Source organism: bacterium, assembly GCA_018812485.1.
Taxonomy (GTDB): Bacteria; JAHJDO01; JAHJDO01; order JAHJDO01; family JAHJDO01; genus JAHJDO01.
In genome coordinates this window covers 1-54142 of sequence record JAHJDO010000140.1, presented here as the reverse complement: position 1 = coordinate 54142, position 54142 = coordinate 1, and the positions used below count along the sequence as shown (strand labels likewise).

Annotated in this window: 52 protein-coding genes, 4 tRNA genes and 1 pseudogene; 5 read left to right on the top strand and 52 right to left on the bottom strand. The window is 37.0% G+C overall.

Annotation, left to right across the window (positions count from 1 at the left end):
* The 7 genes from KKC91_12330 to KKC91_12300 form a co-directional block, all read right to left on the bottom strand.
* A partial coding sequence (locus tag KKC91_12330) for a 50S ribosome-binding GTPase (GenBank protein ID MBU0479334.1) occupies positions 1–282 on the bottom strand: 282 nt, incomplete at its 3' end.
* 80 nt (positions 283–362) lie between these two features.
* Positions 363–435: transfer RNA gene (locus tag KKC91_12325), tRNA-Thr, on the bottom strand.
* Positions 426–1994 carry an apolipoprotein N-acyltransferase gene (gene lnt / locus KKC91_12320; protein MBU0479333.1) on the bottom strand — a complete coding sequence of 523 codons (1569 nt, stop codon included), beginning with the start codon at positions 1992–1994 and terminating at the stop codon, positions 426–428. The genes KKC91_12325 and lnt overlap by 10 nt, the downstream gene beginning before the upstream one ends.
* On the bottom strand, positions 1987–2364 hold the full coding sequence (gene acpS / locus KKC91_12315; protein ID MBU0479332.1) for a holo-ACP synthase: 378 nt from the start codon (positions 2362–2364) through the stop codon (positions 1987–1989). Before acpS ends, lnt begins: the two co-directional genes overlap by 8 nt.
* 2 nt (positions 2365–2366) lie before the next feature.
* On the bottom strand, positions 2367–3452 hold the full coding sequence (rodA, locus tag KKC91_12310; GenBank protein ID MBU0479331.1) for a rod shape-determining protein RodA: 1086 nt from the start codon (positions 3450–3452) through the stop codon (positions 2367–2369).
* Positions 3453–3572: 120 nt separating this feature from the next.
* Positions 3573–6356: a DEAD/DEAH box helicase family protein gene (locus KKC91_12305; protein ID MBU0479330.1), complete on the bottom strand. Its 2784-nt coding sequence runs from the start codon at positions 6354–6356 to the stop codon at positions 3573–3575.
* A gap of 1 nt (position 6357) precedes the next feature.
* Entirely contained in the window at positions 6358–8304 is a 1947-nt protein-coding gene (locus KKC91_12300) for a site-specific DNA-methyltransferase (GenBank protein MBU0479329.1), read from the bottom strand.
* Between the two features lie 205 nt (positions 8305–8509).
* On the opposite strand from KKC91_12300, the gene KKC91_12295 reads away from it, so the two are divergent.
* Entirely contained in the window at positions 8510–11593 is a 3084-nt protein-coding gene (locus KKC91_12295; protein ID MBU0479328.1) for an ATP-dependent helicase, read from the top strand.
* Positions 11594–11595: 2 nt separating this feature from the next.
* On the opposite strand, the gene ahcY is transcribed toward KKC91_12295, so the two are convergent.
* The 38 genes and pseudogenes from ahcY to KKC91_12105 form a co-directional block, all read right to left on the bottom strand.
* Complete coding sequence (gene ahcY / locus KKC91_12290; protein ID MBU0479327.1) at positions 11596–12852, bottom strand: adenosylhomocysteinase; 1257 nt, start codon at positions 12850–12852, stop codon at positions 11596–11598.
* Positions 12853–12875: 23 nt separating this feature from the next.
* Positions 12876–14039 carry a methionine adenosyltransferase gene (gene metK, locus KKC91_12285; protein MBU0479326.1) on the bottom strand — a complete coding sequence of 388 codons (1164 nt, stop codon included), beginning with the start codon at positions 14037–14039 and terminating at the stop codon, positions 12876–12878.
* 16 nt (positions 14040–14055) lie between these two features.
* Entirely contained in the window at positions 14056–15111 is a 1056-nt protein-coding gene (locus tag KKC91_12280; GenBank protein ID MBU0479325.1) for a bifunctional phosphoglucose/phosphomannose isomerase, read from the bottom strand.
* Positions 15112–15136: 25 nt separating this feature from the next.
* Complete coding sequence (gene ptsP, locus KKC91_12275; GenBank protein MBU0479324.1) at positions 15137–16885, bottom strand: phosphoenolpyruvate--protein phosphotransferase; 1749 nt, start codon at positions 16883–16885, stop codon at positions 15137–15139.
* Positions 16886–16891: 6 nt separating this feature from the next.
* Entirely contained in the window at positions 16892–17155 is a 264-nt protein-coding gene (locus KKC91_12270) for an HPr family phosphocarrier protein (GenBank protein MBU0479323.1), read from the bottom strand.
* Position 17156: 1 nt separating this feature from the next.
* Positions 17157–17918 (bottom strand): triose-phosphate isomerase, encoded by a 762-nt coding sequence (gene tpiA, locus KKC91_12265; protein MBU0479322.1) that lies wholly within the window; start codon positions 17916–17918, stop codon positions 17157–17159.
* A 23-nt stretch (positions 17919–17941) separates the two neighbouring features.
* Positions 17942–18493 (bottom strand): hypothetical protein, encoded by a 552-nt coding sequence (locus KKC91_12260; protein ID MBU0479321.1) that lies wholly within the window; start codon positions 18491–18493, stop codon positions 17942–17944.
* A gap of 7 nt (positions 18494–18500) precedes the next feature.
* A complete protein-coding gene (locus KKC91_12255) occupies positions 18501–18968 on the bottom strand; it encodes a PTS sugar transporter subunit IIA (GenBank protein MBU0479320.1) in 468 nt (155 codons plus the stop codon).
* A 16-nt stretch (positions 18969–18984) separates the two neighbouring features.
* Positions 18985–19341, bottom strand: a complete 357-nt coding sequence (gene raiA / locus KKC91_12250) for a ribosome-associated translation inhibitor RaiA (GenBank protein MBU0479319.1) — start codon at positions 19339–19341, stop codon at positions 18985–18987.
* Between the two features lie 30 nt (positions 19342–19371).
* A tRNA-Ala gene (locus KKC91_12245) sits at positions 19372–19444 on the bottom strand.
* Between the two features lie 177 nt (positions 19445–19621).
* Positions 19622–20302 carry a hypothetical protein gene (locus tag KKC91_12240; GenBank protein ID MBU0479318.1) on the bottom strand — a complete coding sequence of 227 codons (681 nt, stop codon included), beginning with the start codon at positions 20300–20302 and terminating at the stop codon, positions 19622–19624.
* Positions 20303–20320: 18 nt separating this feature from the next.
* Entirely contained in the window at positions 20321–20626 is a 306-nt protein-coding gene (locus KKC91_12235; protein MBU0479317.1) for a gas vesicle protein, read from the bottom strand.
* Positions 20627–20644: 18 nt separating this feature from the next.
* Positions 20645–21199, bottom strand: a complete 555-nt coding sequence (locus tag KKC91_12230) for a gas vesicle protein K (GenBank protein MBU0479316.1) — start codon at positions 21197–21199, stop codon at positions 20645–20647.
* A 7-nt stretch (positions 21200–21206) separates the two neighbouring features.
* Complete coding sequence (locus KKC91_12225; GenBank protein MBU0479315.1) at positions 21207–22022, bottom strand: GvpL/GvpF family gas vesicle protein; 816 nt, start codon at positions 22020–22022, stop codon at positions 21207–21209.
* A 21-nt stretch (positions 22023–22043) separates the two neighbouring features.
* On the bottom strand, positions 22044–22298 hold the full coding sequence (locus KKC91_12220; protein ID MBU0479314.1) for a gas vesicle protein: 255 nt from the start codon (positions 22296–22298) through the stop codon (positions 22044–22046).
* Between the two features lie 2 nt (positions 22299–22300).
* Positions 22301–22540: a gas vesicle protein GvpG gene (locus KKC91_12215; GenBank protein ID MBU0479313.1), complete on the bottom strand. Its 240-nt coding sequence runs from the start codon at positions 22538–22540 to the stop codon at positions 22301–22303.
* Complete coding sequence (locus KKC91_12210; GenBank protein ID MBU0479312.1) at positions 22540–23304, bottom strand: GvpL/GvpF family gas vesicle protein; 765 nt, start codon at positions 23302–23304, stop codon at positions 22540–22542. Before KKC91_12210 ends, KKC91_12215 begins: the two co-directional genes overlap by 1 nt.
* Positions 23292–24062, bottom strand: coding sequence for a GvpL/GvpF family gas vesicle protein (locus tag KKC91_12205; protein ID MBU0479311.1), 771 nt, complete (start codon positions 24060–24062; stop codon positions 23292–23294). Before KKC91_12205 ends, KKC91_12210 begins: the two co-directional genes overlap by 13 nt.
* Positions 24063–24069: 7 nt before the next feature.
* Positions 24070–25074, bottom strand: coding sequence for a GvpL/GvpF family gas vesicle protein (locus tag KKC91_12200; protein ID MBU0479310.1), 1005 nt, complete (start codon positions 25072–25074; stop codon positions 24070–24072).
* A 151-nt stretch (positions 25075–25225) separates the two neighbouring features.
* A complete protein-coding gene (locus KKC91_12195; GenBank protein MBU0479309.1) occupies positions 25226–27394 on the bottom strand; it encodes a CDC48 family AAA ATPase in 2169 nt (722 codons plus the stop codon).
* Positions 27394–28329, bottom strand: coding sequence for an ArsA family ATPase (locus KKC91_12190; protein MBU0479308.1), 936 nt, complete (start codon positions 28327–28329; stop codon positions 27394–27396). The genes KKC91_12195 and KKC91_12190 overlap by 1 nt, the downstream gene beginning before the upstream one ends.
* A gap of 7 nt (positions 28330–28336) precedes the next feature.
* Positions 28337–28867, bottom strand: a complete 531-nt coding sequence (locus KKC91_12185) for an Hsp20/alpha crystallin family protein (protein ID MBU0479307.1) — start codon at positions 28865–28867, stop codon at positions 28337–28339.
* Between the two features lie 38 nt (positions 28868–28905).
* On the bottom strand, positions 28906–29208 hold the full coding sequence (locus tag KKC91_12180) for a hypothetical protein (GenBank protein ID MBU0479306.1): 303 nt from the start codon (positions 29206–29208) through the stop codon (positions 28906–28908).
* A 31-nt stretch (positions 29209–29239) separates the two neighbouring features.
* On the bottom strand, positions 29240–30154 hold the full coding sequence (gene gvpN, locus KKC91_12175) for a gas vesicle protein GvpN (GenBank protein ID MBU0479305.1): 915 nt from the start codon (positions 30152–30154) through the stop codon (positions 29240–29242).
* A 21-nt stretch (positions 30155–30175) separates the two neighbouring features.
* On the bottom strand, positions 30176–30499 hold the full coding sequence (locus KKC91_12170; protein ID MBU0479304.1) for a hypothetical protein: 324 nt from the start codon (positions 30497–30499) through the stop codon (positions 30176–30178).
* 12 nt (positions 30500–30511) lie between these two features.
* A complete protein-coding gene (locus KKC91_12165; GenBank protein MBU0479303.1) occupies positions 30512–31432 on the bottom strand; it encodes a hypothetical protein in 921 nt (306 codons plus the stop codon).
* Positions 31433–31434: 2 nt separating this feature from the next.
* Positions 31435–32148: a hypothetical protein gene (locus KKC91_12160; GenBank protein MBU0479302.1), complete on the bottom strand. Its 714-nt coding sequence runs from the start codon at positions 32146–32148 to the stop codon at positions 31435–31437.
* Between the two features lie 117 nt (positions 32149–32265).
* A complete protein-coding gene (gvpA, locus tag KKC91_12155; protein ID MBU0479301.1) occupies positions 32266–32472 on the bottom strand; it encodes a gas vesicle structural protein GvpA in 207 nt (68 codons plus the stop codon).
* A 326-nt stretch (positions 32473–32798) separates the two neighbouring features.
* Positions 32799–33200: a GxxExxY protein gene (locus tag KKC91_12150; GenBank protein ID MBU0479300.1), complete on the bottom strand. Its 402-nt coding sequence runs from the start codon at positions 33198–33200 to the stop codon at positions 32799–32801.
* Positions 33197–34573, bottom strand: a complete 1377-nt coding sequence (locus KKC91_12145; protein MBU0479299.1) for a sigma-54 dependent transcriptional regulator — start codon at positions 34571–34573, stop codon at positions 33197–33199. Before KKC91_12145 ends, KKC91_12150 begins: the two co-directional genes overlap by 4 nt.
* 73 nt (positions 34574–34646) lie before the next feature.
* Positions 34647–35018: a four helix bundle protein gene (locus KKC91_12140; protein ID MBU0479298.1), complete on the bottom strand. Its 372-nt coding sequence runs from the start codon at positions 35016–35018 to the stop codon at positions 34647–34649.
* A gap of 24 nt (positions 35019–35042) precedes the next feature.
* Positions 35043–36353, bottom strand: a complete 1311-nt coding sequence (locus tag KKC91_12135) for a response regulator (protein MBU0479297.1) — start codon at positions 36351–36353, stop codon at positions 35043–35045.
* A 25-nt stretch (positions 36354–36378) separates the two neighbouring features.
* Entirely contained in the window at positions 36379–36912 is a 534-nt protein-coding gene (locus KKC91_12130; GenBank protein MBU0479296.1) for a hypothetical protein, read from the bottom strand.
* Between the two features lie 8 nt (positions 36913–36920).
* A pseudogene (locus KKC91_12125) lies at positions 36921–37942 on the bottom strand (GIY-YIG nuclease family protein).
* The gene (locus tag KKC91_12120) at positions 37939–38238 is read right to left on the bottom strand and encodes a hypothetical protein (protein MBU0479295.1); all 300 of its coding nucleotides are present in this window, start codon (positions 38236–38238) and stop codon (positions 37939–37941) included. Before KKC91_12120 ends, KKC91_12125 begins: the two are co-directional and overlap by 4 nt.
* Positions 38239–38240: 2 nt before the next feature.
* Positions 38241–38921, bottom strand: a complete 681-nt coding sequence (locus tag KKC91_12115; GenBank protein MBU0479294.1) for a response regulator — start codon at positions 38919–38921, stop codon at positions 38241–38243.
* Positions 38922–39287 carry a response regulator gene (locus tag KKC91_12110; GenBank protein MBU0479293.1) on the bottom strand — a complete coding sequence of 122 codons (366 nt, stop codon included), beginning with the start codon at positions 39285–39287 and terminating at the stop codon, positions 38922–38924.
* A gap of 17 nt (positions 39288–39304) precedes the next feature.
* Positions 39305–41500, bottom strand: a complete 2196-nt coding sequence (locus KKC91_12105; GenBank protein ID MBU0479292.1) for a PAS domain S-box protein — start codon at positions 41498–41500, stop codon at positions 39305–39307.
* 200 nt (positions 41501–41700) lie between these two features.
* Here KKC91_12105 and KKC91_12100 point away from each other — a divergent pair, with 200 nt between their 5' ends.
* A complete protein-coding gene (locus tag KKC91_12100) occupies positions 41701–43128 on the top strand; it encodes an HD domain-containing protein (GenBank protein MBU0479291.1) in 1428 nt (475 codons plus the stop codon).
* Positions 43129–43132: 4 nt separating this feature from the next.
* Here KKC91_12100 and fusA read toward each other — a convergent pair whose 3' ends face one another.
* The 5 genes from fusA to KKC91_12075 form a co-directional block, all read right to left on the bottom strand.
* Positions 43133–45205 carry an elongation factor G gene (fusA, locus tag KKC91_12095; protein ID MBU0479290.1) on the bottom strand — a complete coding sequence of 691 codons (2073 nt, stop codon included), beginning with the start codon at positions 45203–45205 and terminating at the stop codon, positions 43133–43135.
* Positions 45206–45404: 199 nt separating this feature from the next.
* On the bottom strand, positions 45405–46451 hold the full coding sequence (locus tag KKC91_12090; protein ID MBU0479289.1) for an alpha/beta hydrolase family protein: 1047 nt from the start codon (positions 46449–46451) through the stop codon (positions 45405–45407).
* A 100-nt stretch (positions 46452–46551) separates the two neighbouring features.
* Positions 46552–48003 carry a DegQ family serine endoprotease gene (locus tag KKC91_12085; protein MBU0479288.1) on the bottom strand — a complete coding sequence of 484 codons (1452 nt, stop codon included), beginning with the start codon at positions 48001–48003 and terminating at the stop codon, positions 46552–46554.
* 94 nt (positions 48004–48097) lie between these two features.
* Positions 48098–48358 carry a hypothetical protein gene (locus tag KKC91_12080; protein MBU0479287.1) on the bottom strand — a complete coding sequence of 87 codons (261 nt, stop codon included), beginning with the start codon at positions 48356–48358 and terminating at the stop codon, positions 48098–48100.
* A 91-nt stretch (positions 48359–48449) separates the two neighbouring features.
* On the bottom strand, positions 48450–50144 hold the full coding sequence (locus tag KKC91_12075; protein MBU0479286.1) for a formate--tetrahydrofolate ligase: 1695 nt from the start codon (positions 50142–50144) through the stop codon (positions 48450–48452).
* A 164-nt stretch (positions 50145–50308) separates the two neighbouring features.
* On the opposite strand from KKC91_12075, the gene KKC91_12070 reads away from it, so the two are divergent.
* Positions 50309–52162 (top strand): amino acid permease, encoded by a 1854-nt coding sequence (locus KKC91_12070; protein ID MBU0479285.1) that lies wholly within the window; start codon positions 50309–50311, stop codon positions 52160–52162.
* Between the two features lie 17 nt (positions 52163–52179).
* Here KKC91_12070 and KKC91_12065 read toward each other — a convergent pair.
* Both KKC91_12065 and KKC91_12060 read right to left on the bottom strand, forming a co-directional pair.
* A tRNA-Ser gene (locus KKC91_12065) sits at positions 52180–52269 on the bottom strand.
* Positions 52270–52301: 32 nt separating this feature from the next.
* Positions 52302–52378: transfer RNA gene (locus tag KKC91_12060), tRNA-Arg, on the bottom strand.
* Between the two features lie 245 nt (positions 52379–52623).
* Between KKC91_12060 and KKC91_12055 the strand changes: the two genes are divergently transcribed.
* Positions 52624–53718: a GntR family transcriptional regulator gene (locus KKC91_12055; protein ID MBU0479284.1), complete on the top strand. Its 1095-nt coding sequence runs from the start codon at positions 52624–52626 to the stop codon at positions 53716–53718.
* A gap of 79 nt (positions 53719–53797) precedes the next feature.
* On the top strand, positions 53798–54022 hold the full coding sequence (locus KKC91_12050) for a sugar phosphate isomerase/epimerase (protein ID MBU0479283.1): 225 nt from the start codon (positions 53798–53800) through the stop codon (positions 54020–54022).
* Positions 54023–54142: the final 120 nt, after the last annotated feature.

The following is a 54142-nucleotide window of genomic DNA, read 5'->3' as shown; positions in this document are numbered from 1 at the left end:
TGTTATCATATTCTTTATATAATCTGCATGCCCTGGACAATCTACATGCGCATAGTGCCTATTCTCTGTCTCATATTCTGCATGATGTACATTTATCGTTACTCCTCTCTCTTGCTCCTCAGGCGCATTATCTATCTCATCGAATTCCTTTGCTGTTGCTAATCCCTTCTTGCTTAATATCTTTGTTATTGCTGATGTTAATGTTGTCTTCCCGTGATCTACATGCCCTATTGTCCCTACATTTATATGCGGCTTCGTTCTCTCAAACTTCTCCTTCGCCATCTCTCTATTTCCTCCTGCTTTTAAATAAGTCCACGGATTATATCATATCCTTTTTCTCTTGCAAGTCCTTTTTTTGACAGAGCCCACAATCGGAATTGAACCGATGACCTCATGCTTACCATGCATGTGCTCTGCCAACTGAGCTATGTGGGCAAAAGACTAGGATGAGGGGCGATTCTAACAAATATATAAATACCTGTCAATATTATCAGCCAAATTATGTTAAATATCACGAATAGATTTCCATACTTTGTATAAAAAGTTTTCTTATTATTAAAAGACACATTAGCAAAACCAGTTCCTGCAATAAAGATATCGCCTTTGCTATTGTTTACTCTATTACTTATTCTCCCGTATTTATCAATAAAGCAAGAAACACCTGTATTTGCATTGAAAATCACTGGTATACGATTTTCTACAGCTCTAAATACAGACATTGACATATGCTGATATGGAGCTTTGGAGTTACCAAACCAGCTGTCATTTGTAACATTAACCAGAAACTGTGCGCCATTTCTTACAAATTGCCGAGTAAAGTCTGAAAATATATTTTCAAAACAGATTGTACAAGCAAACTTAATTTTTCGATCTGAATCTAGTTTACCTTTTCTGTAAAAATTCAACACTGTGTACTCTTTCCCACGATCAAAATCCCCTATGGGAACCACTTTGCTCAAAAATGGGAAAAGGTTCTTAATGGGAATATATTCACCAAACGGCACGAGATGTATTTTATCATAGCGTTGTCTTATTGCGCTATTCGGAGCAAAAAGAAACACACTATTATAGAATTTACTTGTTGAGAGCGACCTGTAACAAACACCTGTTAGAAGATGTAAATTATTATGCTTTGCAAAATTCTTGAGTTTAGTAATTAATTTCTCATCGTACTTATCTACATATGTTAGCGCAGTTTCAGGCCAAATAATAATATCAGGTTTAAATTTTAGAAGTTTCTCACTCAGATTTAGATGAACATTTAGAACTCTCTCTCTTGAGCTATAATTATCTTCTGCTTTTTCTTCTTGCATTATGTTTGGCTGAACAATTCCAACCTTAATACTCTCTTCAACACTTTCTCTCTTTTCTGTCCTTATACTGATATTGCCATAAATAAAAAAAACGATAACAGCAATAACTGATAATACTGGACATATTAAGAACCTCCAGTCTCCCCTTCTATTCTTAAAAAACAACCATACGTCGGCAATTGAGGCATTAATTAAAACAATCAAACATGATATGCCATAAACACTAATAAAAGATGCACTCTGAATAAGTGTAATCTGTTTATACTGAGAATAGCCTAATAATGCCCATGGAAAGCCTGTGAGAAGATGTGCTCTTGCGAATTCGAGCAATATCCAGACAGGAGGAGCAATAAATGCTAGCGGAAATTTGAGCTTCCTAAAAAGACAGTTTGTAAGAACTCCAAATACAGCTATGTAAAGACTAAGATATAAAACAAGCAGCACCGTGCCTAATGTGCTGACAAAGGATATCCAATAAATTGTGGATGCAAAAAAAACTACCCCTGTTACATAGGAGAAAGTGAAAGCTTTTTTTGAATCAACATTTACTAAAATCAGGAATAGTGGAACTAGAGCTATCCATGCACCATATTCAAAATCAATTTTGGGAAAGGAAATTGCAAGCAGTATTCCTGAAATAAAAGACAAGGAGAGATTTTTATATTCCGATATTTTAAACACTCAGAGCCACTGCAGAAGCTACTGCGCGAGTCTTTATATGAGAAATGCTTACCAAAATGCTTGAAATATTCTTTTCTTTAGCAATTTTCTTTACTTTACCATGAAGAACTACATACGGACGACCTTGTTCTAAATTTTTAACTTCTATCTCTGTCCATTTTACAACACAATCAATATTTAATGTTTTGTATACCGCTTCCTTTGCTGCAAACTTCCCCGCAAAATGCTGGCAGGCTACTTTTCCTGTATTGCAGTATTTTATTTCCATGTCTGTGTATATTTTCTTCAGGAATCTATCTCCAAATCTTCTAATAGCGGTTTCAATTCTATTTACCTCAACTAGATCTACCCCAACTCCTATAACATTCATATTTAGATTCTAAACCTCCTCATTCCTATATTAAGCACTAACCCTATTAAACACATATTTACAATTAAGGATGAGCCTCCATAACTCAAAAACGGCAGTGTAAGCCCTGTGATAGGCATTATCCCTATTGCCATTCCTATGTTGATAAAAACCTGTACCCCAAAAAGAGAAATTACCCCAACAATTATAAGTAAGCCCAATTTATCTCTTACCAGGCTTGCTATACTAAACATACGCCAAAGGAGAACAGCATAAAGTAACAACAATGCGCATGCTCCTATAAATCCCCATTCCTCGGCTATTGTTGAGAAGATAAAATCCGTGTGATGTTCCGGTATGAAGTTAAGGTGCGTCTGGTAACCTCTTTTCCATCCATATCCAAATAATCCACCGGCTCCAACAGCTATCTTTGATTGAATTATAGCATAACCAGCACCTAAAGGATCTACATCTGGATTCATGAAAACCAGCAGTCTTTTCTTCTGATATGTTCTTAAAAATCTCCATAAAAACGGACAACTAGCAAGACTTATTCCAATTACAATCAACATATTCCGAATGCTTCCTTCCGAGACGAATACAACAGCAAAGATAATAAAAATTAGAGAGATTGCGGTACCAAGATCCGGTTGAACAATAATAAGTAAAACTGGTAAAACCATAATTAAAAAAACGTAACTTAATTTTTTAGAACTACTTACTCCCTTACCCGTCTTATCCAAATAATACGCTATCATTAAGATAGATGTAATTTTAAATAATTCCGACGGCTGAAAACTTACTATACCAAGAGAGATCCACCTTTTTGCCCCACCTATGCCTTTGCCTATAAGAAAAACCATCATTAATAACAAAATAGACAACACATAAATTAGTATTGTATGCTTAGCTATCTTAGAATAATTAAACATTACTGCAATTATCAGCCCGACTAATCCAATAGAAAAGTATAAAAGCTGCCTTTTTGCGTAGTCAATTTCCAGTGCACTGGTAGCGCTTTTGATAAATATTATGCCCGCCAGACATAATATAATCGTTGTAAAAAACAAAATGAAGTCAAAATTTTCCAGCAATCTTCTATCAATCATATACTATTCACCCAAGTCCGTCATTGCGAGAAGCATAGCGACGTGGCAATCTCGCCTGTCATTCTGCGATTTAATCGGGGAATCCAGTGATTAAGGTTTGAGCTGGACATTTAGCTTCTCTCAATTCTTCAAAACCATCCTATTAAAAGCTTCTTCAAAATCATATTCATTTTTTTTATTAAACAATGGCAACCCGATCAATTTATAATCTTTATTTTCCGCTTTCAATAAATCCCCATTTCCATATTTATCAGTAATCTGTTGCAAAAATTCTTCTTTCCATCCTTCTTTACTCTCTTTAAATTCGCCTTCTTTGTCAGCAAATTGACCGCCCTTTGGCTCAATAAAAATTTGATAATATAAATTGCCTTTTTTGCCTTTCAGAAATAGCAAAAAGTCCGGCTCAAACCCGCGTCCTTGCTCAAAGTCATAAATTTTATATAATTCTTCGTTTCGGAGCAAATAAACCTCATTATATTTTTCATCCAAATTACCGATTCTATCTTTTAAAAATTCAAATAATCCAATTTCTTCACTTGTTCCGACAAAGCCATCCAGAACATACCATTTATTTTTTAATACTTCGTTTTCATAATTTTTATCATATTTTTCCGTATTTATATATTTTTCTTTTGGCTCGCCAAATAGCTGTTCAAAGGTTAATGCTTTAAAATTAGTTCCAATGTAAGGTTTTGCAATTTCTTTAAGCTTTCTTGTGAATTCATCAAAAAATTCCAACAATAAATCCAGTTTTTCTTCGTTGCTAATATCATCAAAATTATTTTTTGAGGTGATTATATTAATCTTAAAATTGCCAATAAAATTATCCGCAAGCTCGTTAATGCTATTGATACTCAATTCATTCTGTAAATTATCAAAGCGCAAAAGAGACAAGTCTTTTGTCGCTTTTTTATTAATTGCCTTTGCAACGATATGCCTTTCAAAATCTTTGAATTTTTTGCTTATTATTTTACTGTCCTTTTTCACGCTTTCCGAAAGAATCTCATCTTCTTCTTTATCTAAAAGAACTTGCTGTTCTTTTATTGCAAATTCTTTTATCTCATACTTAAATGGATTAAACAAAGGGTCTTCTTTAAGATCTTTTAAATTCTTTTTTCTTTTTTCGGGGTTGTCTATTTGCTCGTTTTTCCAGACTTTTATTTCTTTGAAAAAATCAGTTTTCTTAAATTTATCTTTCAACGCAAATTTTTTTATCTCTCGATTATCTTGGATAAATCCTCTCTTTTTAAGTTCTCTTTTTAATTCATCAAGATAACGATTGTCGTCATCGCTGTGATAATAAAATTCTTCCAATACCCTAAGCGGATTTTCTAAATTATTATCGAACTTTCTTTTATTTTTCTCATGTTCGTTATAGGCAAAAGGAAAATATCGCACACCTCGCCCGATTAGCTGTATTTCCTGCACAGTCGCTTCACCTGCTTTTCTTTTTTTGCTTTGTTTGTCATGCGCTTCATCACGCCCTTTGTAAAGCCTCACAATGTCAAAAAGATTTAACACATCCCATCCTTCCGTTAATCGTTTAACGGTAAAAATCGCACGAATATGATTATTTTTATCTTCCAAATTATTTAACAAATCATTTTGCTCATTTGTTGTCTTTTCGCCACCTCTTTGCCCTTTTGCTTTTTTATCTTCCGAGTTTGTGATAATACAATTTCTTTCAGTGAATTCGTCCTTGATATAGTTCACTATTTCCCGAATATTGATTTTTTCTTTTTTGATAAATCCCAACATTTGTCGTACTCGACTTTTGCCTTGCTCATATACCCTAGTCGAACTGGCATCATCTTGCTTTATGCTACTTTCAATATTTTTTAGAAAATCAAAATCAGCCGATTTTAAATCGCCAATGATAGTTAAAAATTTTTCGTAATCCGCTTTTGATTCTTCAATAAATTTACTTCTAAAAAGTATTACTGGCTTGAAATTGGCAATATTATTTTTAAGCGCGATTTGATGGCGATACCAATTAAAAAGCAAAGCGAGTAAATTTTTTTCTTTCTTTTTTAACGAAGTGGAAACAAGGTTTATTTCTTTGGTATAGCCAGCCCTAAGAAAATCCGCCAGCTTAAACTTATAAATAGTTTTAGCGCGATATTTTTCTATAACATCGGCATTTTTTGGTATGGTCGCGGTAAATTCTAGTAAAACATTTTTGTTTTCTGTTTCTTGTTTGTCCTTGCCCTTTCTTAAAATTTTATTGCGTACTGTGTTTTCCCAACTTTTTTCAACATCTTTTCCGCTAGCGTTTTCTTTTAATTCGGTTGGCAGATCCATTTCTATTTGTCCGTTTTTTATTGTTGAAGCGTTGAGATGGTGCGCTTCATCGCCGATCATTACTAAATCCTTTTTTTGTAAATTTTCAAGCGTAACTGAATTTTCTTTTGTCAAATAAACCGCATTGTGTAGTTTATGAATTGAAGTAAATTTAATTTGAATATCATCCGTATCATCAAAAGTTTCTACTTTGCGAATGTTGATAGTTTTATCGTCAATCACAATGTTTTGGCGAAAGAGATATTTTGTATGATTTTTATTGATAAAATTATTTTCCGTTTTATCAACGATATTATTTTGATTAACAAAGAAAATAAAATGCTTATAGCCCTTTTTGTAATAATACAAAATCAAAGCCGCCATCAGCATAGTCTTGCCGGTGCCAGTCGCCATATTAAACATTAAATGCGTCGGCTCAAAATTATTTTCTTTTTCTTTGATCTTTTCTTGAGTCAAAAAATTTTCCAGCGCTTCTTTTTGCCACTTCCACAAATTATGCCGAATATTTTCCGCAATAAAAACAGGAATTTCCGGCTTGCTAATGCCATAGTCAAAAGCTTTTTCTTTGACCATGCCGGATAAATCTTTGCTTAAATCATACATATTATTTGGAATTATAAAATTTTTCGCTTAAAGCAATGTCTTCTTTCGAGAGTTTATACTTTTTGTCCGCTCGCTCGCTGAAATTCACATACATTTGATTCATATCCAGCATCTCCACAAAAAGTTTTTTCTGTTTATTTAAACCAATCCTTTTAAATTCTTCTTCTTTGAGAATTTTTTCCTTAAATTTTTTAGTTTCTACATTGTAATTAAGAAAATATCTCTCATAGAGTTCGTCAAACATTTTTTCCAATTCACCCAAACTTTTCGCTTTTAATATTTTTTCTTTGGCTTCTTCATTCCATTTCGCCAATTCAACATAAAGAAAAGAATCATCTATATTTTCTTTTTGCATTACTTTTTGCACCCTTGGACAAGTAACAGTATTGATATAGTTCATCTGTTCTACTAAAATAAATTTTCGATTTCCTCCATCTTCTTTGTTTAATTCTAAAACTGCATGAGCTGTTGTTCCAGAACCTGCATGATAATCTAAAATGATATCGTTTTCTTTCGTGGTGATTTTTAAAATATCTTTCATCATGTAAGGTGATTTTGGATATGTAAATATTTTTTTACCAAATAATATTTTTAATGAATTAGTGCCTGTTTGACCTGTGTATTTAGTGTTTGTCCATATAGTTTTTGCTTTTTCTCCCGTGTAGTCACATTCTCTTTCTTTTACATATATATCAAACTTATCCCCAACTTTTTTAATTTCTATGTATTTATCCATCTTTTTAAGAAATGTGTCTCTGCCCCATCTCCAACATTTTTCCACCCCTCTATCGTCAATGGGCAAAATTTCTACAAATCCATTTGTTCTATCGAGTGAAATATCATTTTTCTTGGGATTAAAATATATTGCATAATAAAGTCCTTGTCCATCTTCTCTGTTAGAATTATTACCACTCCTTCTAAAGCCCCTCAACTTATATTTTCCATATTTATCTTGAAGTTTAAATTGTTTTAACTTCTCTTCAGATAAACCCAACGTATATATATTTGCATTGTTTATATTTTTTGCATAAAACAAAATATTCTCATGTGCTGTTGGAAAAAATTTATCGTCTTGACGACCACCCGGATTATGAACTGCGGCAATAACTCCGAGTCTGTTATCACGTCCAAATATCTCATCTGCTAAAACACCCAAATAAAACATTTCATAATGATCTATTGCTGTAACAAACAAACCATCATCTGTTAATAACTCTCTCGCTATCTCTATTCTATTTTTCATAAAAGCAAGCCAAGAAGAATGATTAAATGTATTATTGTATGCAAAAGTATTTGCAGAAGTAGAAGTATTATACGGCGGATCAATATAAATCAACTTTACTTTTCCGGCAAACTGCTCTTTCAAGCTATGCAAGGCAAGCAAATTATTGCCTTTAATAATCAGGTTTTCTCGAATAGTCCCGTCCTTATCTCTTTTCAGTTCTTTTACTTTTTTCTTGCCTTTAGCGGTATATCTTTTCCAATTAACCAGCGCTTTGGAATCATAAAGCCGGTCAATTTCATCTTTGGCCAAAACCTCATTAAAAAAGATTTCATTTCTTTTTTGATCCTCTTTCGTCATCCCGCCTTCCAAAACACAATCCTTAAAAGGCCAATTCAAAACAACCTCGTCCCGCTCGCTTAATAGTTTATTCCCAACCCGTAGCCCAATTTTATTTTGGTATTGCGTATAAGAATTGTCCAGCTTGTTTTCATCAATAAAAAATTTCAAATCATTTTGCTTCAAAACAAAAACATCTTTGATTTTGATGAAGAATTTTCCTTTTGTTTCTTTATCGCTAAGCAGTAATTCAATAAGTTTTTCATCCAACTTATCAATCAAATCTTTCAAAAGAGTTTCGTTGAGTTCCTTTTTTTCATCATCCCAAAGTCGAGAATCTTTTTTTAACAGTCTGTATAAATTATTTTTAAAAGCTTGATTGTTCATTTAACTATTCTCCTTCTGAAATCCTACAATTTCTTATTATACCCCAAACTCCCAAAACCATAAAGAAAAAAGGGCGGAGGCAAGCCCCGCCCCTACAATATAAAAATTCAAAAAGATGAGATTGCTTCAGGATTTATCCTTCGCAATGACAGATATAAACTGACTTTCTTTATTGCGCCTTAGTTTTATGCTAATATATTAAATCATGTACAGCAACTATTATAACCAGCTAAATGATAAACAAAAAGCAGTTGTTGATAATATTGAAGAACATGTTGTTGTACTGGCCGGACCGGGCACCGGGAAAACTCAGGTGCTTTCTGTAAGAACAGCAAATATACTAAAAAATCACAATGTTTCTCCGTCAAATATCCTTATCCTGAGCTTTACCAATGCTGCTAGCGGAACTATCAGGGAAAGGATTGTTGAAATTATTGGAATGGATGGTTACTTTGTAGAAGTTGAGACATATCACAGTCTTGCAAATTCTATCATTACTGAATCAGAGGAAGTATCTGAAGCCTTTGGAGAAAAAATAGAACTGCACGATACAGAGAGAATCAAACTTATAAGATACATTCTGGACAATTTAGATAACATCTCAGAAATAAGACCCTTCAGAGCGCCTTATCATTATGAAAAGGAGATTGTTAAAAACATAAATATCTTAAAAAGGGAAGGTATCACACCTTCGGATTTTTCCCAATGTCTGAGTAATATCTCTAGTGATGGAGAGATTATTCAGGAAAAACATATCCCGAAACTTCACCAGTTTGGGAAGGTCTACCGAATGTATGAAGAACTCAAGGATTCAGGAGGAAAGCATATTCTTGATGAGCGGGGAAGATATGATTTTGATGATATGATAATAATGGCAACTCATATTCTGAATCATGACAAGAATCTTGGCAAAAAGTACAGGGAAAAATTTAGCTATATTATGGTGGACGAGTTTCAGGATACAAACAAAGCTCAGATCAAACTGCTTCTAAGTCTTATTAATCCCAAGAAAACTAATCTATGCGTGGTTGGAGATGATGACCAGTCAATATACAGATTTCAAGGCGCATCTATTGCAAATTTTAAGACAATAAAAGACAGATTTAAGAATCTCACACAAATGATTCTTACAGAAAACTACCGCTCAACTCCTGAAATACTCAATATATCGAGAAAACTCATAGAAGGAATCCCTTCGCATAAGAGAATATCACAGAAATTTTTAGTCCCACATAAGAATTTTGAACATAAAATAATAAAGTCCCTGAGGTTTGGTTCCATTAGAGAAGAGATATCTTTTATTGTAGAGGAAATTAAACGGCTTGTTAGAGAGAAGCTTATACCCGGTGATGATCCATACAGCGATATAGCTATACTCCTTAGAACAAGAAAAGACATATTGCCTATTATTGATGCATTCCTGCAAACAGGAATTCCATATGTAACAGATGGCAAAGAGGATATAAGCTCCCATCTGCGCGTCAGGCAGCTGCTTTCAGCTCTAAACCTTGCAGTAAATTCACATAATCCTGAGCATGCAGATAGGTATATATTCGAATTACTTGCTTCAGATTATTTTGGAATAGACATAAGTGATATGACGGCATTGCTGAGTTATGTAAGCTTAAAAAAGAGGAAAAATATTAATGAGAATAAACCAATTACTCTTCTTGAAGAAATAACATCGCACGAAACGCATCAGCTTGAAATGGCAAAACGGCTTGCTCTTAAAAAACCTCTAAAGTTACATAAATTCTCATGGGCAGTTCAAAGACTTATTAAGGATTCCAGCACGCGTCCGGTTCATCAGCTAATACTTCAGTATATAAAGGATTCCGGAATGCTGGAGTTTATATTAGCGCAATACGAAACAGACCAGATATTAAAAGTAAGAGATTTAAGAGCAATCTCTTCTTTTATTGAGTACGTAAAGGAACAGGTAACTACTAATCCTACAATAACGATTACTGATTTAGTGGAAAATATCAATTTACAGCAATCTTACGGCATAGGAATTCAAGGTATACTTGCAAGTTCTCATCAAAAAGGGGTCAGGGTATTAACAGCTCACAGTGGGAAAGGAACTGAATTTCATACTGTTTTTATTCCTTTTTGTATTCATGATAAAAAATGGCCTAAAAAACTAATTACAGACCTAATACCTATTCCGCAAACTATTCTTCAAATACCTGAAAGTGTATGTTCCTTGGAAGCGATGAAGAAACTCCATGTATACGATGAAATAAGACTATTCTATGTAGCGTGTACAAGAGCTAAAGCGAATCTATTTTTTACTGCTGCCCCTCTGGAAAAAGACATTCCCAGCATGTTCCTTAAAAACATGGATATTGAGCCTCAAACATGCCTTATACCTGAAGAAGATGTTCTTAGATTTTCTATAGATACAGTTAAGGAACGTCCGCCCTTTTTGCAAACAGAGGAAATTCTCAAAGACTACGTAAAATCCATAACCCTAAATCCAACAAATGTAAATAACTATGTAAAATGCAAGAGATATTTTCTCTACAATAACCTGTTAATGATTCCAAGTGAATTAACTGAAAGCCTGCTATTTGGGACATGTGTACACAAAGCATTGAGCAAAACCTATGAAGTATATAAAAAGAGACAAAGTCTCTCGAGACGAAGTCTCCCCGGATTTAGTTTTTTTGAGAATGTTTTTAAGACCTGTCTGAAAAATATGTCCCCGGGACAAAGGATAGAACAAGGCTGCCTTGGGAAAGTTGAGGAGCTCAGAAACTGGTATCAGAAGAAGGCTGAAAGCCCTGCGTGCGTTTTATTCATAGAGAAAAGCCTTGGAATATTTATAAATGAGAATATCCCTTTTTCAGGGAGGTTTGACAGAATAGATACCGTTGGAAGCAATAGAAATGTGTGCGTTATTGATTACAAAACAGGAGATGCATATAGACATATAAAAAGTATTACAGACAACAATGACCCTCTTAATAAAGACTGCGACGAATACCTTCACCAGCTAATAGCATATAAGCTAATACTGGAAAATCAGCCCGAGCCTTATAAAGTTGCATCATGCAAACTTGAATTTATTGAGCCCTCAAAAAGAACAGTAAAAAAATACGATATAGAAGAAGGTGAATATAAAACACTCGAGCTTACAATAACTGATAAAATGGCAGAAGATATGAAGAAGCTCATTATTGATGTATGGCAACAAATTCACAATCTTGAATTTGAGAAATTACCAGAATACGATAAAACAAAATGCGAAAACTGCAATTTTAAAGATGTATGCTGGGAGGTGTAAAGCTACGTCCCCATTTCCCATGAACTGAGATATTTTTTCTGTTCGGGAGTTAAGGTGTCTATTTTAATACCCATTGACTCAAGTTTGAGTCGGGAAATATTTTTATCTATATCTTCAGGGACTCTATATACTTTGTTCTCTAGTTTTTTGTAATTCTTCGCAATATACTCAGCTGATAAGGACTGATTGGCAAAGCTCATATCCATCACCATTGCAGGATGTCCCTCAGCGGATGCAAGATTAATCAAACGGCCTTCTCCCAAAAGACATATTCTCCTGCCGTTTTGCAGAGTATATTCATCAACAAATTCTCTTGCTCTTTTTTTGCTTTTACTCAGTTTTTCAAGAGCCGGCACATCAATCTCTACGTCAAAGTGTCCTGAATTTGCAATGATAGCGCCATCCTTCATATTCTTAAAGTGCCTGGCTGCTAAAACATGTATGTCCCCTGTTAAAGTTACAAAGGCATCGCCAATATAAGAAGCTTTCTCCATGGGCATAACAGAAAATCCATCCATGGCTGCTTCTAATGCGCGCAGAGGGTCTACTTCTGTTATAATAACGTTTGCACCCATGCCTTTAGCCCTGCTCGCAAAGCCCCGTCCGCACCAGCCATATCCAGATACCACAACAGTGGAACCAGCAAACAACATGTTCGTTGCCCTAATAATGCCGTCGACTGTGCTTTGCCCGGTACCATATCTGTTGTCAAAGAAATGTTTTGTGTCGGCGTCATTAACAGCTATGATCGGAAACGCAAGTTTTTTCTGTCTTTCCAGACTTCTCAATCGAATAACACCTGTTGTCGTCTCCTCTGTTCCGCCAAGAATATCTTTTATAAGCTCTCTCTTATTATTGTGAATTGTGGAAACTAAATCTGCGCCGTCGTCCATGGTAATATTAGGTTTATTTTCTAATGCACTGCTAATATGGCTATAATAAGTTTTGTTATTCTCTCCACATATAGCGAAAACGGATATTCCATAATCTGCTACAAGAGAAGCAGCAACATCATCCTGAGTACTTAGAGGATTTGAAGCGCATAACCTTACTTCTGCGCCACCGGCTTTTAGAGCTATTGCCAAATTAGCTGTCTCTGTTGTAACGTGCAGACATGCTCCTAACCTAATTCCCGCTAGGGGCTTTTCCTTGATAAAACGCGACTGGATTGATCTAAGAACAGGCATGCTTTTTTCTGCCCATTGTATGCGCAATTTACCCTCTTTAGCCAGCTTGATGTCTTTTATATCGTATTTCAAAACAACATCCTCCTATATATTAATTACGAGTACAGTCCAGCTTTTTTTCTAAGAAAATCTGCTTTATCTGTCTTTTCCCATGTAAAGGTATTTTCTTCTCTACCAAAATGACCATAGCAGGCAGTTTTTCTATAGATTGGCCTGCGAAGTTTTAGATGATTAATTATTCCTTTCGGGCTCATATCAAAATTATCAATAAGAAGCTTTTTAATTTTATCTTTGGCTATCTTGCCTTTATTGAATGTATTTACCATAACTGAAACTGGTTCAGGTACCCCAATTGCGTATGCCAGCTGAATCTCACATTCAGACGTTAAACCAGCTGCTACTATATTCTTTGCAAGATAGCGGGCAAAATAAGATGCAGACCGATCAACTTTGGTGCAATCTTTACCAGAAAAGCAGCCTCCGCCGTGACTGCCTACACCGCCGTATGTATCAACTATGATCTTTCTCCCTGTCAAACCAGTATCTCCATGTGGTCCACCTATCTCAAAGCGACCCGTTGGATTTATAAAAATCTTGGTTTTGCTATCCATCAGATTAGAAGGAATGACAGGTCTTATCACATGTTCTTTTATATCATCCTTTAAGATGTTCATATCAATATCGCCGTCATGTTGTGCTGAGACTACTATTGCTTCTATACGGCATGGTTTTCCATCTGCATATTCAGCTGTTACCTGCGACTTTCCATCAGGCCTTAAGTAATCTAATACTTTTTCTTTTCTTATCTTAGCCAGTCTTCTGCAAAGTTTATGAGCAAGCATGATTGGCAAGGGCATAAGTTCCTTTGTCTCCTCAGTCGCATAACCAAACATCATACCCTGGTCTCCTGCACCACCTGGATCAACACCAAGAGCAATGTCTGGAGACTGAGATTGTATAGCAGTAAGAACCCCGCATGTTTCGTAATCAAATCCATAAGAAGCATTAGTATAGCCAATCTCTCTAATAGTCTTTCTTGCAATTGTAGGAATATCCACATAGCACGAAGTTGTAATCTCTCCGGCAATATATACGATGCCTGTGGTTACAAGTGTCTCACATGCAACTCTTCCATTTGGGTCATTCTCCATAATAACATCTAAAACACTGTCAGATATTTGGTCCGCCATCTTATCAGGGTGTCCTTCAGTTACAGACTCTGATGTAAATAAATAGTTGTTGTTATTCTTTGTTACCATCTGATTTCTCCTTTTGCTATTCCACTAGTTTTTTCTTTAATATCTCTATCCTCTCAACAGGTGTTGGATCAACTCCATACAATATTGCAAGATAAAAACTCACAAAATCTCCAAGATAAATAAGTGAGAACATTCTGGCTAATACAGAATTACCCTCTGTCCAGACTTCAGTAATTTCACTTGGTTTGTCTTTTATGATTGAACTTGTTATAACAATACGCTTTGAATTTCTCTCAAAATCACCTTTATCTCTGAGTATTATGACTGACATACTCTTGGTTAGATTATCCAGCCCTTCCCAGCCAACTATTTCATTATGATCCAGCTCAGGGAAAACATTATTGTATGCCAGAATTTTACTGTTTTCATTCAGCTGTGTTTTCCATCTTAGGGCTACTGGCCCAAGACAGCCATCCACAGAATAGATCAGAGGAAATTTATTGTATAATGTCTTTGCGAGTTTTTTTGCCGGATTTGAATCAGAGAATTTATTTCCCCACACAGTTTTAAACCTCTTTAAAATACTTATAGCTTCACTTATATCTTCCATCTTAGTGGTAAGTCCTAGATTTTGCATAACTATTAACACAGGTAGAAAAATGTATCCTAACGCACTTCTCGGAGGTTGACCACCGGGTATTTTTATGAGTGGAAGACTGTCAGACTCTGCATTCTCAGCCAGTCTTCCCCCGCTTGTTACACAAATTATTCTGCAACCACGTCCCTTCGCATCATTGTAAGAAGAAAGTGTCTCTTCAGTATTACCTGAATAACTTGTAGCAAATACAAGAGTTTTTTTATCTGCAAAATTAGGCAGATGATAATTGCGATTAACAAATACTGGAATTTTTATTTCATCTATGAGAAGTTTTGATAAAATATCTCCTCCAATTGCTGAACCACCCATACCTATGACTATAATTTTCTCAACCTGTGAATATTCCCGAGGAATATCGCAAGACCGGGCAGCAGAAACAGCCTCCTCGCACTGAGAGTCAAAATTCAATATCAAATCAAACATATTAGATACATCTATTTTCTTTATCGACTCTAAGTTATCCAAAACATCCATGAACATTTCCTCCTTTCATCAGTATTTAGCCATATATCTCAATTTCAGCCCTTGAGATAATCTTTTTAACCTTGGATCTCAGATACCTGTCTGCTTCCTTGCCTGTTGATAATTCGAGAACATGTTTAGCAACTTTTTTTGCATCGTTAGTGTTCACATGGCGAACAAGTTTTTTAATTTCGGGAATTATTACAGAGGCCATACTGAAACGAAACAATCCCAATCCCAATAAGGCCAATACAGATGCTGGCACTCCTGCCATCTCTCCACATATAGTGACAGGAATATCAGCCTTATTCGCAGCGTCTATAATCATCTTGATCAAACGATAAACTGCCGGATGATTAGGTCTATAGAGATAGGAGATTTTTTCGTTAACTCTGTCTAGCGCAAAAGAATACTGAATTAAGTCATTAGTTCCTATGCTAAAAAAATCTGCTTCCTTCGCCAATATATCAGCTATTAATGCCGCAGAAGGCACCTCTATCATAGCGCCAACCTTAAGATTCCTATCATAAGGAAGATTTTCCCTATCCAGTTCCTTTTTTACCCCCTCAACAAGCACTTTTGCCTCTCTTAGTTCTGACAATCCTGATATCATAGGGAACATCATTGACACATTACCGTAATGGCTTGCTCTTAGAATAGCCCGTAACTGAGGCTTGAATATATCCGGCCTTTTCAAACAAAATCTAATAGCCCTCAAACCTAAAAGGGGATTCATTTCTTTTGGCATTCCTAACTCTGATATAAACTTATCTCCTCCCAGATCAAGAGTTCTTATAACCACATTCTGCGGATTAATTTTTTGAGCAACATACCTATAAGCGTTAAACTGCTCTTCTTCGCTAGGCATAGAATTTCTCTTTAAGTAGAGAAATTCTGTTCTATAAAGTCCTATCCCGTTTGCGCCATGTGTTATTATTGAATGGACTTCGTCTCGTGATTCTATATTTGCCGCCAGCAAAATTTTCTGCCCATCAAGCGTATCTGCGCGTACGTATCTAAGTCTTGAGAGCTTTCTTCCTAATGACTTAATTTCTGCCCGCTTCTTCAAATATTTCTCAAGAATAAACGGAGAAGGATTTACTATTACTATTCCCTTAACCCCATCTATAATAATAGTGTCCCCTGTAATCACTTTTTGAGTAATGCTTTCTACTCCTACAACAGCAGGGATTTCTAACGTTCTTGCCATGATTGCTGTATGCGAAGTTCGCCCGCCTATTTCAGTCGCAAAGCCTATGACTTTATTCTTATTCATTTGGGCAGTGTCTGATGGAGAAAGATCATGGCTTACGAGCACAACCCTTTCTTTTAAATTAGACAAATCCATATGCTTCCTGACTAAAAGATTTTTGAGAACACGTCTGCCAACGTCGTTTATATCAGCTACACGTTCCCCCATGTATTCATCATTAATATCAGAAAACTTTTTAATTACCTTCTCCAGTACCTTTGAAAACACAAACTCCACATTAAACTGTTCATTTCTTACTTGTTCTATGGTTTTTTCTATTAGTGATGAATCCTCTAGAATTAACAGATGCGCATCAAAGATAGCAGCGTGCGTTTCTCCAACCTTGGCAACGAACTTTCTCTGAATCTCTGTAAGCTCCCTTTTAGCTTTGCTAAGCGCTCTTGTAAAGCGGATTATTTCTTTTGCTATTCTATTCTTGTTAATCTTATACTTAGGCACAGCAGATATTCGACTGTCCAATAACAGAGCTTTACCAATTACTATGCCGGGTGATACAGGAATTCCATTCAACAATCTAGTTTACTCCTCTCCAAATTTATCTTTAAGTAATTTTTCTAAGGCCTTTACAGCTTTTTCAGCATCATTTCCGTCTGCTGTTATAGTTATTTTTTGCCCTTTGCCAGCAGCCAATGTCATTATTCCCATGATGCTTTTACCATTTACTTTTTGCTCTTTTTTCTCTACAAAAATCTCCGATTGAAATTTATTAGCAAGTTGAACAAATAAGGCGGCTGGTCTTGCATGTAAACCAAGCGTGTTTTCTATAACAACTGTTTTTTTTATATCAGTCTTTTTTATCATAATTGACTATTCTTATAAATGATTCCACAGACAAACTTGCTCCACCTACTAAAGCCCCGTCTATGTCGGATTTTTCCATCAAAGCGCCTATATTATCTGGTTTTACACTGCCGCCATACTGTATTCTCGTTTTTTCGCCAGTTTTAGCATCAAACATCTCTGATATAATCTTTCTTATGATCTTATGAACTCTATTAGCATCATCTGGAGTAGCGGTTTTCCCTGTTCCAATAGCCCAAATCGGCTCATATGCAATAGCTACCTGACTCATTTGCTCCTCATCTATACCAGCTAAACCCTCTCTAATTTCTGTTTTTACAATATCAATAGTCTGATTGTTTTGGTATTCTGAGAGAGTTTCGCCAACGCACAAAATTGGACGCAATTGGTATTTTAAGGCCAACTTTATCTTAGCATTAATTAATTTATTATCTTCCTTAAAATATTCTCTCCTTTCAGAATGCCCTATTATAACATACCTGCAACCCAGTTCCTTTAACATTAGAGGCGATATTTCTCCTGTATATGCGCCATTCTCCTGCATATACATATTCTGAGCACCTAACTTTGCGCTGCTTCCTTCCAGTATTTTACTAACTTCACTTAAAGCAACGAAAGCAGGACATATAACAATTTCAACATATTGCAGGTCTCTTAATGCTGACTTTAAGTTATTTGCAAAATCTACTGCTTCGCTCACAGTTTTATTCATTTTCCAATTCCCAGCTATTAACGGCTTACGCATATACCTTTTCCTCTCTTAGTTTACTATTTGTTTTTCGACATATTAATTAATTCTTCATCCAGCTCTTTTGCTGCAAAAGCACCCATTCTTCTTAATCTGTGGTTTTTCGTAGCAACTTCAATAATTGTTGCAATATTACGTCCAGGCCTTACAGGAATAATTATCATTGGAATGCCTATCCCCAATATACAGTGTATTTTTTCTTCCAGCCCCAATCTTTCATATTCCTTACTGCTGTCCCAGTGTTCAAGTTTTATCACCAATTCTATCCTTTTACGATTTCTTATGCTTCCTATTCCAAAGATAGCGCAAATGTCTATAATGCCCAGACCTCTGATCTCCATCTTATGTTTAGTGAGTTCAGACCCGGAGCCCATCAGAAATTTCTCTGCGACTAATTTAATATTAACAACGTCATCTGCAACCAACCGCTGTCCTCTTGTAATCAGATCAAGTGCTGCTTCACTTTTTCCCACACCGCTTTTACCTGTAATTAGCACACCAGATCCATGCACATCCAATAAAACTCCATGAGTCATTGTTCTTTTTTCTGTCTTAACTGCTGTTTTTATCATTGGACCCTCAAAGAGTTTTCTCTTCTGTTGCAATTAGTCTTATTACGTCTTCTGGAGATTTAGCATTTATCAAAACATGCCTGAAAGTCTTATTTTTAAAAAGATGGGCTATTCTGGCCAGTGCTCTTAAATGAGGAGCTGCAGAGCTAGGAGGCGCAATTAAAAGAGCGAATATACATGTCTTTTGCCCGTCAATAGAATCAAAATCAACTCCATTAGGAGAAATACCAATAGCAATGGTTATGCTTTTTACCAAATCAGATTTTCCATGCGGGATAGCCGCTCCGGTAGCAATTCCTGTGCTGCCGAGTTTCTCTCTCTCACATAGAATGTTAAACAATTTTTCTCTATTACCATTTTTAATTCCTCCAGATTTCAGGAGAATATCAACCAGCTCATAAAGCACAGCTGTTTTATCATTTGATTTTAAATCTATACAAACTGCATCTTCATTAATAAAATCAGTAAGTCTCACCTTATATCCTTTTTTATCAGGAATTACTCTCTGTCTTTTCTTGCTTAGATGTATGAGTTACGATTTTGTCCTTATATCTTCTGATTTGGTTTTCGACCTTAGCAAGTGCTTTATCAAATGCTGTATGAACATCTGTATGCTCTGCTCTGCCCGGCATTGTTATTCCATTAGTTAATGCATTAACTTCTATAACGTGTCCATATTTTTCTTCACTTATAATAATATGTATGTCAGATATATGAGAGAAGTATTTTGTTAATTTTGAAGTTTTCTGCTGAATATAATCCCTAAGGTTAGATGTTAATTCTATTTGTTTACTTGTTATAGTAACATGTAATTTATCATGTATTTTAAAAACTTTGTGTTTTGCCATATATTCTCCCATAAAGTTATAATAAGTTTGTGGAGCTGAGGAGACTTGAACTCCTGACCTTCTGACTGCCAGTCAGACGCGCTCCCAACTGCGCCACAGCCCCTTATAGTATCACGGATTTTAGTTAACAGGGAATTGTATCATTGCCTCACGTAAAAATCTACACAAAAATTTAGGTTATAGACTATCTTCCTGATATAAAGGCGGGGAAAAGATTAAAACAGGAGATGGTCTATGGGATTAACTATGAAAGAGAAAAAAGCAGTAAAGGGTTCTTCTTTTATATTGGTGAGATTAAATACCTTGCTAACTCTTCAAATTCTTCTTTATTTTTTCTGAATGAAAGAAGCAATCTTTGATAATCCCTTACTTTTTTTGCTTCCTTTACCTCAATTATCTGAATTTTTTTGGCGAGTTCAGGTATTATGTTGTGGTATGCACCTAAAAAGAGAATGCCTTTTCCCCCACTATGTTCTAAGGTTTCATCTATCCTCTTGGTTATATAATTATCTCTTTTCTTTAAAAGCCTATCTTTAGTTAACTTATACATTAAATAAGCAATTAACTTCATTGTCATCGTCTTAGCCTGGGTAATTTCAACAATACGATCTCTTTCTTTTTTAACCAGAGGGAAATTCTCCGTTTGAACCAAAACTGCACCTTTTTTTAATAAATCATCAATAACTTCATAATTTTTACTGCCAGACTTAACCCCTTCTTCTACTATTTTTTGGCCAACTTCTCCGTCAGCTACCAAGCCATCCTGGTATATATTAAAACCCTTAACCTCTAAATTAGCGAAGTATTTAACAATTGAATCCCAGAAGCCGGACACAGTCTCTCTGTGTTTCTTCCAGAATTCCTCTCCAAAATCTGCAATACCTCTTTTATTTACCTGCTTAGCAATACTGCCTAAGTCCGCACTCATATGTATAATTGGAACATAAATTAACGTTTTCATAATAAAATGCTGATTCTGCTATTTGACTTTAATCTTTTTTTCCAACTGCTCTAATCTCTTCTGCAATCCTGCTTTCTCCTTTTCGATTTCTGCATCCTTTGCTTTTGTAGATAAATAAGAATCTTGCTCCCACCAATTTATCCCCATCTCCTTAGCCTTATCCACTGAAGCAATCATAAGTCTTATCTTGATGGTAAGAAGGTCAATATCAGCAATTTGAATCTTAATATCTCCGGCAATAACAATCCCTTTATCCAGAACCCTCTCTAAGATGTCAGCTAAATTGGTAGTGTTAAGCGAACTCCCTACTCGTGATTCAGCCATCGTTTATCCCTCCTTTTTTCACATTAAATTTCCTAAAGGACCCAAATCTAAATTTAATTCTTCGTCCTCAATACCAAAGATTGCCTGAATCTCTTTTATCTTTTTCTTTACCGCCTTAAGGCTTAATCCCAATTTTTGAACTTCTGTAGGGGAAAGCGTGCCTCTCTTTACTCTTCTAAAAGCCTCCTTCTCCATCAGTCTTCTTATAAGTTCAACCAAGGTTAAAACCAACTTGGCTAAGCCTTGCTCTGTCTTTTTGGGATCACTAACATCAATTAGTTTGGGAATGTTTTCTTCGGCCCTTCTTATCTCTCTTTGCAATTTTTGCATATACGCTATATCTTCCGGAGTAGCTTCCTTCTCTCGGTCGCTGAAACTCTTGCCAGAAAGCTCCTCTGCCTTGGAAACCGATGTGAGAATAAGTCTTAAACCTAAAAACACAAGGTCTACATCGGCTACCCTTATGACAATATCTCCGTTTATAACTGCCCCTTTCTCTAAAACTTTATCCAGGACATCTACTAGAGTTACATTGCTTCTTTTAATAGCCGTGCTCTTTAATAGAGTAGCCATAATCTTATTATTTAATCTCTAACTTGGTAAAATTATAAGCAGGCCAGGGACCAGTGGATTCAAGATAGAATCCCTTTGTTTGCATTCCTTGATTTAAATTATCAGCCTCCTTCTTAAAATCGCTGATTTTCTCCTTAGCAACTAAATAGGCTGCATTTAAGATCATAAGCTCCTGCCTTCCTGTTAATTCTTTCCCCAAAATTTTATTTTCAACCGACTCTACTGCGTACTTCTTTAAACTCTTAAAAAAGACTTCCGCAATGTTCGCTAAGTTTTTTTTTGCTTCTCTAGAAATAATCTCTTTTAATTCTTCTTCCATAAAAAAGGCCATACCCTCATCTAAAGCTGCTATTTCTTTCTCTTTTTCTTTTATTGTTTTATTTTTCTGCTTTACCATCTGCTCGAATTTCTTCCTGTCTTTCAGATATACCTTTACACCCCACTCCTCTTTCCCTCCAATTTTTTCTAAAACCTCTTTAATTCTGGAATAGTCTTTATCTAGGGTTTCTTCTAATCTCGCTTTATTCTTAAAGATGATACCGAATCTCATCGGAATTAGACCTAAAATTTTATTATTACTCATAGATTTTTCTATAACTTCTTCATGAGCAAGCGCTTTCTCTTTAATCCAGATTGGATCTTCCTGCGCCTTTTTCTGAATCTTACTCGACCCAAATTCTTCTAAAGAAACTTTGCTCACTACTGCCTCTAATTCGCGATAAGGGAGTGTAAAAACCTTTCCCTTCCCGTCAATACCTTTGGCAGAAAAAGCTATGACACCTTCGGTTTTCTCTCTAATACAATAGAGATATAATCCTTTCATCCTTATATCCTGTTCCTATTCTTATTCTTCTTTACTCTTGCATTCATAGGATTGGACTTCTAATTTATCATCCAATTTAACCTCATAGATATTCCGGTCCTTTACTCTTGTTGGAAGTCCAAGAGCCTTTATAAATGAACTTTCTTCATATACTTCTGTTTCCGTCTCCCAGCCTTTTTCACTCTTTCCAACCTTAATCACCTTTATATCTTTGACATTAAGGGTCTTTCTCAAAAACTCAGCAACTGCTTTCTTAGCTTCTTCCATATTAGCCATCTTCACACCTCCTCTTCTTTTGCTTTTCTAATAGCGTCCAATCGCGCTAAAAGTTCTTCTTCCTGCTTCTTATATCCTTCATCGTTTATTTCATCAAGTTCAAACCGCATTTGTAATTCCATTAGTTTCTCTTTTATCCGCCCTTCATCAGAGATTTCCTTCTCTATAACCTCATTAATCTTCTTGCCAAGCCAAACCACCCCTTTCAATGGCGCAAGCAATATATCATCAATTAAAAACATTAATACTCTCCCGTTTCAATTACTAAATTGACAAAATTAAACGGCGGTATGGTTCCTACATACTTAAATTTTATTTTATTACCATATTTCCCGTCCAGTTCCTGAACCTTCTGATCAAATTCTGTTTCTTTGCTTTTCTCCACTAAAAAAGCCGCATTTATAATCATGCGTTCACCGTAGGTATTATTGGTCTTATGCTCTACTGCCAAAGGCGAAAGCGTATTCAAAATATCCTTTTCGCAAATCTCTTTCTCTTTTTGCAGAGCAGTTTCCACCATTTTCCCTATTTCCATACGTTCGTAATGAGTCGCTTCAGGGGGTTTAGAAGCCAGCCCTTCCTTTAACTTTCTTATGTCTTCATGTTTTTCCAAGATATCTTTATAAATAACATCCTCTTTAAATATTGCTTTTAACCCAAGCTCTTTTTTATTATTAATTTTGTCCAACAGATCTTTGAATTTATCATACTCTCTTTCTAAAATCTTCTTTACCTTCTTTTCGTCTTCAGCAATTGTGCAAAATCTTACCGGCAAAACTACATGCTTTTTCATTACTTCCTCAATTGCCTTTTCATGAGCAAGTGTATTCTCCCTTGACACTGGGTATTTTATTATTGGAGAATTGCTCACTACAACTGCTATATCATTAAAGCAAATAGTATGCAGTTCGTCCCCTCTTCCGCCAACTCCCAGCGAACCGAAAGTTTTTGGTTCATTAACTTTTATTACACAATATATGTACTTACCTTCTTTCACTTTTCCCATTCCTCAGGATAAATGGCAATGTTCACAAAATTAAATACAGGTAAAGGGCCTGCATACATAAACTTTACTCTATCCTTATATTCTTCACTTAAATCATCCATTATATTATCAAATTCTTTCTCTCTCCCTTTATCTACCAAAAAGGCTGCATTCATAAACATCTCATCTGTAATAGTCCTATTAAGTTTATGGTCAAAGGCTGTTCTCCTTAAAGCATCTACTATCTTCTCTGCCTCTTTCTCTTTTTTCTTTTGCAGAGCTTCAAAAACCTCTTTACCAATCTCCCTCTTAGATTGTATATTCTTTTTCCCTTCGCCGTTTTGAATTTTCACTTTTGCCTTCTTAATCTCTTTATTCTCCTGCACAATCTCTTTAAAGATTATTTCCATATTTTTCCATATCCCTTTAACGCCTAATTCTATTTTATGGTCCATATCCCTTAATGCGTTCTTAAATTCTCTATATCTTTTATCTAAAAGATTCCTTATCTCATCAGCATTAGAGGCAATAGTGCCAAACCTGACTGGAAGTACGCTATCAAATTCCTTCATCACTTCTTCAATTATCTTCTCGTGAGCCAGCATATTCTCGCGATTAACAGTAAATTTAGTCATTGGATGACTGCTTACAACCATGCTCAGGTCATTATAGCCAACAGTTAAAACTTCATCACCCCTGCTGCCTATTCCTATTGGCCCAAAATTCCTCTCCTGTGATGTTGCAACAACACAATAGATATATTTCCCTTCTTTCTCCATATTCCTACTACTCCCTCACTTTGATCAATATTGCGTTCTTTTTAAATTCTTCCTCGCCTGCTTGTTCACGAGCTTTACAATAGTCAATAAGTATTTTATTAGCCCTGTTTACATCATTAAAAATTTTAGCTGGTGCATCCGGATTTCTATCAGGATGGGAAGAGGAGGCTACTCTTCGATAGGCTTTCTTAATTTCATCTTTATCCGCAAAATCATTTAACCCCAACTTCTTTTTTGCCCAATCAATCTCGCCAAATTGCATCTTTTTTATCTCAAGTGTATAGAAACTATATGGTGGAAGCGGCCCTACGCATCTAAAATTTAACTCATCATGAAATTCAGTGTTTAGGCCTTCTATCTTTTTATCAAACTCTATTTGCCGGGTTTTATTTATCAAAAAGGCTATATTAGCAACCATATTATCGTCCATGAGTTCATGTATCTTTAGATCCTTGCCTAGAGTTTTCAGTGTATTCTTTATCTTTTCAGCATATTTTTCTTTTCTTATATCCAATGCTTTCTTAACCATAAGCCCTACTTTCATCTGGTCAGTTATGGTTATCTCTTTTGGACTAGCTAAAAGCCTTTCTTTGAACTCTTTGATTTCTCTCTCTTCCCCAACCTCTTTAAGAATTGAAGGAAAATCACTCCATGTGGCGACTATATCAATCTCTATTTTATCGCCCGTCTTCTCCATAGTCTTCTTAATGAGATTATAGCCTCTATCCAAAATATCTTTGACCTCAATTTCGTCAACAGCGAATGTACCTAATTTCATAGGAATAATTGTAAGCCCTGAACTCATAATGCCTTCAATAACCTTTTGATGCCTGACCAGCATCTTCGCCACATCACCCTTAGGTATACAAGTGTAATCGATTATCTCAGAGTCTCCTACTACAGCCGAGATATCCTGAGAAGGAATCGTATGTATGCTATCCCCCGAGATAAAAAGGCGGAAGTTTGTATTAGAATTTATGATTCCATAAATATATTTTCCAATTTCAGCCATTTTACCCCTTGGTTATTATTTTTGTTCTTCAGGTTTTTCCTCTACCTTAGGCTCTTTCTGTTGCAGTTTAGGCTCTTCTTTTTCTTCCTTAACTTTGCATATACACATGCTGCTAAAAAAGTTTTTAATTTTCTCAATAATCCCTGCCATTTTAATCACCCCCTTTTATTTCGTTTTTCTGTTCTTTTAATAGACTAATAGCTTCTTCAAAATTGCTCTTTGATATCTTGAGTTCTAATTTTTGATTTTTGATTTTTGATTTTTGATTTTCTATATATCCTCTTATAGCAAGCATAGACGCGCGACGGCAAATAGCTTCAATATCTGCCCCGGAATATTCTTCTGTTTGATCTGCTAATTTTTCTAAATTTACATCTTTATCTAATGGTTTGCTTTTAGCATGAATTTCAAAAATTCTGAGTCTTGTCTTTTTATCAGGTAATGGAAAGTTTAAATGGATATCAAACCTTCCAGCCCTTGATATTGCGGTGTCTATCATATCTAATCTATTGGTCGCACCAATCACTACTACGCCCTTTAATCTCTCTATCCCTCCAAGTTCAGTAAGAAATTGGCTGATTACTCTCTCCGTTACCTGTGAATCCCCTCCAGCGCTTCCGCGTTTAGGAACCAGACTGTCTATTTCATCCAGGAACAAAATACACGGAGCAGCCATTCTTGCTTTTTTAAAGATCTCACGGACAGCGCGTTCTGACTCACCCACATACTTACTCATAATCTCAGGGCCTTTAACAGAAATAAAATTAACCCCGCTCTCAGTAGCTAATGCTTTGGCTACCAAAGTCTTTCCTGTGCCCGGAGAACCGGAGAGCAAAATGCCTGTAGGCGGCTCTGTTTTGACGTGCTCAAATAATCTGCTGTATTTAAGAGGCCATTCTACTGCTTCAATTAAAGTCTTCTTTATTTCATCTAACCCACCAATCTCATCCCACTTTACATCAGGAACTTCAACAAACACCTCGCGGATAGCAGAAGGCTCTATTTCCTTCAATGCCTCCAAAAAATTGTCCATAGTAACCTGCAATTCTAAAAGAGTCTCATAAGGTATCTCCGCTAACTCAAAATCTATCTTAGGCAAAATCTTTCTTAACGCTGACATTGCTGCTTCTCTTGCTAATGATTCTAAATCCGCACCCACAAATCCATGAGTAATCTCAGCTAACTTCTCTAAAGTCACATCTTCTGCCAGAGGCATTCCTCTTGTATGTATCTGTAAAATTTCTAATCGCCCATTTTTATCCGGAATAGGGATAGATAATTCTCTGTCAAAACGGCCTGGCCGTCTCAAAGCCGGATCAACTGTATTAGGTAAATTGGTTGCAGCTATAACAACAACGTGTCCCCTTGATTCTAATCCATCCATTAGAGCCAGAAGCTGAGCTACCACTCTTCGCTCAACCTGTTTTTCAGCGCCCATATCTTCCCTTTTTGGAGCAATAGATTCAATCTCATCCAAAAATATGATAGCAGGTGCATGTGCCTGAGCATCTTCAAATATGGAACGGAGACGAGCCTCGCTCTCCCCATAAAACTTCCCCATAATTTCCGGTCCGCTTATGCTGGTAAAATAAGCATCTGTCTCATTAGCCACGGCCCGAGCGATTAAGGTTTTCCCACAACCCGGAGGACCATGAAGAAAAACACCTTTCGGCGGATCAATTCCTAATCTTTCAAATACTTGAGGATATTTTAGAGGAAGCTCTATCATCTCCCTGATTCTTTGGATTGGCTTATCAAGCCCGCCAATATCTTCATACGAAATTTTGGCTGACCTCTCTTTTTCTACCCCCTTTGTCTCCATCTTTATTGAAGTAGTTTGGTTTATTAAAACCACCCCGTCAGGAACAGTATCCAATACCTTGAAATCGCAGGATCTTGAGCCAAAAAGCGTAGCTCTAATCCTATCGCCGCTGGTTACAGGAAGCCCCTCCATAAGCGAGCCGATATATCTGGTATCTTTGTCTCTTTGAAGCAGGCTTGATGCGGTTAGAGGAGAGAGTGTGATTTTGCTAGCAGCCTTATAGTCAATTTTACTAATTTTTACTTTTTCATCTAAACCGATTTGAGCATTCTCTCTGGATATCCCATCCATCTGAATGGTCTTTTTCCCTCTATCTTCTGCGTAAGATGGCATTGCTTTGACAGGAGTTTTTCTTTTACCGTCAATCTCTACAACCTCGCCTACTTCTATTCCAAGAGTTTTCATATCTTCCGGGTCAATCCTGGCGATAGCCCTTCCTGCATCCTTTGGAAGAGCTTCTTTTACTTTTAGAGTAAGAGCTGAGTTCTTTTTTGCCATTATTGAAATAACACCTCCTTGAAATTATTCAAAGCATCTATGCCTTTGACCTCTCTTGATTGCAGAGGGACAATTGTTATTTTTAAGTCATCAAACTTTTTCATTATTTGGTTTATATGTTTCTCCTGCCCTTTTCTTCTTTCTCTACAAAATCCGCAATCCTGCGATTCTACAACATTATTTATTACTAATTGCCTCACTTTTATGCCATAGTCGTTCAAATTATTTATCATTCTCCCGGTTTCCAAAATAGCCATATCTTCCGGAATGGTAACTGCTATAAATTCACACCTTTTTTGATCCCTAAGAAGATTTTCTATTTTCTTTACGGTCTTTTTCATAGTTAATAAGAAATCATCACCTTCGTCAGGATTATACTTCCCGCCAAATCTTTCCACCATATATCTATACTTCCATCTCATCTTTGCCATAACCTTGACCCAGTCATCCAGCAGGTCTGGCAAAGTCAAAAGTCTCATCGCATGACCGCTAGGCGCAGTATCTACAATGTACTTGTCAAACTTCGCTTCCTCTATTAAATCAACAATTGTCTTAAACCCCATTACCTCATCCATCCCGGGAATAGGCAAATCAAAGATGGAATCAATGTCTTCCTCATCTAAATAGGTAGAGGTATCCAAAATCTTCTTTATCTGGTCTTCATGTTCTATTTTGAATCTGGAAAGAGCTTTTTCTGCGCTTACTTCAAAAGCACGCAAGTTTTTTGTTCCTTTCACCTCTATTATGTTGCTGCCAATTTTCTGCTCTAAACTATCAGAAAGCGAATGCGCAGGGTCTGTTGAAATTAGGAGTGCCTTAAAATCTTTAGCTAAATAAAAACCTGCGCTAACTGCACAGGTTGTCTTTCCTACGCCACCTTTTCCCCCAAATAAAACCAGCTTTAACGCATCTTCTCTTAATCCAGTTAATGCCATTATCCATTCACTTCTTCATCTTAATCTCTAAGATACCGTTTTTAAAACTCCTCTCTAAAGTTTTAGGTTCAACTTTAGCAGGAAGCAAAATTTCCTTGCGGTATTTTCTATCCTTACTTACAGCCATTATTTCTAATATATCCCCTTTTAAATCGACTGATATAGATTCGTCATTTACCCCTGGCATCTCAGCATAGACTCGGATCTCTTCTTTTTCATCAAATACATCTACGATAGGCTCTCTCTCTTCTTCAACCGTGGGACCTTCAGGGGTCTTCTTAATTTTGTGGCCGAACGTCTCAACTGTTGGTTTTCCTCCCACTGCGCTTTTTACAGAAAAGCCAAATACTCCCTTCATTCCTTTCTTAAGATGGCTCAGGTCTATTTCGCCTTCTTTTTTAATCTCCCCTCCGGCTTCTTTTAAATCTGCTGCCAGATTAACTAATTTCTCAATTCCCTTAAATAGTCCCCCTAAACCGAGTTTCTCCATCCCAAAATCAATATCTAAACCCTCTTCTTTTTTCTTTTCTTTAGCCATTTTTTTCCCTTAAGTAAAGCTGCCTTTGGCAGCAATTATTAATAGTTTATAGCCATAGTTTTCAGAGGCTTAGTAGGCACACACTTATGAGTCTTTACCTCTTGTTCCTGATATACTTCTTTTTGTAATTTTTTAATTCTCTTTTTTGTATCATCCAATTGTCTTTTAACAGTGTCTCTTCTCTTATCTAACGCAAATGCTTCTTTCTCCAATCTATCCTTTACTGTTCCGAGCGTATATAATTCTAGAGAGCTTGACCTTTGGCTCTTTGGAATAGACCGGGCGCCTACAGAACGTAAGCTTTTTATAGCCTTAACACTTAAAGTGCGCTGTGTCATCATTATTAATACACCTCCTCTCTTATTCAGAAATCTAACTATATTTCTTAATTAACCCCTTAACTATCTCCTTTACCCTGTCCTGATTCGTCTTTGAGCCGACTCTGCTCGTCTCAGAAGCAAGTATGTCCTGACACATCTGGCTAAAATGTCCATTTGTATTAGAAGAAGAAATTTTTAGAACCTTAAGAGTTTTGGCAATCATGATACAGCCACGAACAGTAGGCGCAAATTCACACTTTCCGGACTCCCTCAATCCTCTTACAATATCAACTATTCTCATGGAATCTTTTTTAGAGAGTTTGGATTTTGCTCTGGTAATACCTATTTCTGTATCATAATCAAAGTGGTCCAAATCCATGGTTATCATTCTGTCCCTGAGCGCATCCTGACTCCTGTGAACTCCTGCGTATTCCTCAGGGTTGGATGTAAAAATAGCGGTAAAATCGGGATCAACTTTTAAATACGGTTCTTCCCCTCCTCTTCCAATTGGCAGATCCATCATTTTCTCCTGCAAAATGGAAAGAAGAACATTATTCGCTTCTGGCCTGGAACGCGTAAATTCATCATATATTAAACTAAACCCGTATTTACAGGCTACTGTTAGACGGTTATCCACCCAGCACTTTACCATATCTTCTTCTGTCTTTAAAACAGTTGAGATAAAGCGGTCTACAACCTTTTTAAATCTGTAGCCATGTTCTCCACCAACTAAATCAGAGGTTGTAAACTCCTCATCCCCGTGAATCATCACTACCGGTCTGCCTAGTTTACTGGCCACATGCATAGCAAGAGTAGTTTTTCCTGTACCTGAAGGTCCTCGAAAATGAACTGGAAAGCCAGCCTTAATATAGGAAAGGGCTCTGCCAGTAATATCCTTTATATACTTTGTTTCCACAAAATCCGGCAAAGGATTTGGTTCAATTACTGTAGTCATCTCATCAATCATTTTACTTTACCTTTCTCTTTTTTAATTTTTCCTAATGACTCCCTTACCTCCACAAACACTACATGGAAGATTTCCATCTATTTTATATCCTGTTCCGCCACAATTGGGACATTTTTCTTTAGTCCCTTTATGCGTAGCGCTACCTCTCCCTTTACAAGCAGAGCAGGTAACTCTACTATGAGGATGAACACCGCTCCCTTTACAAAAAGCACATTCAACTATAGGCTCACCAACCTTAACCTTCCCAGTACCACTGCATACCTGGCAGTCGGCTAGCTTGGAAAGCAGGCGAAAAGGATCTTTTCCTGTACCCTTACAGAAAGCGCAAGTTATTAATTTTGCCACTGTTACAATCTCTTAGACTAAACGATACTTCTTATCAATTTTATTAACTTTGCCGCTTTCAAGCAGTTTTTTCATTGGATTAAGAAGGCTGGCAAAGTGGACACCCATCTCCTCTCCCATCTGAACCATGGTTCTTCCCCGCGGATGCTCCTCAAGCAACGCTAATATCTGGCCTTCCGGTGTTTTGGGTTTAGGCACAGCCTTAGGTTCAGCTTTTGGTTTTTCTTTCACAGCTTCTTTAACTGTAGTTACCTTTTTTCTGACTTCAATCTTGGGAGCAACACCACTTTTTTTAGCCTTAGCCAAAGTGGAAGACATGCTCTCCCAGGCATCTTTCGCCTTTGCCATATCAGAACTATATTCGCCTACGAGTTCTCTGGCACCTTTGATTGTCTCGCCAACAGATACTTTGATATCTTTTATTGCTTTGCCAAGTTTGTCCTTGAGTTCCTTTGACATCTTGCTGCGGTCCTTCCCAAAACCAATCAACATTGAATCTACATCCCCGGCCAGACTGCCAGCAAAATCTGCTAAGTTCCTTGCTTGTTCTGCACCCGTCTGTTTACGGTCTTTATGGAACCCCTTAATCATATCTTTTGCATTCTGTCGCAATTTCTCTACGTTCTTTGATATACCCTTAACAAAATCTGCTAAGCCCTTTGCCTGTTCCGCACTCATCTTTTTACGATTAGTATGGAATATATTAATCATATCTCCTGTGCTCTTTGACAAATCCTTTGCAAAATCAGCCAGATTTCTGGACTGTTCTGCACTCATCTTTTTTCTATCGACAGCAAAGTTTTTCATAGTTTTTCTGGCACTACCCAGAATGTTTTGTGTATCAGACACTATACTGCCAATTGCCTTTGACCGTGAATCATGAGATACAACGATATCATCTACCATACTCCTCATACTCTCTGCTATTCCCATCTTTATTCCTCCTTTTTAATTTTCCGTTTCTTACTTGTGTCCTCTTTTACTGCTCTTTGTCTTTCTTCTCTAAAGCTACTGAGCATTTTGGCCACTTCTTGTTTCCTGCTCTTCTGAAGCACCAATCGTTCATCTCTTTGAACATTGAATTCCTTAAGCATTGATTTGAAATCCTTTATCCTAAGCTCCCTTCCTTTTGCTAAAAGCTCCTTGAGCTTTTTTGCCATTTCCTGTTGTTCTTTTTGAAAGTCCTTCAGTTTGGAAGTAATCTCTTCTTTTCTCTTTTCCTGCTTTGAAAGGACTTCTTTAATTATTGCTTGGAATTCCTTGACTCTTCCGACTTCACCTCTGGCAAGGGAATTTCTAAACTTCTCTAAGTTTTCCCTTAAAACCTGAGCCATTTCTTTTTGTTCATTAAGATAAGTATTTAACAAACCTCTTACTTCTTTTTCCCGTTGATCCTGAACTGACAAGGTGCTCTGCATCATCTTGTCAAAGTCTTTTTTCCTGAGATGCTCTTTTCTGGCAAGGATGTCCCGAAGCTGAGTATTAATTTCCCCTCTTTCCTCTCTGGTGTGAATGAGAGACCCTTGAGAGTCGCCAAAAATTAGACGAGCAGTATCAACATCAAAAACAGAACCTATACTCTGGATTCTCTTCTCATAGGAAGAAACAACATCTTCCACTACATCCTTTAAATCTAGCGCTTCTGACATATTCATTTCCTCTTTCTTTCGCTTTAGGGAGAAGAAGGAATCTCTTGGCGAACCATGCTTCAACACAGACTGTGTTCACAAGGGTGGCTCGGCAAGAATCCTTTCTCTTAACTATCCTTAAGCTGCTGTTGCGGTTAGACCAATTGCCTCAGCATACTTCAGGTATGTCTCGACTGATGCGACTACGACTCTTGCTTCAACAGCCAGTATTTCAATACCGACCAAAGAAACTCTAACCCATGCATCAACCACAACACCCTTGTCAAGGATTCTGTCAATAACCTCAACCAAACTAGATGAACCGATTGCTTTTTCTACTGCCATTTTTCCCACCTCCCTTCGTTTAAAATTCACAGAAAGCAGAAAAACCTGCGCTCTGTTTTCTGTTACTTAAGTATAGAAGCAACTTCCGTGCCAAAGTATCTATTGAAAAAATTTTGGCCCTTGCGTATCTTCTTTTTTTTAAATATCTTTTGAAAGAATTCTGAGGAGCTTAAAAAGAGAGGAAATTTAAAAGCAAAAGCGTAGAGTTGTTTCTACATCTGTGTAGAATTTATTTTACAACAGCTTTCAGCGTTCGTTTGGGAAGTGTAGGGCAAACTCTACACAGATAATCACAGATGGAATACGCAGATTATCGCAGATGTGTTTCAAGTGTATATACGTCTCTTTATACCCAGTTTACTGGTACCAAAATTCGCCAGTAAGACTAATTTGTATTTAGTTCCTTTGACGTAATAATAAACTTGGTCATATATGGCTTTTGTTATAAGCGGTACTACCTTAATCTCCAGAATAACTTTATCATCTATTATAAAATCTGGCTTATATACCCCAACTCGTTTATCTTTATACTTCACATCTAGGCATTTTTCTTCAGTAAACGGAATATTTTTATTACTTAGTTCTATAGCAACTGCCTTGTGATAAACAATTTCTTTGTGCACGCTACCCAATTCTCTATGCACCTCATACAAACATCCTATTATCTTATAGGTCAAATCCTTGTATAGTCCATCTGTGTTCATCCGTATTTTTTTATCTGTGCTCATCTGTGTAGCCCGTGCTCTTTCATCTTAGAATACAGGGTCATGCGGTCTATTTTGAGGATTTTGGCGGTTTTAGTTTTATTGCCACCGGCTTTTGCCAGTGCTTGCTCAATGGCTTCCTTTTCTATCTGTCTTGTCGCTTTTTTAGTGATCTCTTTGAGGGAGACTCCGTTATCCAAATCCTGCTGAAATTCGGGCTTTTTAGTGGAAGCAATATTATCTAATGGAAAGTGTTCTGGTTTGATATGATTGGAATCACATAGAAGTACTGCTTTTCTGACTACATTCTTTAATTCTCTAACATTGCCCGGCCAGGGATAATCCAGAAGTAATTTCATTACATCAGAAGAGAATCTTTCTATTTTTTTATCTAATTCCTGATTCCCCTCCTTTAAAAAACGCATGGCTAAATAGGGGATGTCATCTTTTCTTTCCCGAAGCGGGGGAAGTGAAATATGAAATTCATTTAACCTATGGAAGAGGTCCTCTCTAAATTTACCCCGCCTTACCGCACCTGAGAGATTAATGTTCGTAGCCACGATTATTCTGACGTCAACTTTTATACTTCTCTTGCCGCCTATATGCTGAAGCCTTCTTTCCTGTATCACTCTGAGAAGTTTTCTCTGCGTGGTAGAAGAGAGATTTGTAATCTCATCCAGAAACAGAGTTCCTCCATTAGCCTCTTCAAACCTGCCTTCTTTTTGAGCATCAGCTCCTGTAAAGGCCCCTTTTTCATGACCGAATAGTTCACTCTCAGCCAATGTATCGGGAATTGCGCCGCAATCTATAGCAACAAAATGTCCATTTTTTCGTGGGCTTTCTTGATGAATCATCTGGGCAATCAATTCTTTACCTGTCCCGCTTTCGCCTTGAAGTATCACAGTCATATTGGTCGGAGCGATTATCTTAATCTGCTTTAAGACTTGCTTTATTTGAGGGCTTTCTCCCATTAGCTCTTCTGCTGTAACTTTTTCACCAAACCGTTTTTTTAGAGTTTCTACTTCCTTGGTTAAATATTGGGTCCGAAGAGCCCTTTTTATTACAAGAATTAATTCTTCATTATCAAAAGGCTTGGCAAGATAGTCAAATGCCCCTAATTTCATTGCTTTTACCGCTCCATTTAGATTTCCATAAGCAGTAAGCATTATAATAATCAGATCCTTATCAATCAGTCTCATCTTCTCTAAGATCTTCATCCCATCCATTCCAGGAAGCTTCATATCCAGCAGGACCAAATTGGGAGAATTTTTCTTAACTGCATTAAGCGCTTTTCTTCCGTCTCCCACAGCGATTGCGTTGTAACCTTCGTCCTTCAAAATATTGGAAAGGTTAAAACGTAAATCCTTCTCATCATCTACTATTAGGATTGTTTCCACTTCGTTAGAACCCCATTTAAGTAAAATTAAATATTAAAAATCAAATATCAAAATTACATATTAAAATCCAAAATCATTTCCTGTTTTTAAGAGTTAAAATGCTCGTGCCAAAAATATTGCCAATTTCCTTTAACTCCTGCAAAAACCAAGTAACTTCCTCAGGCGTAACACGCTTAGTATCCCGAAGCAATGAAACCCACAATTTGCTCTCATTTGTGGATTTCAACGAAATATTAAAATAGTTAGTAAAATCTTTTTTACTGCTGGCTGACTGTCCCTCAATATAATTCCCCAAAATGCTTGTCCCACTTCGCAACAATTGATCTCCGATTCTTCTTGAAACATTGTCTTTTGGTAATTTATCTATGAATTCTATAAGTTTCAGGGCGAAGTTATATAATCTTCTTTTGAATTCCTTTTTAAATTTTGATTTGTCGTTTTGCATTTTTATTTTTGATTTTTACATTTCTTACGAGAGTACTTTTATACTCCTCAATATATCTTCTTCAGTAAATGGCTTGTTTATAAAGGTAAAAGCTCCTCCCTTTTTTGCCATTTGTCTGGCTTCTTCGCTTCCATAGGCAGAAATTACAATTACTACTGTCTCTGGATTTACCCTTTTGATCCTAGGAAGGATTTTTATTCCATCACCATCAGGTAGTTTTAGGTCTAACAGAACTAAATCAGGTGATTTCTTTTTAAGACAAGCCATAGCTTCTCTTTTTGTGTTTGCAATCGATACATTGTAGTTTTTCTGGGTTAAGGCATCAGACAGGAGCGAACATAAATCCTTCTCATCGTCTACTATCAAAATACTCTTTATCTTCTTCTTTAAGAGGACTTGCTCTTCTATCCTCTTTTTTTTTCTTAATTGCTCTTTTTCCCACTGTTTAAAAAATGGCGCCAGTTCCTCAAGTTCTTCGGCTCTGCGCCAGCCTGAAAGACCGCTTCGCCAGACAATTACTTCTCCTCGCTTTATCTTACCCGCAAGAATCCATTTCTGTAATCGAGCTCCATAAATTGCCCGATATATATCTGCGCCTCTTTTGATATCGTATTTTAATTCCATTTTTTTATCATCGCAGGGTCTTCGCACCCTTGTTGGGGGGGGGGTAACAGTAGGCAGGAAAATTGTGAAAGCAGATCCTTTTTTTAGTTTACTCTCCACCTCTATTGTGCCGCCATGACTCACAATAATCCCATAACATATAGTTAGCCCTAAGCCTACACCCCCGGACTTGGAGCTAAAGAAAGGGTCAAATATCCTGATAATATCTTCTTCAGGAATGCCTTTACCTGTATCTTGAATCTTCACCTCAAAAAGGTTTCCCTTAAGCTCTGTAATAATGGTCAATTTGCTTCTCCTGGGCATAGCTTCAATAGCGTTGATGACTATGTTTAAGAAGGCACGCTGCATTTGTTCTTTATCAATCTTTATTATGAATGTGTCAGAGGTAAACCTTTTAATTATCTTTATCTTTTTTGAACTAATCTTAGTCTTGTTGGACTCTAAAATATCTTCTAATACCTTATGAATATTACATGGCTGTATATTAAGTTTTGGCGGGCGGGCACAGTTTAGGAGTTCAGTAATTAAATAGTTGATCCTTTCTGTGTTCCTTTTAATGATGTCCATATTTTTAGACATGGGATTTTCAGACTTAATAGCTTTCGCAAGTTGCTGGACTGCCATAGCTACATTGGTCAGGGGATTTCTTATTTCATGTGCAATATTTGCGGCTATGCGACCGGTAAAGGCGAGTCTCTCGGAGCGAATCAACTCATCCTTACTGGCTTGCAGTTCTTCATAAGCCTTTTGCGATTCTATAGCTCTTTTTTTTCTCTTTTTCTGTCCACTCCTTGTGCCCGGTGATGTCTAGAGATGTTATAATAGCCCCCTTGGGAAAGGGAGCTATTGTTATAGATAGAAACCTGTTCTTGTATTTTTGCTCATGGAACTCTCTCCCCTTCCCTGTTTTGATGCATTTCATCAATTCAGCATACATGTCAATCTCATAATGAGCTGCATAATCCTTGTACATCCCATCCCCAATATTGGGCAATCTATCCCCTGAGTTCTTTTTTGCCAGATTAAAGTCGATTATTCTTCCTTCTCTATCCACAACTATGGTTTCAATAGGATTGTAATCAAACAGGACTCTATTAAATTCTTTGTTCTCCTGCAATGCTTTCTCCGCCTTCTTACGGTCAGTAATATCTTTAAGTGACACGACAATACTGGCTTCTTCTTCTTCTTCTTCTTCTGCAAGAAACATTCTTGCCATGTCAAATTCCAGAACAAGTTCTTCTATTTCTTTTGCTTTTGCTTTTGTATCCATTTTCAAAATTATCCTCCTAAACTATTAGCCTTTGGCAATTCGCTATAAATGTTCTTAAAGTTTCTAAGAAGCTTTTTTTCGGCTAAAATGTGATTGTCAGTTAAACAAAAACGCATAAACGCATCATTGCTATTGATAAATTTATATAAATGTTTATTTTTTAATTTATTACCTGAGTAGTTCGCTATCCGCTTTCGCAAATTTTTCGAAGAGCCTATATATATAATATTACTCCTGCTATTTGGGTAATCAATTTTTGATGAAATGCTCAATTCATAAACTCCTGCTTCAGCTGGAATTTTATTAAAGTTTTTTTTGAGAAAATTATGTAGCTGCTAAAAGTTACATCCTTTTCATAGGAATAAGTCTCTCTTTCTCTATAGCTGGGGATATTAAATAAATTTCTGCAATTACATATCGTTCTCAGGGATAAGTGTACTCCCTTTTGAGCCGATAGGTATTGAATATTCTTATCCTTTAATGCATTTTCAGCATTTTTAACTATTTCTTTGATGAGATATGAGTGGTACTTTTTCTCTGATACAAATAAGCTTCCAAGATTGATGGAGTGATTTTTTGGACTTAAAACCTTTAAATTTGAAATTAACCTTGAGAGCCGGCTTTGCTCAAGATACTGAAATGGATATAAGGACAAAAACTGTCTTAAGGTTAAAGGTTTTAAGTCTGCCTCTTTGCCGGAAAACCAATATTTGTTTTGGTAATCAAGCAGGCTTTTTAAAATATGAAAAGAAAATTTATTCCTGGTGTTGACCCATTTCAATGAACAGATTGTTTTATCTTTAGTACAATTTTCGGTGGGATAGATATTCTCCAGACGTTCATCTAAAACCTCAAAACATAGAGCATCTTCTTTAATCATTACTTTGGCATATATTTTTTTATCAGAGCCATGAGGCGAAAAGGACTCCATTAATCCCTCTGCTGTTTTTTTAATATACTTGAGATACTTATTTATGGGCATCTCCAATACCTTAGAAAGGATTATCTTAGCTATTTTTTGCTTGGTCATCTTCGTTTTTTAGAAATCCTGATTTCTGTATGGTCACCGTTCATTATTCTTTTTTTTACCTCTTTAATAATTATTTCCTCTAATTTTTCTTTGGTATAATCTAGTTTGCCCGAATAGTTTTGAATAATATCCTGAAAAGCCTTATTCTTTTTGAATAAATTTAATTTATCTGTAAAAACCAATAAACCCTCCGGCACAAATTTAAAAATATTTTCGATAACATTTCTAACGTGTTCTTCACCTTTGTGCACTGCCTCCTCTGCCTTCTTACGCTCAGTTACGATCTTTTTGTCCATAGCTATATCTTCCCTTCCAATATCTCCCTTAACGTTTCTTCTAAATTTCTAGGATTAATCTCAATGCCTATAGATGCATAGAACTTCCTGAAAATATTTATAATCTCTACGCACCTTTCTATATTTTTAGTAATATTTTTAAAGAAATCTTCATATTCTTTTTGAGTTAGCTTTTTGCCTTTTTTAATCCTGCTCATTAAAAGTTGGACGGAGCCGGAAACAATAGATAAAGGATTAAATATCTCATGAGACATCGCCTCTCCCATGTACCCCACCAAGGCTGCTTTTTTCATTTTTTCGATTGATCTCTGTAACTCTTTTTTCTCTATAGCTCTCTTTACTGTAAATAGAACCTCATCAATATCATAAGGTTTAATAATATAATCATAAGCGCCGCATCTTATCGCTTCAGCCGCTGATTCAAAGCTGGGATGGGCAGTTATAATAACAATAATTGCTTCTTGTTCGAATGTCTTGATATATTTTAAAGCCTCTATACCACCCAAGCCCGGCAGAACCAAATCAAGCAGAATGAGATCAGGACTGTCTTTTTTTACCTCCTCAATCGCTTCTTCACCACTAGAAACAGCTCGGGTAATAAAACCCTCTTTTTGCAGAATAACCTGAAGCGACTTAGTTATATTTGGCTCATCATCAACTATTAAGATTTTATTTTTCGCCATCTACAGCTCCTTTTTTACCTCTGAAAGTAACTTGTTAATATTAAAGGGCTTAGTAATATAAGCATTCACACCTAATTTCTCACCCAATCTTTTATCCTTTTCCTCACTCCTAGCAGTCAACATAATAGTGCGAATTTTTCTGGTTTGAGCATTAGTTTTTAATCGTTTACAGACCTCAAATCCATTTATTTTCGGTAGCATGATATCAAGAATAATTAGCCGAGGCAATTCTTTTTTAGCTTTTTTAAGCGCTTCTTTTCCATCAACAGCTGTAGTAACTATATATCCTTCCTTTTTTAAAACAAAAGAGACTGCTTGAATGATACTAAGATCATCATCAACTACTAAGATTGTTCTCTTAGCCATAGATCTCTCCTATTACTCTATGAACCTCTCTTGGGTTTGATTCTCTTTTTAGCTGACTTAGATTTATACTTTGGTAAGACAAAGACAAATTTAGAGCCTTTACCTTTCTGGCTCTCAGCCCAAATCTTGCCTTCATGCTTCTCTATAATTTGCTTGCATATGTATAAGCCCAAACCTGTTCCTGTTAGCTTTCTATTAACGGAGTTATCTAATCTCTTGAACCTTTCAAAGATATTGGTCAACTCATTCTTGGGTATTCCTATACCTGTATCAGCTATACTGACTTCGACAACTTTCCCTTTATTTTTAACGGTTATCCTAATCTCTCTCTTATTAAGAGTAAATTTAATTGCATTGCCTATTAGATTTATGAACACCTCATTTAATCTATCTTTATCTCCATTAACAATCAAATCCTGAGAAGGAAGATTCATATTAACTACAATATTTTTTTCTTGTATCAATGGCTCTAGCTCACTAATTGCGTTCTGAACTATATTCGAGATATCACAAGACATAAATTTCCATTTTAACTTACCATGTTCTATCTTGTCTAAATCTAAAAGTTGATTTATCAGGCGAGTTAAACGGTCAGTCTCATTATTAATTACAGTCAGAAACTCACTTTGTTCGGTCGGATTCACATCTTTGTACTTTAGGAGAATCTCTACAAAGGATTTAATCGAAGCCAAGGGTGTTCTTAAGGCGTGGGATACATTGGAAAGAAATTCCACCTTCCTCTCCTCCGCCTTCTTGTGCTCGCTGATGTCGCGGAAAATAGCGCGTGTAGCAACAGGCTTGCCATCTACGAAGTGACAGTTTGCGCTTCCCTCGACCATAATTGTATTGCCATCCTTGGTCAGGAACGCAGCTTCAATGTATTCAACCTTTTCTCCAGCTAACAAACGCTTGAATATCTCCATACAGTGCGCATGACTGTCGGGATGAATGATATCCAACAACGAGAGATATGGGATTTCTTTCTCACTATACCCAAGGGTTTTTCGCCAGGCACGGTTAACATATACAAACGTACCATCTGGTTTAACGCTCTGAATAAGGTCATTTACGTTCTCCCACAAGTCTCTATACTTCTCTTCGTTTTTCCTTAGCTCCTCCTCCATCCTTTTGCGCTCGGTGATGTCGCGGAAAATGCCCAATATTCCTGTGACATTGCCTTGTTCATCTTTAATGGGCTTCTTAACTGTTTGGACAATCATCTCTTTTCCTTCTTGGATATATTTTTCTTCGATTTCCTCTATTTTTCCCGATTCCACAATTCTTTCGTCGTCAGCCTTGTATTTTCCCGCTAACTCTTTAGGATAAAACTCAAAGTCGGTCTTTCCGACAATTGCATCAGGTTTAATCTTTAAATCCCGCGCATAGTTTTCATTACAAGAAACATAAACCGAATTTCTATCCTTGTAGAATATCTTTTGAGGAAGATTCTCAAGGAGCACTCTATATTTATGCTCGCTGACTCTTAATTCCTCTTCCGCCTTCCTGCGCTCGGTGATTCTCCCTAATCTCTCAGCAATTGAGTCTATTAACTTTCTTTCCTGTTTCAAGAAAGGGCCTTCATACGTCTTAGGCTTTTCTTCCAAATAGTAGACTTCTATAATTCCCACTCTTTCTCCATGCACCTTAATATCGGCTGACTGCTTCCATTTACTCGTTTTAAAGCCCTCTGTTTTAAACTCCTTATCTTCAAAAGCTATTTTTGCACAGGTAATATCAGGATATCGCCATGCAGTAGGAAGTAGTTCAACCATTCCTTGAAATATCCCCTCTAACGAGATATCAGCTTTTTCGACAAGGGCGGAAAAACCATAAAAACAATCAAGTTCTTTTACACGCTCATTAATATCCTGCAAAAGTCTTTCTTTTTTCTTCTCAGTCTGCTTGCGCCTGTCACTCACTATTCCTATTACAAAACCTATGGAAACAAATGCCAATGCCCTGGTCAAAACACTTACGTGGATACCAGGGATATCAGATATCGTGTGTATTAAACCTAAGAACAAGCTTACAGAAAGCCCGCCCTTTAAGCCCCACCACAAGGCAGCTACAACAATGGGAATATAGAATAGATGTGTGTAAACTACGCTTATCCCGCGAACCATATGGAAATAATATTCCAGCCCAATACAAACAAGCAGTAAGACCCCCATCATTAAAAAGCGGGGAGTTGAATGTGACAGGTTACTTTTCATTTAAACCTCGTTAGAAACTTAATTATAACTTATTACTACAAAACAATCTATTATTTTATCTGACGGGGTAAAAATCCACATGAAAATTAGGAATTGTTATCTCCAGAACTGATAATATCAGAACTGATATTATTGACACACAAAGGAATGTTTGTATACTAATAGGTGAGTAACTATCAATAAAATGTGAGGCTCAGGTAATGGAAACAAAAGAGTTAGGTGAAAACGATTCTTTTTATTCAGGCATAGATCTAATAAGCGACCCTATACATAACTACATTAAATTCACTTCTCCAACTGAGAAAGATAAGACAGAGATTACAGAACGTGATATTATTGATAACCCGTGGGTACAGCGGCTCAGACGCATACATCAGCTTCAAAGCGCTTTCTGGGTTTTCCCTTCAGCTGAGCACAGCAGATTTCAGCATTCACTTGGAACAATGCATGTAGCAGGCAGATTTGCCCTGCATCTATATCCGTCAATAAAAAAAGTCTGTCCGGATTGCCCGTCAAGTAATTACCTAGAAGAGCTGATGAGACTTGCAGGCCTGCTTCATGATATAGGACATGGACCATTCGGACATTTTTTTGATGACAATTATCTCAAACAATTTAATGTTTCCCATGAGACAATATCAAAAGCAATAATAAAAGCAAAGCTAGCCTCATTATTAAGGAGGATCAAAAGAAGTCCATCCGGAGATTTTGCTAAAGGTGAGGTTATTGACCCTTTGTACATATCTTTTCTTATTGAAAAGCCTAAAAAAGACAGAACTCACTCATCTTTCCCAAAGTGGCTTAAGTTCTTACTACCTCTTTTTAGTGGAATATATACTGTAGATAATCTTGACTATGTATTAAGGGATTCATATATAACAGGGTTTTCCAGAGGCATTATTGACCTTGAACGCATTCTGCACTATACATTCATATCATCAAAAGGTTTAACGCTTCATGGAGCTGGGAAGACAGCGCTGCTCAATTTTGTTAATGCCAGATTGAGTCTTTATTCTGCTGTATATTACCACAGAGCTACAAGGTCCATAGACCTGTGTTTAAAGGATATATTCCAGGAAACAATGAAAGTAGTCTTTGAAAATAAAAATCCTATAAATCATCTCAATGATTATTTATATCTTACGGAATGGTCATTGTTTGCGAGTGTAGATAAATGGAAATACAGCTCAAATCAAAGTATCTGCCGGCTTGGCAGAGAATGGGAGAAGATTCTTATGAGACAAAGGCAGTGGAAAATGGTTTATGAGAAATTTGAAAGATTAAAGGATACAGAAAATTATGCAGATATCTTCTATTCAGATGTCGAAAGATTAGAAGCGAAAATAAAGGAAAACCTCTCTCCTGATAAGATAGATTTTCGCATAGATATTCCTGCCCTTGACCCAATGCCTGATAATCCCATGGCTATGGGAGACAAACAGATTTTCTTATACGAGCTTGCGTCTGGAAAGGTCCAGAAAGAAACGTTAAAGGAACTATTTGAATTTGTGCCTTCCAGAGTCTACCTCTGCAGGATATACGCTCATGACTATAGACATAAAAAGAAACTGGTTAGAGCATTTGAAGAAATATTTAGAACAAGAGAAGCTTTGTCTACAAATATCTAGTACGTTACCCTCTGTCTTCTGTTATTTTACTGACAACATGCGGAGGAGCTTTGTCATATCTTTCAAACCGCATAGACTCTGTTGCTCGTCCCTGTGATAGTGATCTCAGCTGTGTAGCGTAACCGAAAAGCTCCATAAGCGGAACCTCAGCCTTTATTAACTGGCTCTTAGCCTTTTTTTCTATCAGGATTATCTTACCTCTTCTTGATGTTATATCAGACGTGATTGAACCAAAATACTCTTCCGGAGTAGATATATCTACTGTCATAATCGGCTCAACAAGCCTTGGACCTGCCTTCATAAACGCACTTTTGAATGCATAGTACCCGGCTACCTTAAAAGCTATTTCAGAAGAGTCAACTTCGTGAAATCTTCCGTCAAATAATCTTACTTTTACATCAATTACAGGATATCCCGCAAAAATTCCTGCTTCCATTGCCTCAATACAGCCCTTTTCAACAGCAGGAACAAATTCTCTTGGAATAGCCCCCTGCTTGATATCATTAATAAATTCAAACCCTTCGCCTCTCTTTGCAGGAATTAGTTCTATGTGTACTTCTGCAAATTGTCCTCTTCCACCAGTTTGCTTCTGATGTTTGTACTTTTCTTCCTGCATATTGGTTATTGTCTCCTTGAAAGCAACTTTAGGCTTGCCTACATTCGCAGACACATTAAACTCCCTCTTTAATCTATCTACCAGGATCTCAAGATGCAGTTCACCCATGCCAGAAAGAATAGTTTGGGATGTCTCTTCATTAAAAAAGAAATTAAATGTCGGGTCCTCATTAGATAATTTTCTTATGGAATCCGAAAGTTTCTCTTGCTCAATCTTGTTCTTTGCTTCAATTGCCACTGAAATTACAGGTGTTGGAAATTCTATGTTCTCGAGAAAAAGATTAGAATTTTGTTTACATATTGTATCTCCAGTAGTAATGTTCATTGGCCCGATTATTGCTCCTATATCTCCTGCGCTGAGACTATTCACAGCTTCTTTTTTATTAGCGTGCATCTTTACAATACGGGATATTCTTTCTTTCTTTGATGACCCCGCCTTGAAAACATATTCACCTTGCTTTATTGAACCCGAATATATTCTACAATAAATAAGTTTTCCAATATGAGGATCAACAGCAATCTTAAAAGCGAGCCCCAATAAATCCTTTTTTTCTCCGAAACTGAACAAGCTCTTTTCTCCCGAATCACTATCTATAACTTCTACAGGCGGTGCATCTTCAGGACTTGGCAGGTAATCCACAACAGCTTCCATAAGTCTCCTGACTCCCTTATTCTTGAAAGCTGCGCCGCACAGCACAGGGAATATATCGGATTTTACAGTTGCTTTGTTAAGAGAATTCTTAATTTCCTCTATTGTAATGGGCTGATTTTCAATATATTTATTCATGAGACTGTCATCTGTGTCAGCAAGTTTTTCTATTAGCTCATTTCTATATTTCTTCGTCATCTTTACATAGTCTTCTGGAATTTCTCGTTCTTTCGGCTCTTCCATAGCGTCTTCCGGATTGAAGAAAAATGCCTTTTCTTCCACAATATCTATAATGCCATGAAAATTATCTTCCTTTCCAATAGGCAACTGAATTGGCACATAGTTAACTCCAAGTTTCTTGTCTATCATCTCAAGTACGGCAAAAAAATCTGCTCCAATTCTATCCATTTTATTAATAAAGACAATCTTGGGAATTTTATATTTTTCCGACTGCCTCCATACAGTTTCAGTTTGCGGCTCTACACCGCCAACTGCGCAAAATATTGCTACTGCACCATCTAAAACCCTTAGACTTCTTTCTACCTCTGCAGTGAAATCTACATGCCCTGGAGTGTCAATGATATTAATATGATGCTTACGCCAGATACATGTTGTGGCTGCAGATGTGATTGTTATTCCCCTCTCTCTTTCCTGTTCCATCCAGTCCCTTGTAGCAGCCCCGTCATGAACTTCGCCTATGCGATGTATTCTGCCTGCAAAGAACAGCATTCTTTCTGTTGTTGTCGTTTTACCCGCATCAATATGAGCCATAATGCCGATATTTCTTATCTTTTTAACATCTCCAATTTGCATTACTTCTTCCTATGCTATTAAGCAAGTTACCCTAAATCAGGACACATATCGAGGGGAAACATATCAATTACAACGCGCCATGTCAAGAATAATTGCAGAAGAATATCAACATCTGACAATTACATATGTTGAATATTTGTCGCGTCTTACAAGAAATACTGCAGCTCAAACTCCCTGGTCATCATAGAGAACAGGATTTCTATAGATACTTATCAAAAAACTTGAATGCAGTCGGCCCGTGAAACTCATGTCCGCCGGCAAAAACATCTATGTGCAGTTTGTCAGTTGCTCCGGCAGCGTGATATATTCTTTTCAAATGCTGGTGCGCTTTTATGCAGGACTCTATTGGAAATCCATGATCATAGGTTCCGTTTTCAACCAGGAGCGGCCGCGGTGCAATCAGTCCGGCAATATCAGCTATATCACCATATTCATACAGATGAGGCAGCATCTGTGAGCCGCAGAAATTCGCATCTCTTATGGCAAAAGTTTTAAATTCGACAATATAGCAAATAATATCCGCTGCTTTTATGCGTTTGTCTAGAGCGGAAATCCATGTCGTGCGTGTTCCACCCCAGGAAAGGCCCATAGCACCAATCCGCTGCGGGTCAACATCTCTGCGTGTCTCTAGATAATCAATGCACTTCATCATATCCCAGATATTCAGTGTCAACAGATTTATACCCATTAGAACACCGCGTAAAAAATGCACATTACAGTCATCACGACCTATATATGAATCTTCACCATCTGATAATTCCCCGAATACTCTTGAATCAGGACAGATTGTCAAGTATCCTCGCTGTGCCATCTGCATGCCGTAATTGTAATTACATGATTTTATATCATGTTCCATTTCAGGCCTTCGCTTGTTGGTCACACCAGCCACAGGCTCTTTCCCGAATTTGCCGTGGCCGTGCAGACACAGAATAGCTGGTAATTTACCATTTCTCGCCCTGTCCTTATTTTTTGGAACAAGAACATATACAGGAACACTGAAATGTTTTTCTGTATCAATCACTATTTTCTGCCTGATAAAATCTCCTTCATCAACACTGTAAATTATATCCACTTTAAGAGGTACTTGTTCAGGCCATTCGCCACAAAGTTCAATCATTTTTGAATAAAACAACTTCCGCCATTTTTCCCAGTCAGACCTTGTCCTGCCTTTAAAAGTAAGTTTTGGAATTCGTTCTTCTGCCCTGCAGTTGAAATAATCATCCATAGAAAAGTTTCTGTTAGCCATAATTATGCCTCCTTTGTTTTCTCTGCCTTATTCTCCGCAGATGCATTATGAATTATAATTATAAAAAATTTTAGGCTGATTTGTTAGAAGCTGTTAATAATCAACGTTTGACAATCACATATGTTGAATATTTGTCGCGTCTTACAAGAAATACTGCAGAACTTTTGTCCTTGATGCTATTGACAGCAGTGTTATAGTCACCTAAATTACGTATTTTCTGCCCATTTATTTCTCTAATAATATCACCTATTTTAATTCCAGCACCTACTGCTGCACCTTCGGGAGAAACATCTGTTACAATAACGCCTTCAGTATCTTTTATTCCAAGTCTTGAGGCAATATCTTCTGAGATGTTTTGGACATCTAATCCTACCCACGATTCTTCAGGTTGAGAGACGATCGAGGCCTCACCTAATTCCTCAGGCATTTCTTCTATTATTATGTGAAGATCTTTTTCTTTTCCTCCCCTTATAACTGTAATTGGTATCTTTCTGCCTATTTCTGTATGAGCAACTATTCTTTGCAAATCTGAGGAATCCTTTATCTTTTTTCCATCAAATTCTACTATGACGTCTCCCTGCTTTATACCTGCTTTTTTTGCAGGGCTGTCATCAGATGTAAAATCGCTGATTAGTGCGCCGTTCCGAGTCGATAGGTCAAAAGCATCCATAATTTCATCAGTTACAGGCTGTATAATAACTCCCAACCATCCTCTTGTTACCTTGCCTTTTTTGATGAGCTGACTGGTTATATCCTTTGCCATATTGATTGGTATGGCAAAGCCTATACCCTGGGACATGGATGGAGCAAGAATAAACGTATTAATGCCTATAACTTCTCCCTTTATATTCAGTAAGGGACCTCCGCTATTTCCCTGGTTTATTGAAGCATCGGTTTGTATAAAATCTTCATATTGTGTAATCCCAAAACCGTGTCTACCTTTAGCACTAACTACGCCAATTGTAACAGTCTGCTCGAGACCAAAAGGGTTGCCCACTGCAATTGCCCATTCCCCAACTCTGATTTTCTCTGAATCTCCAAGTTTAAGGGAAATGAGCTTCTTATCCGTTATTATTTTTATTATGGCAATATCAGTTTTTGAGTCACTTCCAACAAGTTCAGCTTTGTATTCTTTGTCTATTTTTGGCAATTTAACCTTTATGCTATCAACATCTTTTATCACATGATTATTTGTTAATATGTATCCATCATCCCTGAATATAAAACCTGAGCCAAGTCCCTGTTGTTTATGCTTGTACTGTTTTTGAGGCTGTCTTTGCTGCTGTCGTCTTCCAAAAAAATCATCAGACGGCGATCTGAAGAAATCTTCAAATGGATTCCAATACCTTGAGGTATGTGTTGTAATTTTCTCAGTAGTTATCTGTACAACTGCAGGTTTTACCTTCTCAGCTACATCAGCAAAAGTATTCTGAAGAGAAAAAGCCTGAGACGGCTCGCTCTCTTCTTCGTTTTGCGCATAGCAATCTCCTGATGCGAATTCAATAGCTATAAGAAACAATGACAAAAAAATCAGCCTCAAACATTTAGACATTCTCTTTTACTCCTCATCTTCATCAATCAATAAAAGGGACAGATAAATCACATGTCCTGTGGCTTACTCTGTCCCTTTAACTATATAAAATTTTTTATTCGCTTTTCTCTTCTTCCTTTTTCTCCTCTGGTTTTACTTCCTCAGCAGCTGGCTTTTCCTTCTCTTCCTCCTTTTCCTTTTTAGCCGCAATATCATCTTTAATAGAACTGATGCCAGCAGCAACGGCAGCTATACCGCCAAGAACCAACATTGCCGGAACAGTAGCAGCAAGCCCTTTCAGAAAAAGCAACCACCATATTTTTAATCCCAGAGCTCCAAGGACTATAGCAGCTATTCCCCCAATTAAACTCCACATACTTCTACACCTCCTTCCAAAGTTAATTTTTCAAACGCTTATCTAATTCTAATTAAGTTTAAAAAAAATACAAGTCCTTTTTTTTAAATTATTAAAACAACCCAACAGTTTTGCCTGTACTATCAATATCTATCTTTGTACCAGCAGGGGTAGTCGGAAGTCCTGGCATTGTTCTCATGTCTCCAAGTAGAGGGTAAAGAAAACCTGCTCCTGCAGATAGCCTAATGTCTTTTATTGGAACTGTGAAACCTTTTGGTCTTCCTTTTAATTTTGGATCATGAGAAAGTGAAAGATGTGTCTTTGCCATACAGATAGGTAGTTTATCAAGCCCATTTTTTTCATACATACGGATCTTCTTTCTAACCACAGGAGAAATATCTATCCCATCAGCTCCATAAATCTTTTTTGCAATGATAGTCATCTTCTCTTCTATTGATTGTTCTAAATCATATAGAAATTTAAAATTACTGGGTTTCTCTGCAACTTCAACAACCTTCTTTGCAAGTTCTTCTCCTCCCTTACCTCCTTCAGCCCATACAGTACTTTCAACTGCATCTTCTGCGCCAGCCCCTTTAGCTATTCCTCTTATTAACTCTATTTCTTTATCTGTATCAGTAGTGAATCTATTTACAGCAACTACTACAGGGATTCCAAACAATTTTATATTTTCAATATGTTTCTCTAAATTACAAGCTCCACGCTCAATAGCATCCAGATTTTCTTTGATTAATCCCTCATCAAGCGGCTTTCCTGCAACGACCGTAAAATCACCGCTGTGCATCTTAAGTGCCCTGACAGTACATACTATTACAGCCGCATCGGGAATTAGTTTACTATAACGGCATTTGATGTTAAGAAATTTTTCTGCTCCGCAATCTGCTCCAAATCCACTCTCTGTTACTACATAATCAGCAAGTTTTAATCCTATTTTGTCAGCCAGTATAGAACTATTGCCGTGTGCAATATTTGCAAATGGGCCTGCATGCACAAACACAGGCGTATTCTCTAATGTCTGCATTAAAGTTGGCTTTATCGCGTCCTTCATCAGAACAGTCATTGCGCCTGCGCATTTAAGATCTTCCGCTGTTACAGGCTCCTCATCTCTTGTGTAACCAATTACTATTTTGCCCAACCTTTTTCTTAAATCTTTTAAGCCTGTTGTTAAAGCAAGGATTGCCATAACTTCTGAAGCTACAGTTATATCAAAACCGGTTTCTCTAGGAACTCCATCTATCTTGCCGCCCAGACCTATTACAATATTTCTCAGAGCTCTATCGCTGATATCAACAACACGGCGCCATGTGATACTAAATGGATCTATATTTAATGGATTCTTTTTCTGAAGAGAGTTGTCAATAAATGCTGCAAGAAGGTTATGAGCTACTCCTACAGCGTGTATATCTCCTGTAAGATGAAGATTGAAATCCTCCATAGGTATAACTTGTGAATATCCTCCGCCTGCTGCGCCACCTTTAATTCCAAATGTGGGACCCATTGAAGGCTGTCTTATTGCAGTAATTGTCTTTTTGCCTATTCTGTTGAGTGCCATACTCAGGCCAATAGTTGTAACTGTTTTCCCTTCACCAAGAGGAGTAGGAGTAATGGCTGTTACATCAATATACTTGCCATTTGATTGTGTATGTAACCTGTCTTGGACTTCAAGAATAATTTTTGCCTTGTACTTACCATACAATTCTAGTTCATCATCTTTTAGACCAATATTTTTGGCAATCTCCTGAATTGGTTTAAGTTTTGCAGCTTGTGCAATTTTTAAATCTGTCATCATAGTTAATACTCCTTTTTGAGGGAGTATATCTTTAACATAAACTATATTTCTCAAATTATATTGCCTTAATTTGTAATATCTTGCGTTTTTCTAAAAGTTCTCGCAATTATGAAATTTAGCAGTATAATATGGTGTAAATAATGTTAATCTAAAAGAAATGGATTATGTATAATAGATTGGTCCGTCAGCTTGGTGGTATTGATGTATTTTGCATTGCTGCTGGTGCAATGATTAGTTCAGGACTGTTTATCCTTCCTGGACTGATCTATGCTAAAGTTGGTCCGGCTGTGATCCTTGTCTATATCCTGGCAGGCATACTCATTCTACCCGCGTTATTTTCTGAGGCTGAGCTGACTACAGCTATGCCTAAAGCCGGCGGCGATTACTTCTTTATTGAGCGAAGCATGGGCTCAGCGGCAGGCACAATGGGTGGATTCGCCAGTTGGTTTTCACTCAGTCTTAAAAGCGCGTTCTCATTAGTTGGCATTGGTGTATTTGCAACATTGATCAATCCAAATATCACAGATTGGCAGATTAAACTCATTTCTATAGGATTCTGTGTTTTTTTTATAATTCTCAACCTGACAAGCGTTAAATTCACAGGAAGGTTTCAGGTTTTCTTTGTAATTCTACTTATCAGTTTATTGATTCTATATATATCTCGCGGAACAATGTTTATTGATGTCAATAGATACACTCCTTTCATGCTGTCTGATAAGCACGCGCTGTTTGCAGCAGCCGGTATGGTCTTTATATCGTTCTGTGGATTGACAAAGGTTGCAAGTGTTGCAGAAGAGGTAAAAAATCCAACAAAGAACATCCCGTACGGAATGATACTGGCATTTTGCGTTGTACTGCTTCTTTATGGTTTAGCAATTTTTGTAACAGTGGGCTTGCTTGACAAGCATGAACTGGCGCATTCCCTGACTCCAATATCAACTGGTGGATATAAGATATTTGGTAAAATTGGCAGCTTGGTTATGGCAATCGCTGCAATACTTGCTTTTATTACTACTGCTAATGCGGGTATACTGGCTGCATCACGTTTTCCTATGGCAATGAGCCGTGATCAGCTTCTGCCAGGATTTCTTGCAAATATAAACAAACGATTTAACACACCGCACTTTTCTATAATATTTACAGGAATTTTCATGATAATAGTGATGCTTTTTCTAAATCTTGAAAATCTTGTAAAAGTAGCCTCCACCATGCAGCTCGTATTATTTATATTTGCGTTCCTAGCATGCATTGTTATGCGTGAAAGCAAAATCCTAAATTACAAGCCAACATTCCGCTCGCCATTGTATCCCTGGTTACAAATAGCAGGAATCATCTGTTATGGGTTTCTAATATATGAGATGGGCACTATAGCTATCCTTGGAACGGGAAGCTTTATACTTGCCTGTATTCTATGGCATAGAATCTATGTTCGTAAGATATCCATGCGCAAGTCCGCTTTAATACATATTGTTGAGCGTATAACTGCCAAAGAGATTGCAGGTGATTCATTAGGAGCTGAGCTACGCGAAGTTCTAAAAGAACGGGACAAAATAATAGAAGACAGATTTGACGAATTAGTAAAAAGATGCAAAGTAATTGATATAACAAAACAAGCTACACTTAAAGAATTCTTCGCAATTATTGCAGAAAAACTCGCTAGCAGATTAAACATGGACGCAAAGCAAGTGCTCGATTCTTTAATTGCGCGGGAGAAAACTTCAACAACAGTAATAAAGCCAGGATTGGCAATTCCACATATAATTATTGACGGCAAGCACAAATTCGAACTGGTTATAGTAAGATGTGAAGCTGGCATTAACTTTATAGAATCGTCAACTCCTGTTTATGCTGTATTCATATTAGTTGGCACACGTGATGAAAGGAATTTTCATCTGCGCGCTTTATCAGCAATTGCACAAATTACCCAAGATGCAAACTTTGACAAAGACTGGTTACATGCTAAAAGCATCGAAGGGCTACGAGATATTATACTTCTTGGAAAAAGACACCGTGAATGAAAGAAGCTGAGATAAACTGGCGGAGAGGGAGGGATTTGAACCCTCGAACCCTTTCGAGTTACACGCTTTCCAAGCGTGCGCGCTAAGCCAGGCTACGCGACCTCTCCTGATCTAAAAATCTAGACTGTTTACTGAACTCTGGCACGCCTGAGAGGATTTGAACCTCCGACCTTTGGGTCCGCAACCCAGCGCTCTATCCATCTGAGCTACAGGCGCATATTAAGTTGATAGATTTATTATACCGATTTTTATAATAATAACAAGAATCTGAAAGAATTATTGTTTCACTTCTTGATTCACACATCTTACTCAACTAAAGCTACTTATGAATTTCAATGCCCACTTTTTGTGGATGCTCCTGAAATATACAGATTTTTCTTGACATCAATTCTATCTATGTTATAATTCGATTGTAATTCAATACTGATTAAATAATGACTATCTCATAAGGACAAAATACAGTGGTGATACTCAAAAGCAGTTCGGTTACAGACAGCCTGGAAAGGGATCTACTGGAACAGATACAGAAGGGTCTGTTAAAGCCAGGTGATTTTTTGCTTCCCGTACGTGAACTAAGCAAAAAATATAAAATATCTTACAACTCAGTCAGAAAAACCACTGATAAATTATCCAGACAAGGCCTGCTGACTTCATGGCAGGGTAAGGGAATAGTTGTAACAGAACCTGCTCGAGACGAAGAAATTATCAATATCGGATTTTTATTCTGCACAATTTTTGCAAAGATTCCTTCTGATCCGTTTATGGTAAAGGTTTTCAATGGAATTCAGAGACAGCTCAAAAAGCAGAGAACTCATCTGGCAAGTTTCTCCGTCAGTGAAGATGACCAGAAAAAACTTCTTATACCCCGCCCTGTCCTAGAGAAAGAAATTAAGGGTCTACTGGTAATGGGACATATAATGCCAAAATACATCCTTAAATTAAAGAAGCTCACTATTCCAATGGTCATTATCGATACTCATATTATTAAAGGGATAGATTCTATTTCGACAGATAACATAAACAGTGCCTACATGGCAGTTGAATATCTTGCGTCACTTGGACACCGCAGAATTGCAATCATTTTTCAACAGCTACAAGACCAATCACTTCATATAGGCAGGTTTAGAGGATATAAGCTGGTTATCGACGCTCTTGGCCTTGAATACGACCAATCCATAGTTAAAGTGGTTGATTTTATATCAGACGGCGGATATCGGGCTATGAAAAAGATACTAAGCACTTCCCCGTTACCGACAGCTATCTTTGCCGGAAATGATATTATTGCCATAAATGCTATGAGAGCTATCAGAGAAAAAGGCCTCAGGATTCCCGATGATATAAGCATAATCGGTTTTGACGACATAGAGATTGCAAGATACAGCGACCCTCCCCTGACTACAATGAGAGTTCTAAAAGAAGAGATAGGAAAACTTGCAGCAGCAAGACTTACCGACATCATAGAAGGGAAAGAAGAAAATGCCGTAGCTATTAGCGTTATGGCTGAGCTGGTAAAAAGAAAATCATGTAGAAAGCTGAAAACTGGAGGTATACGATGAAAGTTAATCCAAAAGTCAGGATAAGTATCCAACTGCGCGCGAAATCATTGAGTTTGTCGACAGCTTCAAAAGCAACAGTATGGCTATCTGCGTAGATACCAACCATTCAAATATTAAAGAAAACCTTATAGAGGTTATCAAACTCTCCGGTAAAAGAATAATCGATGTGCATATCTCGGATAATCATGGCATAGAAGAAGAACATCTTCCTCCGGGTGATGGTATAATTGATTTCCCGCAGGTTGTAAGAACTTTAAAGAATCTCGGCTACAAAGGCCCCCTGACCCCATACGTGTTAAGTTAAGCTAATAAGTTTTCTCGCCGATGTGGTTGACATCGGTGTTTTTTTGTGCCATTATACCGATAGCCGTAATAATGCTATCGGCATAGAAAGGAGACAGTTATGACGAAGGAGAACAGAAGG

Excerpts from the sequence above, each read along its gene's own strand:
- KKC91_12165 (MBU0479303.1), bottom strand. The coding sequence starts at position 31,432 with ATGGGAATAGCAGAGAGTATGAGGAGTATGGTAGATGATATCGTTGTA.
- gvpN (MBU0479305.1), bottom strand. The coding sequence starts at position 30,154 with ATGATTGATGAGATGACTACAGTAATTGAACCAAATCCTTTGCCGGAT.
- acpS (MBU0479332.1), bottom strand. The coding sequence starts at position 2,364 with ATGAATGTTATAGGAGTTGGGGTAGATCTAGTTGAGGTAAATAGAATT.
- rodA (MBU0479331.1), bottom strand. The coding sequence starts at position 3,452 with ATGATTGATAGAAGATTGCTGGAAAATTTTGACTTCATTTTGTTTTTT.
- fusA (MBU0479290.1), bottom strand. The coding sequence starts at position 45,205 with ATGCAAATTGGAGATGTTAAAAAGATAAGAAATATCGGCATTATGGCT.
- KKC91_12090 (MBU0479289.1), bottom strand. The coding sequence starts at position 46,451 with ATGGCTAACAGAAACTTTTCTATGGATGATTATTTCAACTGCAGGGCA.
- gvpA (MBU0479301.1), bottom strand. The coding sequence starts at position 32,472 with ATGGCAGTAGAAAAAGCAATCGGTTCATCTAGTTTGGTTGAGGTTATT.
- KKC91_12185 (MBU0479307.1), bottom strand. The coding sequence starts at position 28,867 with ATGGCTAAAGAAAAGAAAAAAGAAGAGGGTTTAGATATTGATTTTGGG.
- KKC91_12070 (MBU0479285.1), top strand. The coding sequence starts at position 50,309 with ATGTATAATAGATTGGTCCGTCAGCTTGGTGGTATTGATGTATTTTGC.
- KKC91_12180 (MBU0479306.1), bottom strand. The coding sequence starts at position 29,208 with ATGATGACACAGCGCACTTTAAGTGTTAAGGCTATAAAAAGCTTACGT.
- KKC91_12115 (MBU0479294.1), bottom strand. The coding sequence starts at position 38,921 with ATGGCGAAAAATAAAATCTTAATAGTTGATGATGAGCCAAATATAACT.
- KKC91_12205 (MBU0479311.1), bottom strand. The coding sequence starts at position 24,062 with ATGGAGAAAGAAGGGAAATATATCTATTGTGTTGTTGCAACATCACAG.
- KKC91_12240 (MBU0479318.1), bottom strand. The coding sequence starts at position 20,302 with ATGAAAACGTTAATTTATGTTCCAATTATACATATGAGTGCGGACTTA.
- KKC91_12295 (MBU0479328.1), top strand. The coding sequence starts at position 8,510 with ATGTACAGCAACTATTATAACCAGCTAAATGATAAACAAAAAGCAGTT.
- KKC91_12050 (MBU0479283.1), top strand. The coding sequence starts at position 53,798 with ATGGCTATCTGCGTAGATACCAACCATTCAAATATTAAAGAAAACCTT.
- KKC91_12105 (MBU0479292.1), bottom strand. The coding sequence starts at position 41,500 with ATGAAAAGTAACCTGTCACATTCAACTCCCCGCTTTTTAATGATGGGG.
- KKC91_12075 (MBU0479286.1), bottom strand. The coding sequence starts at position 50,144 with ATGATGACAGATTTAAAAATTGCACAAGCTGCAAAACTTAAACCAATT.
- KKC91_12300 (MBU0479329.1), bottom strand. The coding sequence starts at position 8,304 with ATGAACAATCAAGCTTTTAAAAATAATTTATACAGACTGTTAAAAAAA.
- tpiA (MBU0479322.1), bottom strand. The coding sequence starts at position 17,918 with ATGCGTAAGCCGTTAATAGCTGGGAATTGGAAAATGAATAAAACTGTG.
- KKC91_12230 (MBU0479316.1), bottom strand. The coding sequence starts at position 21,199 with ATGGCTACTCTATTAAAGAGCACGGCTATTAAAAGAAGCAATGTAACT.
- KKC91_12110 (MBU0479293.1), bottom strand. The coding sequence starts at position 39,287 with ATGGCTAAGAGAACAATCTTAGTAGTTGATGATGATCTTAGTATCATT.
- KKC91_12235 (MBU0479317.1), bottom strand. The coding sequence starts at position 20,626 with ATGGCTGAATCACGAGTAGGGAGTTCGCTTAACACTACCAATTTAGCT.
- KKC91_12120 (MBU0479295.1), bottom strand. The coding sequence starts at position 38,238 with ATGGACAAAAAGATCGTAACTGAGCGTAAGAAGGCAGAGGAGGCAGTG.
- KKC91_12210 (MBU0479312.1), bottom strand. The coding sequence starts at position 23,304 with ATGGGAAAAGTGAAAGAAGGTAAGTACATATATTGTGTAATAAAAGTT.
- metK (MBU0479326.1), bottom strand. The coding sequence starts at position 14,039 with ATGGTAACAAAGAATAACAACAACTATTTATTTACATCAGAGTCTGTA.
- KKC91_12195 (MBU0479309.1), bottom strand. The coding sequence starts at position 27,394 with ATGGCAAAAAAGAACTCAGCTCTTACTCTAAAAGTAAAAGAAGCTCTT.
- KKC91_12260 (MBU0479321.1), bottom strand. The coding sequence starts at position 18,493 with ATGATAAAAACAGCAGTTAAGACAGAAAAAAGAACAATGACTCATGGA.
- KKC91_12190 (MBU0479308.1), bottom strand. The coding sequence starts at position 28,329 with ATGGCATTAACTGGATTAAGAGAAGATGCGTTAAAGCTGGTTTTATTT.
- KKC91_12100 (MBU0479291.1), top strand. The coding sequence starts at position 41,701 with ATGGAAACAAAAGAGTTAGGTGAAAACGATTCTTTTTATTCAGGCATA.
- KKC91_12225 (MBU0479315.1), bottom strand. The coding sequence starts at position 22,022 with ATGAAAGGATTATATCTCTATTGTATTAGAGAGAAAACCGAAGGTGTC.
- KKC91_12150 (MBU0479300.1), bottom strand. The coding sequence starts at position 33,200 with ATGAGCACAGATAAAAAAATACGGATGAACACAGATGGACTATACAAG.
- KKC91_12200 (MBU0479310.1), bottom strand. The coding sequence starts at position 25,074 with ATGGCTGAAATTGGAAAATATATTTATGGAATCATAAATTCTAATACA.
- KKC91_12220 (MBU0479314.1), bottom strand. The coding sequence starts at position 22,298 with ATGGCTAATATGGAAGAAGCTAAGAAAGCAGTTGCTGAGTTTTTGAGA.
- KKC91_12160 (MBU0479302.1), bottom strand. The coding sequence starts at position 32,148 with ATGTCAGAAGCGCTAGATTTAAAGGATGTAGTGGAAGATGTTGTTTCT.
- KKC91_12305 (MBU0479330.1), bottom strand. The coding sequence starts at position 6,356 with ATGTATGATTTAAGCAAAGATTTATCCGGCATGGTCAAAGAAAAAGCT.
- KKC91_12280 (MBU0479325.1), bottom strand. The coding sequence starts at position 15,111 with ATGGATGTTTTGGATAACTTAGAGTCGATAAAGAAAATAGATGTATCT.
- KKC91_12085 (MBU0479288.1), bottom strand. The coding sequence starts at position 48,003 with ATGTCTAAATGTTTGAGGCTGATTTTTTTGTCATTGTTTCTTATAGCT.
- raiA (MBU0479319.1), bottom strand. The coding sequence starts at position 19,341 with ATGGCAAAACACAAAGTTTTTAAAATACATGATAAATTACATGTTACT.
- KKC91_12080 (MBU0479287.1), bottom strand. The coding sequence starts at position 48,358 with ATGTGGAGTTTAATTGGGGGAATAGCTGCTATAGTCCTTGGAGCTCTG.
- KKC91_12130 (MBU0479296.1), bottom strand. The coding sequence starts at position 36,912 with ATGGATACAAAAGCAAAAGCAAAAGAAATAGAAGAACTTGTTCTGGAA.
- KKC91_12215 (MBU0479313.1), bottom strand. The coding sequence starts at position 22,540 with ATGTTTTTAATTGATGATATATTGCTTGCGCCATTGAAAGGGGTGGTT.
- KKC91_12140 (MBU0479298.1), bottom strand. The coding sequence starts at position 35,018 with ATGCAAAACGACAAATCAAAATTTAAAAAGGAATTCAAAAGAAGATTA.